The organism is Corynebacterium uberis, assembly GCF_020616335.1.
Classification (GTDB): domain Bacteria; phylum Actinomycetota; class Actinomycetes; order Mycobacteriales; family Mycobacteriaceae; genus Corynebacterium; species Corynebacterium uberis.
The window spans coordinates 115,343-172,165 of the sequence record NZ_CP085051.1; the positions used below are offsets into that span (position 1 = coordinate 115,343).

General features: G+C 66.5%; 53 protein-coding genes, 6 tRNA genes and 1 other RNA gene (2 of these 60 only partly in view). 33 read left to right on the forward strand and 27 right to left on the reverse strand.

The features are described from left to right. Positions 1-549, forward strand: partial view of an ABC transporter ATP-binding protein gene (locus LH390_RS00475; protein ID WP_227281110.1) — the 3' portion only. It extends 198 nt beyond the left edge of the window; only the last 549 of its 747 coding nucleotides appear in the window; its start codon lies off the left edge, out of view; it ends in the stop codon at positions 547-549. Here the strand turns inward: LH390_RS00475 and LH390_RS00480 are convergent, their stop codons facing one another. Then, the gene (locus LH390_RS00480) at positions 550-1,434 is read right to left on the reverse strand and encodes an alpha/beta hydrolase (RefSeq protein WP_227281109.1); all 885 of its coding nucleotides are present in this window, start codon (positions 1,432-1,434) and stop codon (positions 550-552) included. Between the two features lie 69 nt (positions 1,435-1,503). Between LH390_RS00480 and LH390_RS00485 the strand changes: the two genes are divergently transcribed. After that, positions 1,504-2,082, forward strand: coding sequence for a hypothetical protein (locus LH390_RS00485; protein WP_227281108.1), 579 nt, complete (start codon positions 1,504-1,506; stop codon positions 2,080-2,082). 42 nt (positions 2,083-2,124) lie between these two features. Here the strand turns inward: LH390_RS00485 and LH390_RS00490 are convergent, their stop codons facing one another. Continuing rightward, a complete protein-coding gene (locus LH390_RS00490; protein ID WP_227288241.1) occupies positions 2,125-4,092 on the reverse strand; it encodes a M13 family metallopeptidase in 1,968 nt (655 codons plus the stop codon). 58 nt (positions 4,093-4,150) lie between these two features. On the opposite strand from LH390_RS00490, the gene LH390_RS00495 reads away from it, so the two are divergent. Both LH390_RS00495 and LH390_RS00500 read left to right on the forward strand, forming a co-directional pair. Then, positions 4,151-4,909, forward strand: a complete 759-nt coding sequence (locus tag LH390_RS00495) for a hypothetical protein (protein ID WP_227281106.1) — start codon at positions 4,151-4,153, stop codon at positions 4,907-4,909. Further along, on the forward strand, positions 4,906-5,859 hold the full coding sequence (locus LH390_RS00500) for a PrsW family intramembrane metalloprotease (protein WP_227281105.1): 954 nt from the start codon (positions 4,906-4,908) through the stop codon (positions 5,857-5,859). The genes LH390_RS00495 and LH390_RS00500 overlap by 4 nt, the downstream gene beginning before the upstream one ends. On the opposite strand, the gene ybaK is transcribed toward LH390_RS00500, so the two are convergent. From ybaK to LH390_RS00535, 7 genes are all read right to left on the reverse strand, one after another. Then, positions 5,797-6,291 (reverse strand): Cys-tRNA(Pro) deacylase, encoded by a 495-nt coding sequence (gene ybaK / locus LH390_RS00505; protein WP_227281104.1) that lies wholly within the window; start codon positions 6,289-6,291, stop codon positions 5,797-5,799. The genes LH390_RS00500 and ybaK overlap by 63 nt on opposite strands. A 29-nt stretch (positions 6,292-6,320) precedes the next feature. Then, positions 6,321-7,790 carry a phosphatase PAP2 family protein gene (locus tag LH390_RS00510; RefSeq protein WP_227281103.1) on the reverse strand — a complete coding sequence of 490 codons (1,470 nt, stop codon included), beginning with the start codon at positions 7,788-7,790 and terminating at the stop codon, positions 6,321-6,323. 270 nt (positions 7,791-8,060) lie between these two features. Next, on the reverse strand, positions 8,061-11,432 hold the full coding sequence (locus LH390_RS00515; RefSeq protein ID WP_227281102.1) for an arabinosyltransferase domain-containing protein: 3,372 nt from the start codon (positions 11,430-11,432) through the stop codon (positions 8,061-8,063). A 97-nt stretch (positions 11,433-11,529) separates the two neighbouring features. Then, positions 11,530-13,608, reverse strand: a complete 2,079-nt coding sequence (locus LH390_RS00520; protein ID WP_227281101.1) for a galactan 5-O-arabinofuranosyltransferase — start codon at positions 13,606-13,608, stop codon at positions 11,530-11,532. 151 nt (positions 13,609-13,759) lie between these two features. After that, complete coding sequence (dprE2, locus tag LH390_RS00525) at positions 13,760-14,521, reverse strand: decaprenylphospho-beta-D-erythro-pentofuranosid-2-ulose 2-reductase (protein ID WP_227281100.1); 762 nt, start codon at positions 14,519-14,521, stop codon at positions 13,760-13,762. Positions 14,522-14,555: 34 nt separating this feature from the next. Continuing rightward, positions 14,556-15,971 carry a decaprenylphosphoryl-beta-D-ribose oxidase gene (gene dprE1, locus LH390_RS00530; protein WP_227281099.1) on the reverse strand — a complete coding sequence of 472 codons (1,416 nt, stop codon included), beginning with the start codon at positions 15,969-15,971 and terminating at the stop codon, positions 14,556-14,558. Positions 15,972-16,386: 415 nt separating this feature from the next. Next, positions 16,387-16,668 (reverse strand): hypothetical protein, encoded by a 282-nt coding sequence (locus tag LH390_RS00535; protein ID WP_274709846.1) that lies wholly within the window; start codon positions 16,666-16,668, stop codon positions 16,387-16,389. 39 nt (positions 16,669-16,707) lie between these two features. Between LH390_RS00535 and LH390_RS00540 the strand changes: the two genes are divergently transcribed. From LH390_RS00540 to LH390_RS00555, 4 genes are read left to right on the forward strand one after another with little or no spacing between them, the layout of a single operon-like run. Next, entirely contained in the window at positions 16,708-17,220 is a 513-nt protein-coding gene (locus LH390_RS00540) for a hypothetical protein (protein ID WP_227281098.1), read from the forward strand. After that, complete coding sequence (locus LH390_RS00545) at positions 17,217-17,654, forward strand: hypothetical protein (protein ID WP_227281097.1); 438 nt, start codon at positions 17,217-17,219, stop codon at positions 17,652-17,654. The genes LH390_RS00540 and LH390_RS00545 overlap by 4 nt, the downstream gene beginning before the upstream one ends. A gap of 25 nt (positions 17,655-17,679) precedes the next feature. Continuing rightward, complete coding sequence (locus LH390_RS00550) at positions 17,680-18,636, forward strand: hypothetical protein (protein WP_227281096.1); 957 nt, start codon at positions 17,680-17,682, stop codon at positions 18,634-18,636. A 23-nt stretch (positions 18,637-18,659) separates the two neighbouring features. Continuing rightward, a complete protein-coding gene (locus LH390_RS00555; RefSeq protein WP_227281095.1) occupies positions 18,660-19,094 on the forward strand; it encodes a GtrA family protein in 435 nt (144 codons plus the stop codon). Here LH390_RS00555 and glfT1 read toward each other — a convergent pair. The 4 genes from glfT1 to LH390_RS00575 form a co-directional block, all read right to left on the reverse strand. Continuing rightward, a complete protein-coding gene (gene glfT1, locus LH390_RS00560) occupies positions 19,091-19,996 on the reverse strand; it encodes a galactofuranosyltransferase GlfT1 (RefSeq protein WP_227281094.1) in 906 nt (301 codons plus the stop codon). The genes LH390_RS00555 and glfT1 overlap by 4 nt on opposite strands. A gap of 72 nt (positions 19,997-20,068) precedes the next feature. Further along, positions 20,069-20,407 carry a hypothetical protein gene (locus LH390_RS00565; RefSeq protein WP_227281093.1) on the reverse strand — a complete coding sequence of 113 codons (339 nt, stop codon included), beginning with the start codon at positions 20,405-20,407 and terminating at the stop codon, positions 20,069-20,071. A gap of 259 nt (positions 20,408-20,666) precedes the next feature. After that, on the reverse strand, positions 20,667-21,008 hold the full coding sequence (locus LH390_RS00570; protein WP_227281092.1) for a hypothetical protein: 342 nt from the start codon (positions 21,006-21,008) through the stop codon (positions 20,667-20,669). 5 nt (positions 21,009-21,013) lie between these two features. Then, complete coding sequence (locus LH390_RS00575) at positions 21,014-21,193, reverse strand: hypothetical protein (protein ID WP_227281091.1); 180 nt, start codon at positions 21,191-21,193, stop codon at positions 21,014-21,016. Between the two features lie 12 nt (positions 21,194-21,205). Here LH390_RS00575 and LH390_RS00580 point away from each other — a divergent pair, with 12 nt between their 5' ends. Beyond that, complete coding sequence (locus LH390_RS00580) at positions 21,206-21,853, forward strand: hypothetical protein (RefSeq protein WP_227281090.1); 648 nt, start codon at positions 21,206-21,208, stop codon at positions 21,851-21,853. Positions 21,854-21,946: 93 nt separating this feature from the next. Here the strand turns inward: LH390_RS00580 and wzt are convergent, their stop codons facing one another. Further along, positions 21,947-22,735, reverse strand: a complete 789-nt coding sequence (wzt, locus tag LH390_RS00585; RefSeq protein WP_227281089.1) for a galactan export ABC transporter ATP-binding subunit Wzt/RfbE — start codon at positions 22,733-22,735, stop codon at positions 21,947-21,949. Positions 22,736-22,783: 48 nt separating this feature from the next. Beyond that, the gene (gene wzm / locus LH390_RS00590; RefSeq protein ID WP_274709826.1) at positions 22,784-23,689 is read right to left on the reverse strand and encodes a galactan export ABC transporter permease subunit Wzm/RfbD; all 906 of its coding nucleotides are present in this window, start codon (positions 23,687-23,689) and stop codon (positions 22,784-22,786) included. A 236-nt stretch (positions 23,690-23,925) separates the two neighbouring features. Between wzm and LH390_RS00595 the strand changes: the two genes are divergently transcribed. After that, positions 23,926-25,098: an aminotransferase class V-fold PLP-dependent enzyme gene (locus tag LH390_RS00595; RefSeq protein WP_227281087.1), complete on the forward strand. Its 1,173-nt coding sequence runs from the start codon at positions 23,926-23,928 to the stop codon at positions 25,096-25,098. Between the two features lie 17 nt (positions 25,099-25,115). On the opposite strand, the gene LH390_RS00600 is transcribed toward LH390_RS00595, so the two are convergent. Continuing rightward, the gene (locus LH390_RS00600) at positions 25,116-26,114 is read right to left on the reverse strand and encodes an NAD(P)H-quinone oxidoreductase (RefSeq protein WP_227281086.1); all 999 of its coding nucleotides are present in this window, start codon (positions 26,112-26,114) and stop codon (positions 25,116-25,118) included. Between the two features lie 74 nt (positions 26,115-26,188). On the opposite strand from LH390_RS00600, the gene LH390_RS00605 reads away from it, so the two are divergent. Both LH390_RS00605 and LH390_RS00610 read left to right on the forward strand, forming a co-directional pair. Continuing rightward, positions 26,189-26,273 (forward strand) — tRNA-Ser (locus tag LH390_RS00605). A 177-nt stretch (positions 26,274-26,450) separates the two neighbouring features. Continuing rightward, positions 26,451-26,744: a hypothetical protein gene (locus tag LH390_RS00610; RefSeq protein ID WP_227281085.1), complete on the forward strand. Its 294-nt coding sequence runs from the start codon at positions 26,451-26,453 to the stop codon at positions 26,742-26,744. 166 nt (positions 26,745-26,910) lie between these two features. Here LH390_RS00610 and LH390_RS00615 read toward each other — a convergent pair whose 3' ends face one another. Beyond that, positions 26,911-27,927, reverse strand: coding sequence for an MDR family oxidoreductase (locus LH390_RS00615; protein WP_227281084.1), 1,017 nt, complete (start codon positions 27,925-27,927; stop codon positions 26,911-26,913). An 18-nt stretch (positions 27,928-27,945) separates the two neighbouring features. Further along, positions 27,946-29,022, reverse strand: a complete 1,077-nt coding sequence (gene hisC / locus LH390_RS00620) for a histidinol-phosphate transaminase (protein ID WP_227281083.1) — start codon at positions 29,020-29,022, stop codon at positions 27,946-27,948. Between the two features lie 202 nt (positions 29,023-29,224). Here hisC and LH390_RS00625 point away from each other — a divergent pair. The 5 genes from LH390_RS00625 to LH390_RS00645 all read left to right on the forward strand — a co-directional run bounded on the left by LH390_RS00625 (position 29,225) and on the right by LH390_RS00645 (position 31,955). Further along, positions 29,225-29,316 (forward strand) — tRNA-Ser (locus LH390_RS00625). A gap of 1 nt (position 29,317) precedes the next feature. Next, positions 29,318-29,390, forward strand: a tRNA-Arg gene (locus tag LH390_RS00630). Between the two features lie 92 nt (positions 29,391-29,482). After that, on the forward strand, positions 29,483-30,850 hold the full coding sequence (gene mgtE, locus LH390_RS00635) for a magnesium transporter (RefSeq protein WP_399524733.1): 1,368 nt from the start codon (positions 29,483-29,485) through the stop codon (positions 30,848-30,850). Positions 30,851-30,996: 146 nt separating this feature from the next. Next, positions 30,997-31,069, forward strand: a tRNA-Arg gene (locus tag LH390_RS00640). A gap of 679 nt (positions 31,070-31,748) precedes the next feature. Then, complete coding sequence (locus LH390_RS00645) at positions 31,749-31,955, forward strand: hypothetical protein (protein WP_227281082.1); 207 nt, start codon at positions 31,749-31,751, stop codon at positions 31,953-31,955. On the opposite strand, the gene LH390_RS00650 is transcribed toward LH390_RS00645, so the two are convergent. Next, positions 31,952-32,974: a prephenate dehydrogenase gene (locus LH390_RS00650; RefSeq protein WP_227281081.1), complete on the reverse strand. Its 1,023-nt coding sequence runs from the start codon at positions 32,972-32,974 to the stop codon at positions 31,952-31,954. The genes LH390_RS00645 and LH390_RS00650 overlap by 4 nt on opposite strands. A 38-nt stretch (positions 32,975-33,012) precedes the next feature. Here LH390_RS00650 and LH390_RS00655 point away from each other — a divergent pair, with 38 nt between their 5' ends. The 8 genes from LH390_RS00655 to LH390_RS00690 all read left to right on the forward strand — a co-directional run bounded on the left by LH390_RS00655 (position 33,013) and on the right by LH390_RS00690 (position 41,155). Then, positions 33,013-33,534 carry a tRNA adenosine deaminase-associated protein gene (locus tag LH390_RS00655; protein WP_227281080.1) on the forward strand — a complete coding sequence of 174 codons (522 nt, stop codon included), beginning with the start codon at positions 33,013-33,015 and terminating at the stop codon, positions 33,532-33,534. After that, positions 33,521-34,027: a nucleoside deaminase gene (locus LH390_RS00660; protein ID WP_399524730.1), complete on the forward strand. Its 507-nt coding sequence runs from the start codon at positions 33,521-33,523 to the stop codon at positions 34,025-34,027. The genes LH390_RS00655 and LH390_RS00660 overlap by 14 nt, the downstream gene beginning before the upstream one ends. A gap of 142 nt (positions 34,028-34,169) precedes the next feature. After that, a complete protein-coding gene (locus LH390_RS00665; RefSeq protein WP_227281079.1) occupies positions 34,170-34,331 on the forward strand; it encodes a CsbD family protein in 162 nt (53 codons plus the stop codon). Positions 34,332-34,473: 142 nt separating this feature from the next. Beyond that, a complete protein-coding gene (locus LH390_RS00670; RefSeq protein WP_227281078.1) occupies positions 34,474-34,677 on the forward strand; it encodes a CsbD family protein in 204 nt (67 codons plus the stop codon). Between the two features lie 100 nt (positions 34,678-34,777). Then, positions 34,778-34,868: transfer RNA gene (locus tag LH390_RS00675), tRNA-Ser, on the forward strand. A gap of 393 nt (positions 34,869-35,261) precedes the next feature. Then, complete coding sequence (locus LH390_RS00680) at positions 35,262-37,748, forward strand: MMPL family transporter (protein WP_227281077.1); 2,487 nt, start codon at positions 35,262-35,264, stop codon at positions 37,746-37,748. 20 nt (positions 37,749-37,768) lie between these two features. Further along, a complete protein-coding gene (gene tgt / locus LH390_RS00685) occupies positions 37,769-39,055 on the forward strand; it encodes a tRNA guanosine(34) transglycosylase Tgt (RefSeq protein WP_399524728.1) in 1,287 nt (428 codons plus the stop codon). A gap of 306 nt (positions 39,056-39,361) precedes the next feature. Next, a complete protein-coding gene (locus LH390_RS00690) occupies positions 39,362-41,155 on the forward strand; it encodes an MFS transporter (protein WP_227281076.1) in 1,794 nt (597 codons plus the stop codon). Here the strand turns inward: LH390_RS00690 and LH390_RS00695 are convergent. Then, positions 41,137-41,826 (reverse strand): queuosine precursor transporter, encoded by a 690-nt coding sequence (locus LH390_RS00695; RefSeq protein WP_227281075.1) that lies wholly within the window; start codon positions 41,824-41,826, stop codon positions 41,137-41,139. The genes LH390_RS00690 and LH390_RS00695 overlap by 19 nt on opposite strands. Before the next feature lie 130 nt (positions 41,827-41,956). On the opposite strand from LH390_RS00695, the gene gluQRS reads away from it, so the two are divergent. Then, entirely contained in the window at positions 41,957-42,892 is a 936-nt protein-coding gene (gene gluQRS / locus LH390_RS00700) for a tRNA glutamyl-Q(34) synthetase GluQRS (protein WP_227281074.1), read from the forward strand. Between the two features lie 111 nt (positions 42,893-43,003). On the opposite strand, the gene LH390_RS00705 is transcribed toward gluQRS, so the two are convergent. Then, a tRNA-Ser gene (locus tag LH390_RS00705) sits at positions 43,004-43,092 on the reverse strand. Between the two features lie 129 nt (positions 43,093-43,221). Here LH390_RS00705 and ffs point away from each other — a divergent pair. The 7 genes from ffs (at position 43,222) to LH390_RS00740 (ending at position 49,403) form a co-directional block, all read left to right on the forward strand. After that, positions 43,222-43,316, forward strand: an RNA gene (ffs, locus tag LH390_RS00710) — signal recognition particle sRNA small type. A gap of 102 nt (positions 43,317-43,418) precedes the next feature. After that, positions 43,419-44,687, forward strand: coding sequence for an aspartate aminotransferase type Ic (locus LH390_RS00715; protein WP_399524726.1), 1,269 nt, complete (start codon positions 43,419-43,421; stop codon positions 44,685-44,687). Between the two features lie 118 nt (positions 44,688-44,805). After that, the gene (locus LH390_RS00720) at positions 44,806-45,378 is read left to right on the forward strand and encodes a suppressor of fused domain protein (protein ID WP_227281073.1); all 573 of its coding nucleotides are present in this window, start codon (positions 44,806-44,808) and stop codon (positions 45,376-45,378) included. A gap of 33 nt (positions 45,379-45,411) precedes the next feature. Beyond that, a complete protein-coding gene (locus LH390_RS00725) occupies positions 45,412-47,922 on the forward strand; it encodes a DNA polymerase III subunit gamma and tau (RefSeq protein WP_227281072.1) in 2,511 nt (836 codons plus the stop codon). A gap of 49 nt (positions 47,923-47,971) precedes the next feature. Continuing rightward, positions 47,972-48,292 (forward strand): YbaB/EbfC family nucleoid-associated protein, encoded by a 321-nt coding sequence (locus tag LH390_RS00730; protein WP_227324335.1) that lies wholly within the window; start codon positions 47,972-47,974, stop codon positions 48,290-48,292. A 68-nt stretch (positions 48,293-48,360) separates the two neighbouring features. Further along, positions 48,361-49,017, forward strand: coding sequence for a recombination mediator RecR (locus LH390_RS00735; RefSeq protein WP_227281070.1), 657 nt, complete (start codon positions 48,361-48,363; stop codon positions 49,015-49,017). Continuing rightward, positions 49,014-49,403 (forward strand): GtrA family protein, encoded by a 390-nt coding sequence (locus LH390_RS00740; protein ID WP_227281069.1) that lies wholly within the window; start codon positions 49,014-49,016, stop codon positions 49,401-49,403. Before LH390_RS00735 ends, LH390_RS00740 begins: the two co-directional genes overlap by 4 nt. A 5-nt stretch (positions 49,404-49,408) precedes the next feature. Here LH390_RS00740 and LH390_RS00745 read toward each other — a convergent pair whose 3' ends face one another. The 6 genes from LH390_RS00745 to LH390_RS00770 all read right to left on the reverse strand — a co-directional run. Next, a complete protein-coding gene (locus LH390_RS00745) occupies positions 49,409-50,173 on the reverse strand; it encodes a type 1 glutamine amidotransferase (protein ID WP_227281068.1) in 765 nt (254 codons plus the stop codon). Beyond that, positions 50,170-51,477 (reverse strand): Mur ligase family protein, encoded by a 1,308-nt coding sequence (locus LH390_RS00750; protein ID WP_227281067.1) that lies wholly within the window; start codon positions 51,475-51,477, stop codon positions 50,170-50,172. Before LH390_RS00750 ends, LH390_RS00745 begins: the two co-directional genes overlap by 4 nt. A gap of 20 nt (positions 51,478-51,497) precedes the next feature. Next, entirely contained in the window at positions 51,498-52,871 is a 1,374-nt protein-coding gene (locus tag LH390_RS00755) for an exonuclease domain-containing protein (RefSeq protein ID WP_227281066.1), read from the reverse strand. A gap of 34 nt (positions 52,872-52,905) precedes the next feature. Beyond that, the gene (locus LH390_RS00760) at positions 52,906-54,801 is read right to left on the reverse strand and encodes a hypothetical protein (RefSeq protein ID WP_227281065.1); all 1,896 of its coding nucleotides are present in this window, start codon (positions 54,799-54,801) and stop codon (positions 52,906-52,908) included. 465 nt (positions 54,802-55,266) lie between these two features. Next, positions 55,267-56,103 carry an ABC transporter permease gene (locus LH390_RS00765; protein WP_227281064.1) on the reverse strand — a complete coding sequence of 279 codons (837 nt, stop codon included), beginning with the start codon at positions 56,101-56,103 and terminating at the stop codon, positions 55,267-55,269. Then, positions 56,096-56,823 carry the 3' portion of an ABC transporter permease gene (locus tag LH390_RS00770; RefSeq protein WP_227281063.1) on the reverse strand. Its footprint extends 34 nt past the window's final position, so 728 of the gene's 762 nt are visible here — the last part of the coding sequence; its start codon lies off the right edge, out of view — the gene reads right to left on this strand; the stop codon is at positions 56,096-56,098. Before LH390_RS00770 ends, LH390_RS00765 begins: the two co-directional genes overlap by 8 nt.

Below are 56,823 nucleotides of genomic sequence, written 5' to 3' on the forward strand. Positions count from 1 at the left end.
CTCTACCTGCCGCAGGACCCGCCGCCGCACAGCGCGCTCAGCGTCTTCGAATCCGTCGTGGTGGCCCGCCAACAGGCCGCCCGCGGACTCGCCGGACTGCGCGTCTCACCGCAGGTGCGTGACGACGTCGCCGGGGTGCTGCACCAGCTCGACTTAAGCGCCCTGGCGGATCGGCCCATGGCCCAACTGTCCGGCGGGCAACGCCAACTGGTCAGCTTCGCCCAGGCGGTCATCCGCCGCCCCCGCGTCCTGCTCCTCGACGAGCCCACCAGCGCCCTCGACCTGCGCAACCAGCTCATGCTGCTCGGCCACATCCGGGACTTCGCCGCCGCCGGGCCCGCCGCCGTCCTGGTTGCCCTCCACGACCTCGGCCAGGCCGCGCGCTTTTGCCACCGCGCAGTGGTCCTCCACCGCGGCGCGGTCCACTCCAGCGGGACCCCGCAGGAAGTCATCACACCGCAGATGCTCGCCCAGGTCTACCGGGTTTCCGCCACGGTCACCCCCACCGCCGACGGCGGGCTGGCCGTGGAGGCCTCCCAGGCGCTGTGACTACTCCTGCGCCTGAGCATCCGGGTGCACGGACTCCAAAAACTCCGCCACATCGCGGATGCGCGCCCGCGCCACCGCCGGGGTAGACACCCGATGGCGGGCAACAAAGCGATGCACCGTGATCTGGCTGGGCACCTGATCGTTGCCCTTCAGGCCCTCGGGCACCGCCGCAACCTCATCCGCCAGCGCGATCTGCACCAAAGAACGCGGCCACTGCTGCGGCTGCGCCAACGTCACCCCACCGCGCAGCTCGTCCGGAAGATTGGGAACCGAGTCAAGATCGGGGAAGGTGAGCACCAGGGCGTCGACAAGCGGGGCCAACGCCACCGCAAGCGCACCGCCGGAGGAATACCCCCACCCCACCACCGCATCAGCGCCCTGGCCGCGGGCATAATCCACCGCCGCCTCCGCAGCGGCAATGATCTCCGGCAGGGTGTGTTCCGGGGCCAACGGATAATCAACGTCAAGGATCGGCACCCCAGACAGCGACGCCGCCGCCGCAACCTCCGGACGCCACTGCAACTCCAACGCATCCCCCGACCCGCGCCACCAGCCGCCCGAATGGAACGACACCGCCCACGTAGCGCTGCGCCAGTCCGCCCCATACAACCGGGCAGACGCCTCCGGAACCTCCCGAACAGGCACATCCTGCGTATACGCCACCCCCGGCATCGCATGATTCAGCCCCGCACCCAACTGCAACATCGCCGCATGCGTCAGCCGATCCGGCAGACGCGCCGACCACCCATCCGCCGGACCCGCATCCACGGTATCGCCCGGCTGCGCCTTCCACGGCGGGGTAAACGGGGGCAAAGGATAGTGGGCATCGATGTAGCTGCCCAACACCTCAAGCTGCTCAATCTCACTCAACTGTGGATCCGTCATGCACCCCAGACTACGCTGGGCAGACACGCTGCCAGAACAGGCGCAGCAGGGCAGCAGGAAGGACACCCCATGTACCCCCACACCGAACTCCACGCCCAGATCGCCCAACGCTACGGCGGGTTTGGCGACGTCCTGGGCGTCTACCACCTCCCCGGGGTGAGCCACGTAGAAACCATCATCGGCCGCGACTTCGACGGCCGCCTGAGGCAACTGTCCATCAGCGCGCCCGCCTCCGCCGACGGCCTGGCCTCCGTCTTTGACAACATCGACGACCCCCACGCCATCCTCGCCCCCGGCATGAGCGACCCCGCCGCCGTCGCCGGCTACCTGCGCGCCATCCTCACCCCCGGCGAGATCACCCCCACCCCCGACGACGTACTCGCCCTGCGCGGCTCCGGCAACGCCCACGACATCGGCGCCGTCACCCTCCACGAGGTCACCCGGCAACGCGCCGTAGGCACCGTCCACATCGACGGCCACGACCGCGGCTTTACCCTGCGCCTGCCCAACCTGCCCGGCCCGCAGCGAGCCCCCAGCACCGACTACCAAACCTCCGCGCTGCACCTGACCGGAACCAACGCGCAGCTGACAGCCCAACCGCTGGTGCTGGCCGAACTGATCTGGCAAACCGCCGCCCAGCCGGACTAGCGGGACTGGGCGGGGCGGCTCGGGACTGGGCGGGCTAGCCGGTTACCAAATGGTCACCCGGTCCTCCGGGGCAATATACATCGCAGAATCCGGGCCGATCTCCGGGAAAGCCTCATAGAGTTCCGCCACATTCCCGGCGATGATATTGCACCGGAACTCCGCCGGCGAGTGCGGATCAATGGCCAAATACTGCGTGGCCATCTCCGGGCGGATCGCCGTGCGCCACACCCGCGCCCACGCCAAAAACAGCCGCTGGAGGCCCGTGAAGTCCTGCTGCGCCAGGACCGGCTCGCCGCCGTCGACCGGGAACGGGCGCGCCGGGGTATCCGCAAAAGTCTGCCCCTGGGCGGCAAGGTAATTGCGATACGCCGCCACGGCGATACCCAAACCACCCAGGTCACCGATGTTCTCACCCAGCGTGAAGCGCCCATTGACGCCCCGGCTTTCCATGCCAGTCTCCGCCAGGACGGTGGGCACCCGGCCGTCGAACTGGGTGACCAGGTTCTCCGTCAGCGCACTAAACGCCTCCCGGTCCGCGTCCGTCCACCAGTTATCCAGGTTGCCCTGTCCGTCATACTGGGAGCCCTGGTCATCAAAACCGTGACCGATCTCATGGCCAATCACCGCGCCAATGGCGCCCAGGTTCTCCGCCATGTCCGCCTCCGGGTCAAAGAAGGGCGGCTGCAAAATCGCGGCCGGGAAGGTGATGTCATTGACCACCGGGTTATAAAAGGCGTTGACCGTCTGCGGGGTGGCAAACCACTCGTCCCGGTCGACCGGCTTGCCCACCTTGGACAGGTCATCATCGTTGCGAAACGCCGCCGCGGCCGCCACGTTGGCCACCAGATTCTGCCCGCCGGGGCTAAAAGTCAGGCCCTCGTAGCTGCGCGGATGCTCCGGGTAGCCGATCTTCGCCCGGAACGCCTTCAGCTTCTCCAGCGCGCGCGCCTTGGTCTCCTGCGTCATCCACTCCAGGGCCGTGATGCGCTCCCGGTAGGCCTCCAACAGCAGGTCCACCAGGCCCAGCATGGCCTCCTTGGACGAGGCCGGGAAGTGCTCCTTGACGTAGGCCTTGCCCACCTCATGGCCCACCATGGACTCCACCAGAGACACCCCGCGCTTCCAGCGGTCGCGCTGCTCGGTCGCCCCGGACAAGGTGCGGCCAAAGAAATCAAAGTTCGCCTCCGTGATCTCCGGGGCCAGCAGGCCCGCTCGGCTGAGCAGCACGTGCCACACGGCCCACAGGCGGAAGTCCTCCAGGTGCTCCTCGTCGAAGAGCTCGGCCAGGTGATCCAGGTAGGACGGCATCATGACAATGACGTCTTCTGTGGGCACCCCGGCGGCGGTGAGCATCTCCGCGACCAGCGGCGGCAGCTGCGCGAACGGGGTGGGGTTATAGGTCTTGACTGCATCCCGGCTGGCCACCACATCCCAGTGGCCGCTGGCCAGCTGCGCCTCCAGGTCCAGGATGCGATCGGCAGCCTCGGTCGGCGACAGGGAACCAAGGGGGGCGTTCAGACAGTCTGAATAGGAAGGGTCAACAAGGAAGGAGAGCATCCGGCCCACATGCGCGCGGTAGGCGCCCAAGGTTTGGGCGTGTGCCTCCTCCCGGTAGTAGGCCTCATCCGGCAATCCCAACCCGGACTGCACCAGGTAGACCACGGAGTTTTCCCCTCGGGAATCCTTCTCCACCCAAAAGCCCACTGGGGCGCCCACCCCGTGGCGGTCCAACTGTCCCAGGACTCGGGCTAGCTCGTCTGGGCTGTCGGCCGCCCGGATCTGCGCGATGTCGTCTGCCAGCGGCGCCAGGCCGGCCGCCGTGATGGCGTCTGTGTCCATGAAGGAGGAAAACAGCACGCCAGGAAGCCCCTCGTCGTCGCGCACGATGGCGTGAACGTCGGCTTCGGCGGCGTCGCGAAGCGCATGGAAAGTCCCATCCACCCCCCGATCAGCAGGAATCACATGAGACGCCAACCACGGTCCGTTGACACAAGAATAGAGGTCATTCATGCCGCCCACTCTAGGCCACCGAAGCGCCCGGCAGGCGCGTGCCTCTAGGCTGGTGGCCATGCCTCGATACAGATTCCAGCCGCGGCGCCTTGGACGGTTGTGGGTGACGCTGCTGACGGTCACCGTCGTCTTCTTTGCGCTGCCCGTAGGCATCAACGCGCTGCTGCCCACCCCCGGCGCGCAGATCGAAGATGTCACCCTGGCCTCCGACGATGAGGCCTGGAGCGTCCCGCTGCCGCTGCGCTGCGAGGTGGACCCGGACGCCGTGTTTGGCAAGAGCTGGAACTGCGGTTCCGCCCGCGTGTCCTCGGTAGAGGTTGATGGCATCCGGGATGCCCACACCACCATGCGCCGCATGGCGCGCGCCGCCTCCGTGGAGACGGCCGGGCCGTTCCTGCCCGCGCTTGTCCCCGTTGCTACCGCTGAGTCCGCCGAGGGCCACCAGGAGACCCGCAGGGTGTACCCCACCCCGCCAGACGGCACCCCGCTGCTGGCGGCCACCTCTGACATCGTGTCCATGCTCGCGCCCATCCCAGACAGCGAGAGCTACCTCAGCCTGACCATCCACGGCGGGCGCGCGACGGACCCGGACGATCTTGCGGAACTGACCCGCATGATGTGGCAGAAACTCACCGGCGCCGAGCTTGACGACGCCGCCGTCGCCCAGGTCGCCCACCTAGTCCACGACGAGGAGCTGCCCAGCAAGATCCCCGACTTCGGCTTCGAGGTACCCCGGCCCGTCGATAGCGTCACCTACCGGCCCGCCGCCACCCAGGTTTTCACGGCCACCCAGACCCCCAAGGAGCGTGCCGCATGAGCCGCAGTTTCCGCATCGCCCTGATCGTTTTGTGCGTGGTGTGCGTGCCCGTCTCCGTTGTCATGTACCTGCTCAACATGGTGCTGTCCTGGCAGGGCGGGCTCATCGGCCTGGTTGGCGCCATCATCTACACGGCGCTGATCCTGGTGCTGCTGCGCCTAAGCCCCATGTGGCCGCGCGGCGGCGGGCCCTGGTGGATCATCACCGCCTACCTGTGGGGCGGGGCAGTGGCCACCAGCCTGGCGCTGATCGTGGCCAGCCCGCCGACCGAGCTGGCCAGCCGGATCGGGCTGCCCTCCCTGCGGGCGTCCTTCGGCGGGGCCTACCCGGAGGAATTTGGCAAGGCGCTCGGCGTGTTCTTTGTGCTGCTGTCCTTCCGGCACCTCACCCGCCCCTGGCATGGGCTGATCACCGGCGCGATCGTGGGGCTGGGTTTCGAGGCCTATGAAAACGGCCTGTACGGCGCGATGGGCGCGCTGTTTGACGCCAACTCAGATGTCACCGGCACGCTGCACATGTGGATCCTGCGGCTCATCCTCGGGCCCTGCCTGCACATCACCCTGACCAGCATGATCGGCTGGGCCATCGGCTGGGCGCTCTTCGGGGAGGGAATGAGCATGGGCGCCCGCGTGTGGATCATCGTGCGCTGGTGGGCGCTGGCCTTTACCCTGCACTTCTGCTGGAACATCATGTGGGATTCGCCGGTGGCGGAAATCGCCGGGCCGATCCTGGTCTCCCTGGTGCTCTACCCCACGGTGGTCTGGCTGTTCTGGCGGGGCAACCGGATGGCCCGCAGCGACGAACCCCCCACCCACACCCCGGGGCTGGTGACCACCACCGCGCAGCTGGCCGCCTGGCAGTCCGCGCACGGCATCGCCCCCGCCGGGCTAGTCCCGGGCGATGGGGGCAAAGACCGCGCCGGTGACCTGCGCGAGATCCTGCGGAGCTAGCTCCACATCAAAACCGCGCTTCCCACCGGAAACTAGCACCCGATCCAGCTGCGCAATGGAGGAATCCAACACGGTGGGCAGGGCCTTCTTCTGCCCGATCGGGCTGATCCCGCCCACCACATACCCGGTCATCCGCTCGGCGGCATGCGGATCACACATGGCTGCCTTCTTCGCCCCCAGCGCCGCGGCCACCGCCTTCAGATTCAACGAACCCGTCACCGGCACGACCGCCACCCCCACGCCGCGGTCCGTGTCCACCAGCAGCGTCTTGCAAATACTCGCCGGGTCCCGGTCCAACGCCTCGGCCGCCTCCTGCCCAAAGGAACTCACGGCGGGATCATGGGCGAACTCAATGACCGAAAACGCCACCCCTGCACGCTCTAGCGCGAGCGTAGCGGGAGTGGCACCCTTCTTCTGCTTCTTCTTAGCCACGGCCCCCAAGCGTAGCCTTCGGTCGTGCTTTAGCTGCTTATCGACGCCCCCGTCGCCCGCACCACACTCGCCTCCGGCTGCCCCGGCTCCACCGCGATGACCGCACCGTTGGCATCCACGGTCACCCGGGAACTCAACGCCGCAGGCAGGTTCAGCCGCGCCCACCCCTGCGAGGACGCATCCAACGGGTAGCCCGAGGGGCCCTGCGTGGCGGCGAGGACGGCGCGGCGCTGGGGGGCGTCGAGAAGCGGGAACGCCGTGGCCAGCAGGGACTCGGCACCCGCCGGAACTACCGGAGCGGCATCGGTCGCCGACGTCGGAGCAAATCCGTAGGTCAGGCGCGCGCGGAAGGCCTCCAGCGCGGACGCGCGATCCGTCACCGGGCGGGTGGACACCGCGTCCACGAAATCGTTGGTGTAGTGGCCCGTGCGGGCGATGCACGCCGCTAACGAATCGCCCAGCCCGGCGTCGGCGCAGCGGCCCGCCAGGTAGCCGGTCAACTCCGCGCGCGCCGACTCAATCAGCGCGCCACCTTGCGGCGAGGCGGCCAACGCCGCGGCGTTGGCCTGGCCCTCGATGCGCCCGCCGATGACATCCAACGGGTAATGCACCCCCAACACGATGCGGTTATTGCCCGCCTCGGAGGCGCGGGTGATGATCTCCGGGCCCAGCTCGGGCAGGATCTGCGCCAGCTGCACACCAATGCCATAGGCGTAGGTGGTGTGCCCAGAGGGGAAAGCCTGATTCAGCTTGCGCAGGCCCTTCGGGCCCACGCCGGCAAAGACGTCATAATCCACCGTGCGGGTCTGGCCCGTCAGCGGGTGGGTGCCCTGATCCGGGATCCGGTGAATATCCAGCTGCGGGGCCAGGCCGCGCAGGTCATTGTCGCCATTGCGGCTGCGATCACCGATACCCCCGCGCTGCGTATCCGCGGTGGCCAGGAAGGGGCGGGGGAAATTGAAGTCCGTCTTCGCGGTGCCGGTCGTTGCGGCGTCCTCCGCCGCGGCGATGGCCGCATCGGTGTCCGGCAGCACCCCCTGCTCGATGCCTTCGCGCAGGTAGGTGCCCAGGGTGGGGCCGAGGGCGTCGGCAAGCGTTTCTACCCACGTGCCATCCGCATCCACAACCGCGCGGGCGGCCTGGGTGGCAGAGGCGGCGCCCGCGTGGTTGATGGCCAGCAGCGTCTCATCGTTGCGCTGGAGCACCGCGGCGCCCTGCTCGGTCACGGCGCCCTTGAAGGCCGTCGCGCGCAAGGTCTCTTCGGAGGACTTATCGAATGCGGCTGGGGTCCACCACTGGTAGAACTCGCCGACCAGGGCGGTGTGGTCGATGGCAGCCGGCGCGGGCTGGGGCTGCTGCTGTTGCTGTTGTTGCTGCTGTTGCGGCGCTTGGTGCGGGGTGTGGGCGAGCGCAGGCAGCGCCGGTAGAGCAGTGGCGGGCAGGGCGGCGGCCACCAGCACAGTGGTGACACAGCGGCGCAGGCGATGTGGGGACGTCATGGCAGATGAACCTTCCAGGGCAGGAGTTGGAACCCCTGTGATGGTGCACCCGCCAGGCAACGCTGGCGTTGCTTACGCGCGACGCCGAGGTTGCTGCGAGGTGAATAGTTGGTGGGCTGGGCATAATGTCGTCACCTGCCGTGTCAAGTTTCTCGCGACCTGGGGAAATGCATTACTTGACGCGGCAGGTTACGACATTCCGGCTCGAACCGCCGCGAACCGGGCGGCGCGCCAAGCCGCGCCGCACCGACCCCAGCCGCCGAGCGCCGCCTAGTCCTTCTTCGTCTTGATGTGCATCTTCCCGGGCGACCAGATCCCGGAGCGGATGACGTCATCTTCGGTGATGTGCGCGGGCGTGGGGGCGTCGCCTTGGGAGTTGGTGCGCAGGCGGTAGAGCTCGATGGAGCCCCAGTCGCGGCCCCAGTCGTGGCGCAGGTAGCCGGGCAGTTCGTAGGTGGTGTTGACGGCTTCGGTGGTGCCCATGGGGCCGCCGCCGACGTAGTTTTGCACCGGGGTGAGAGTGGACTTGCCGGGGTAGTCGGGGGAGATGCGGTATTCGGGGATTTCGATGACCCCGGCGTAGTGGTCGAAGGGCCGCTGGCAGGGGAATTGGAAGCCGACGGGCCAGTCGATGAGTCCGGGGCGCTGCGTGCCGATGACCTGGCTGAGCGTGTCGAGCGTGGGCACGCGCGGGGGCAGGAAGCCGACCCATTCGTCTTCGTCGAGGTTGGTGTCGGAGGCTTGGATGCGCACGACGTTGGCTGCCTCGGGCAGTTTGTCGATGGGGTAGCGCAGGTTGCGCCACTGGGGGGAGCCGCCGACGTCGTACATTTCCACGGAGCCGGTGTCGGTGACCTTGCCGGAGGCGTCGCGGGTGCCGTATTCGAGGACCAGGTCTTGGCCCTTTTGCTCGATGCCGTTGATGTCGTGGTGGTGGATCTTGCCAAAGGCGGAGACCACGACGACGGGGGTGGCGTCGCCGCCGCGGGGCAGGGTGTACCAGGCGGAGCGGGCCTTGGCGGGGCGCTGTTCGCCTTGCTGGTAGGAGCCCAGGACGGGGACCTTGGTGTAGTCGATGTTGAAGGGCAGTTTTTGGGTGGAGCCGTTGGGGCCCTTTTGGGTTTGGGCGCGGCTGCCGCCGGAGGTGCCGGTGTCTTGGCCGGAGGAGGTGGTGTGGTCGGTGGCGTCGTCGTCGGCAACCTGGTGGGCGATGGTGTCTGAGTTGCTGGCGGAGCTGGTGGAGGAGTCGGCGTCGCCGTTGATGCCCTTGGGCAGTTGGTTGGGGCCGAATCCGCGGTTGCCGTCTTGGTCGAGGGAGTCGCCGAGGGGGGATCCGTCGGCGGGGGTGAGGAAGGACTCGTTGGTGTTGGTTTCTACGAGCACGTCGTCGGCCAGCGCGCAGCCGTGTCCGGTGAGGTTGCGCAGGTTGCCTTTGCCCACGGAGTAGGCGGGGTATTGCTCGGCGAAGCCCTTGGCAAAGCTGCCCAGGGACAGCACGAGCACGGCTGCGGACAGGACGGCGATGGGTGCGGCTGCCAGACCGCGCCAGGTGCGCTTATCGACGCCCCCCTCGTCCACCTGTGCACGGCCGCGCCCGCGGCGCACCTCCCGCAGGAAGGACAGTGCCACGCCGCAGACGAGCACGGCGAGCGCCAGGTAGAGCACCACGGAGGTGGCAAAGATGGCGTGCAGCTGGATGGGCCGGTCCCACCAGGGCACCGCGAAGCTGGAGACGTACCACCAGCCATTCTTGCCGGCGAGCGCCAGGGCGAAGATCATGAGGAAGGCCCCGCTGATCAGGGTCAGGGCGCGCGCGGATTTCAGCGCGGCGGCGCTGACGGCCACGGCGGCGATGGCGGCCAGGGCCGCGGCGATGCCGGCGTGGGCACCAAAGTGGTGGGTCCACTTGGTGGGGGTGAACATGAGGAAGAAGAAGGATCCGATGACGATGATGAGCAGCCGCACCGTCGGCGCGGTGGCCACCCCGGTGATCTCGCGGCGCCGCAGCAGCGTCACGCCCACGATCACCAGCGCTGCCAGGAAGATAAACACCGGGAAGCGCCGCGTGATCGAGCCGTCCACGGAGTCGAGGGACAGCAGCGACTGGTAGCGGGCGAACTCCTCATACCAGGGCAGCGCGGGCCCGGTCTGGCTGCGCACCCGGGTGGCCTCGAGCACGCTGGCTAAGGTCTGGTGGCCGAACACGCCGACCAGGATGGCGGTGCCGGCGGCCAGGAAGGGCCCCACCAGGGCGAGGACGGCGCCGATGCGCCGGCCCCGCGAGGCGTCCGGTCCCAGCTGCGGCAGGCGGGCGATGAGGATGCGCAGCAGCGGCGCCAGGGCGGCGACCAGTGCTGCCACGGCCATCAGGCCGGTGGGCCCGGCCGCCAGGGACAGGGTGGCCAGGATGACGCCGATGGCGGCGGGGAAGAGGCGTCGGGCGGCAATCGCATGCTCGAAGGCGACCCAGGCGGCCACCGCTCCCAGCGCCACGGCCGGCTCGGGGCGGGTGCCGTTGTTGTAGGGCAGCCAGAAGGTGAGGAACACCAGGGCGGCGGTCCACTGCGCCAGGCGGCGGCGCCCCAGCTGTCCGCCCAGCAGCGGCAGCAGGAACCGGGAGAGCAGCAGCCAGATGATCAGGGCGGCGATCAGCGCGGGCAGGCGCATCCACACGGAGGCGGTGGACACGCGGGTCATCAGGCCCAGCAGGTCATAGTAGGGCCAGCCAAACGGCGATTCGGGCACCCCGAACCAGCGGTAGTAGTTGGCCATGTAGCCGGCGTGGTCGGCGAGTCGGCCCATGGTCAGCAGGTAGCCGTCGTCGGAGGTGTTCGCGCCGAAGATGTGCCAGAAGGCCAGCACCCCGCCGACCACGGCGTCGATGCCGCGGGGGCGCCACCAGCCGGTGGGCATGACCCGGATGCGCCCGCGCCCATCGGCGCGGTCGAGCACCCGCAGCGCCCACAGGGAGATGACCAGGCACACGCCGCCGATGATCATCGCCGCGGCCTTCCAGGCGGTGGGTGACGTGGTGAAGCGGGAGTTGATCTGGATGTCGGTGCGCAGGCCGGCGTCGATAAGCGCGGGTGCCGAGGCCTCGGTGAGTTCCGTGAACACCCCGGCGACCTGCGGGCGCAGGTCTTCTTGCGCGGCATCCTCGTCGGAGGAGAACTGCGAGCCCGCATCCCCGGAGACCGCCACCGTCGCCCCATCCGGGGTCGTGGAGACCGTCACCAGCGTGTCCTGCGGCAGCGCGGCGACCTGGCGGGGCGACAGCTCAAAGATCACGTGCCCGCGGGTGACCACATCCATGCCGCCGTCGAAGGAGCGGACGAACAGCCCCCGGTTGAAAGCATCCGTCGAGTCGTTGGGCAGCGTGCCCAGGATCACCGACTCGTCCTTGCGCAGCTCATGGACCGCACGCACCGGAACCTGGGCCTCCAGCCGATCCGGCGCATAAGAAATCAGCGGGGCCGTCACCGAGGACACCCGCCCGTCCTGCGGCCATTGCAGCGACGACTGCACCTGGTGGACCGGCAGGAACGGAACCGCAACAAAGAACAAGAAACCCACAACGCCGGCGATAGCCGCCACCCGGGCGGCCCACCGAGGTTGAGCTGAGGTCACGACGCTTTCAGACACAGCACGGTAGTCTACGGCAGGTCGGCGCCCACACCGCTTTCCGACGCCCCTGCTCACCGCTGACCCGCAGCCCGCAGCGCAGCCAGCGGTCCTGCCGCTAGGTGCGGATGGCCACCACGAAGGGGCCGACCTGGCGCACATCCCACAGCCGGGAATCCGCAAACGCCTGCGGGTTAAAGAACATGCCGCGGAAGCGAATGTTGGGGTGATTGGGGTAAATGTCCTCCACGATGTGAATCTTCAGCCCACTCGACGGGGTGCCCTTGCCGGGCGCGGCGGCGGCATCCTTGTCGGCCGCGGTGGCGGCGGTGACATCGCTGACATCGCCGCGGAAGAGCACCACATCCGGGTGCCGCCACGGCGCAGCGTCCATCGCCGCGACCAAATCCTTGGGGTTCGCCAGGTCGGTCCAGGAGCGCTGGGCCCAATCCTCAATCGCCGCGTTGCGCCGATCAAACTCCCCCAGCGGGTTGGCATAGTGGCTGGTAAAGGCCTGGAAGCCCAGGTAGGGGTAGAAGCTCATGAAACGCGTCTCATCCGCCAACACCACCGTGGACGTCGGCTCGAAGCCGTGGGCACGGATCGCCTCATCCAGCTGCGCGTAATACTGCGTGGCATCCGGCGCGTAGCGGTCCGCCCGCTGCCCGTAGCCATCCGTATCCGAATAGGCGTGGTCAATGTTCTTCTGGTTGACCGTGGGAATATCCTGCGCATACTTCACCGCGGCCAGGGCCATCACCACCACAATCACGGTGCTAATCGCCCCCCGCGCCCGCCGGCCCAGCTGCTGCGGGTAGGCCCGCTCAAAGCCCACCGTGCGCAGGTGCGCGATCCCCAACACGCCCGCCGAGGCCAGCGCCACCGCCACCGGGATCTCCACCCGGAAGCCCAACAGCGTATCGCCCACCAGGGTGACCAGCATGGAGGCCACAATCCACCCATACATGGTTAGCACCGCCACGCTCAAGGCCCGGGCGTCCGCCTGGGCCAGCAGGCCCGGGGCGGGCGGCATAGTCGTGTCCACGCGCCGCTCGTCAGACTTAGCCGACGCGGCAGGCGCCGGGAAGCGCACGATGAGATACGCCAACCCCGCCATGCACAGCACACCCACCACCGAGGCGGACAAGAACGGGACCGGAACCTCCGCGCCCTCACCGGGAAGGTAGTGCATGGCCGTCGCGCCCGAATGGTTATTGCCCCGCAGCGTCGCCCACACGTACGGGCCCCACGTCACCAGCGCAATCAGCCCCGAGCACACGCCCACCACGGCCACCCGCAGCGCCGGGCCGAAGGAACGCTGAGTCCAGGACATCGCCAGCCCCAACACCACCACGCCCAGGGCGGCCAGGCCCGTAAACAGCGTGTACATCGTGGCACTGACGCCCAAAAACACCGTCACGCCGGCCAGCGCGAACCACGAGCCCGCCAGTGCGCGCCGCGCAATAACCGCCAGCGCCGGCATCCCCACCGCCACGATCACCGCGTACGGCTCCTGGGGCGACAGGCGCAAAACAATGCACGTGCTGGCAATGGCAATAGCGGCAGCCACCGGCAGGGAACCGACGATTCGCTGCCACACCGGCACCAGCACGCAGCACGCTCCAGCCAAAGAGACCAGCGCCCACGGCTGGAAGACCTCCCAGCCCGGCAGATGCAACACGTTGGCCAGCCGGCCGCCCAGCCAAAACCACGTGGCCGGGTAGTAGGTGGGCATATCGGCATAATTCATGTCCGCCAGTGAGGTCGTGGTGGCCATGCGGGTGAGGAACTGGGTGCGAAAACCCTGATCAACCTGCAAACCGTCCGTATACAGCCGGGTTGCGGCCAGCGGGATTCCCGTCGAGGTGATCACCACGCCCGCCGGCGCCAGGTAGGCCACCGCGTGGGTCAGCCACACCCGCCACCGCGGGCGGCTTAGATTCGCGCTATCGCGCATCCACCACAGCGCCAGGCCCGCGACGAGGAACAGCACCGCCACGCTGCCCGCCGTGGCCAGCGCCCGGGTGACCATGGAAGTGTTAAACGCCGGCAGGCTAATCCGCTTGAGCACCAGCCAGCACACCAACGCGAAAGCGCCGCCGCCAAGCCCGGCGCCAGCCATGGCGCCCAGCAGCCCGGCCCGGGAGAGCCGGTCATCCGTGCGCGTCTGGTGGTGTACTGCCGTCGCTGAATCCATGTGCCTTAGTTTCCCACATCACCCCGGGCATGCGGACAGAGGCGTGCTGGGGTGCGAGCCTGCCGGGGCACCAATAGCAGGCACCCCTGCCACGTGAGCGCGTCAGTGGCAGGGGTGCGGTGAGGGGTGCGGTGTGGAAGCCCGCTGCGGGCTAGAACGGCAGCTTGCGGAAGATCTGCCGAGGAATCAGGTTAAACACGGCGCTGACCAGCTGGAAGGCCGGGTGGACAAAGATGATGTCCTTGCCGTCAATCACGGCCTCGACGGCGGCCTTGCCCACGTCCTCGGGGTCGACGGTCAGCGGGGCCTCCTTGACGCCGGCGGACATGCGGGTGCGCACCTGGCCGGGGCGGATGGTCAGCACCTTCGCGCCGGTGTCGCGCAGGGCCTCGCCGAGCTGGGTGTAAAAGCCGTCCAGGCCGGCCTTGGAGGCGCCGTAGACAAAGTTGGAGCGGCGCACGCGCACGCCAGCCACCGAGGACATGGCGATGATGGTGCCGTGACCCTGGGCGGCGAAGCGCTGGCCCAGCAGCACGCCGACAGAGACCGGGCCGGTGTAGTTGACCTGCGCGGAGGCCACGGCCTTGGCCTGGTTCTGCCAGAGTTCTTCCTGGTCGCCCAGCGTGCCAAAGGCGACGATGGCCACGTCCACGTCGCCGTGGCTGAAGGCCTGGTCAATGACGTCGGGGTGGGTGTCAAAGGCGGTGGCGTCGAAGTCGATGACCTCGACCTCGGTGGCGCCCTGCTCGCGGAGGCGGGCGGTGGCGGCGTCGATATGCGGGGAGTCCGGCAGAGCGGCCAGGGTGACGCGGGCGGGGCCGCGGTGGAGGAATTCGGCGACGATGGCCAGTCCGATTTCGGAGGTGCCGCCGAGCAGCAGGATGTTTTGGGCTTGGCCCACGGCGTTCAGCATGAAGGGATGCTCCTTAAGTTCAGCGTGGTGTTTCTTAGTGCAGTTCCAGGCGGCGGGACATGTCGGAGGCGAACACGCCGGTGGGGTCAATATCGTTGCGGGTCTTGAGCCAGCCCTCCATGCCGGGGTACATCTTGTGGAACTTCTCGGCGGAGGTGCGCGACTCCTTGGCCAGGTAGAGCCGGCCGCCGAACTCCATGACCTGGCGGTCCAGGTCGTCGAGGAACTCACCCAGGCCGGGTCGGATGGGGAAGTCCACGCACACGTTCCAGCCGGGCATGGGGTAAGACAGCGGCGCGCGGTTGCCGGGGCCGAACAGCTTGAACACGTTGAGCGCGGAGTAGTGCCCGGAGGCCTGCATCTGCTTGATGATGTCCTTGAACGGCTCGACCGCCTCGGTGGGCACCACGAACTGGTACTGCAGGAAGCCCTTGGAACCGTAGCCGCGGTTCCACTCGCCGATCAGGTCGAGCGGTTGGTAGAACTGCGTGAGGTTCTTGATCTTGTTCCGCGCCGGCGCACCCATGAGGTAGTAGGCCTCGCCGATGGCGGACAGGGACAGCTTGTTCATGGTCCAGGACGGGAAGATGTCCGGGACGGTCATCAGCTGCGGGGCGTTGAACTTCAGCGGGTCCTTGGCCAGCTTCGGCGCGAACTCGCGCAGCTGGTCCAGGGTGGCCAGGGAGCCGCGCGAGATGGTGGCGCGACCCAGCTTGGGCTCGGGGGAGATGACGTCGAACCAGGCGGAAGAATAGGTGTAGTTGACCTCGGAGCCATCCGAATGGAAGGCCACCGTCTCATCGAGGGTGCCGGTGCGGTCCGTATCGGAGATGAAGTAGGCGGTCTCCGTCTTGGTCATGCGGATGGTGGCGCGCACGATGATGCCGGTCAAGCCCATGCCGCCGACGGTGGCCCAGAACAGGGTGCCGTCGGGGTCGTCCGCGGAGCCCTCGGGCTCGAGGTGGAGGATGCGCCCGTCGGCGACGAGCAGCTCCATGGAAACCACGTGGTCACCAAAAGACCCGGCGGAGTGGTGGTTCTTGCCGTGGATGTCCGGGCCGATGGCCCCTCCGATGGTCACCTGCCGGGTGCCGGGCAGCACCGGAACCCACAGGCCGTAGGGCAGGGCGGCCTTCATCAGCTGGTCGAGGGTGACGCCGCCGTCGACGTCCACGAGCGCGGTGTCCGGGTCGATGGAGTGGATTCGGTTGAGCGGCTGCATGTCCACGACGATCCCGCCACCGTTTTGTGCCGGGTCGCCGTAGGAGCGGCCCATGCCGCGGGCGATGATGCCGCGCCGGGCGTGGGCGGGCTTGGTGGAGTTGTCATCGGCGACCTGCTTGACGGCCGCGACGATGGTCTCCAGGTCCGGGGTGGACAGCACGTGCGCGGTTGACGGCGCGGTGCGGCCCCATCCGTAGAGGGATTGTTCTGTGGTCTTGATGGCCATGTGGTTTTCTTTCCGAATCCTTGCGTAGCTGTTGCTTCCGTCCGCGTGCCAGCGCCCGGTGCGGGCCCCGGCGTGTGCAGGCGCTGCGGGTGGCAGGCTACCCGCGATAGGGCAGGCCTGCGGCACCGTAGCGTCGCCACCGGCTCCGATACGCCCCCACCATACCGAGAATGAGTGATGAAACCATGATCCCGGCGGGGTCCTGTTGCAATCGTCACCCTAGCCGGATGACTGTACGGCTGGGTGTGCAGCGGCTCGCGGGTGCCGCAGGCGGGGTGTCCGGGAGTTTCTGGACGTGTTTGGATGTGCCCGAATGTGGGTCAGGGCGGGCCGGGGCACGCTAGGGCACGCCGCGTTACGCCGCGGCGCGCCGGGTGCCACCAAGCCGCCAGCAGGCCGCCAGCAGGCCAGCCCCTTAAAGGTCCAATAGCTCGCGCACCCGCGCCGGTAGCTCCTCCTGGCTGGTAATCACCGGGCCATCATAGGCCGCAAGCTGCGCGTAGACCTCGCGGCGGCTGGTCGAATCCAGGATGGGCATCTCTTGGGCGACCAGGCGTGTCATAAAGTCATCGAGCGGCAGCTGGGTGTGCTGGGCGGCGATGTGCACCTGCCCATCCCCGTGCGCTGAGTGCGCTGAGCGCGCCGAGTTGCCAGAGCCGTTGCCAGAGTCATTCCTTGAGCCGCGTCGTCCCACCATGCCGCGCAGTCTACCCGCCGGTGAATTAGGGTAAATCCCATGACCCAGCGCACGCCGAGCACCCCCCAGCACTCCCACGACACCGAACAACCCGGCTCCCCCGACTCCTCCGACTACCCGGACTACTACGCCCTGGATGACACGCGCGCCGGGCGCCTGACCCAGGCCGGTCTCGCCGCCGCACTCCTGGCGGTGCATGATTGGGCGCCTAGCCCGCGGGCCGCCCGCGCCTGGCAGGCGGGCATCCTTACCGGTGGGGTGGGGCTGGTGGCCTACCTCAACGCCACGGATGAGAATCCGGATAATGATGTCCACGCCATCGTCGAGCGCATGCGCGCGGAGCCGCACGGTGACGTCCTGTCCCCGGCGGCCACGTGGGGGCTGCTCGGCGGGGTGGTCGCTGGCGGTGTCCTTGCTGCGCGGGGGCTTGCCCGGGCGCGCCGGGCGGCTGCGGGAAGCTTGGGGCGCCGCGGCGTCGCAAAGCCGAATACGGTGCTGGGGTTGGCCGTGGGCGCGGTGGTGTTCGCCGCCTCTGAGGTGGCAGCCCAGTGATCGCCGTCGTGGATGGGCCGGTGATCTGGCACGTGCAGACCACCGGCATTGACGCCGGCATCCTCACCGGGGCGTGGATCACCGAGGACCCCGCGGTCGCCGACTCCTTGCTTGCCGACGCCGCCGCGGTCATCCACCCCGGAGACGGCACCGTCGAGCGCATCACCGCCACCATCGAGGAGGCGCTCGCGGACTACACGCGGGTTGACGCCGAGGCCCGCTTCGCCGCGCTCGACGCCCCCGATACCGCCGAACTCACCCAGGCCTACACCGGAGAACCCATCGCCGCGCAGGCCTGGGCGTGCGCCACGGCGCTAGCCAGCCTGATCAGCCAATGGGCCAGTTATGAAAGCGCACGCAGAGCGCGCAAAAAACTGCAGGAAGCCTACGGAACGGAAGCCCGCGAGCTGCCTTATACCCCGCCGTCTGACTAGTGTCAACGTGTCTACCCTGGGGGGCATGTCCACACAGCCAGGCGACCGCATGGCCCCGGTCATTGACCTCGACGCGGTACGCGGGGCCCATGATGCCCCCGTCACCGCGGGAGTCAGCCACGCCTTCACCCGGCTCGCGCCCACCGACTCGCACAGCTGCGCCCGCACCGCGGTCCTCCAGGCGGCCTGCCTCCAGGCGGACGTGGAGGTCTACCGCCACATCGGGGTGGACACTGCGCTTTCCCTGGGGGAGCTGGCCCAGGTGGTCGACGTGTGCTTTGGCTTCGCCTCCGAGCGGGGGCCGCAGGTCAGCGGCGGGGAAGTCACCACCCCACACTTCTGCTTGTGTGGCACGCCACTGCCTTCAAGCGATCCCATCGCCGCCCACCTGCGCGAGCCGGGCGACCAGCTGACCTACCACTGGGGTTTGTGGAAGGTCCAGCTCAACACCGTGGGCACCTACCCGCGTGACGAGCACACCCCGCGGGCCCTGTGCGTCGGAGGATCCGGCAGCTTCACCGACCAGCCGCCGAGCATGCCGCTGATCAACGCGGAGCTGACCGGCCATGACGCCATCGCCACCGTCATGGCCCAAATCAAACCCGGCCTGGCCCGCGTCATCCGCCGCAGCGGGCTCACGGAGTTTGTCCAACTCCTCCAGGCCCTGGACCTCGACGCCCCTGTGTCATTGCCCGCCGCCACCGTCGCCGAGCTGCGCCGCCTGCCCGTCGAGGATGGCCCGGATGCCGACGCCTTCTGGGCCACCGCCCTGGCCCTGGCCTGCCTGTCCGCCCCCGCGACGGACGAGATCACCCTGACCACCATGCGCGCTCTGGGACATACGCCCGCCACCGCAGCGGACGTCCACGCCGCGTGCGCGGCCTCCTTGGACGTCCTGGCCCGCGCGGGCGGCTGTGGAAAGGGGCGCCTGCCCGTCTTAGAGCGCATCGACGTCTACCGCGTGCTCTTTCACCGCGCATAACCCCTGCGGTACGCTGACCGCTTGTGCACAACCAGCAGCCCGAACGTAGCGCCACTGCGCTGACCCTCCAGACCCAGATCTTTCGGTTCATTGTCAGCGGATGCGTCTCCGCGCTTCCGGACCTCGGCCTGACCTGGCTGCTCAACATCGTCTTCGGCGTCAACGTGCCCATTTCCCGCACGGTGGGCTTCATCGTGGGCACCACCACCGCCTATCTGATCAACCGGCGCTGGACCTTCCGGGCCGAGCCCTCCTGGCGCCGATTCTTCGCCGTCGCCGTGCTCTACACCATCACCTACGGCATCAACCTCGGCGGGCAGACGCTGGGCCAGCACGTCTTCGCCGGCTGGGGGTGGAACGCCTCCGTGGGCCTGGTGGTGGCCTTCGTCCTGTCCCAGGGCACCGCGACGGTGGTCAACTTCATCATCCAGCGCACCCTCATCTTCCGTGTGCGCTAGGGGCGCTGGAAACGCTCGGCGCGTCCCAGGCGGTGCAGCCGCAGCCACTCCTTAAAACCGGCGAGATCGCGGCGCTGCACCAGGAAGAACCACGCGAAGCGGGCGTATTCCTGCGGCAACAGGCGGCGCATGCCGGGCTGGTTCATCAGGTAGCCGCGATTGCGGTACGTGAAATAGCGTTTGCCCTGGTTATCCGGGTATTGGGTGTGCATCCTCCCGCCGAGGATCGGCTTGAACTCCTCCGAGCCGTCCGGGTGCACGTACGCGGTGGTCAGGGCGGTGCCAAACTCCAGCCCGGAGCGCACCAGACGGCGGTGGTACTCCACCTCGTCGCCGCGGATAAACAGCCGGTAGTCCGGCACCCCGATGACCTCCATCGCGCGCGCGCTGATCAAAGCACCGTTAAACAGGCTGGCTATTCCCTTAACGACGTCCCCCTCCAACTCATCCCTGCGCCGCTTCCACGTCAGCCCCTGCCGCAGGGGGAAGGCCAACAACTCCGGGTCTGCGATGTTGCAGACAACCGGGGAGACTTCGTGCAGACCGTGGGTGGCGGCGACGTCGAAAAGCGTGGACAGCACGTGGGTGTCGGCGGGGTGGCCGTCATCATCGGCGCACCAGATGGCCTGGGCGCCCAGCGCCAGCGCGGTGAGGAACCCGTAGGCAAAGCCCCCCGCCCCGCCCAGGTTGGTGGCGCTGGGCAGGTAAACACCGCGATCGCCCGCAACCTCACCCAGCAGGTCGCGCACCGCGGACTCGTTGCCGTTGTCCACCACGATCACCCAGTCCACCGGCTTATCCTGCGAGCACACCATCTCTAGCGAGGTGCGCAGCAGGTCAACGCGGCGATGGGTGACGATGACGGCGGCGACCGTCTGCGAGGGGTTCAGCGGCGGGATCATGGCAGTCATTGTGCCACGGCTGGTTGCCCGTCGAGCGCTGCGCGTGCCGTGGGGTGCGGAGCAGGCAACAATCTAGGCGGAGGTCTCGTCGAGGGTGCTGTAGGTCATTTGCGGATCAGTTTCGGGGGTTGAGGAAAGGAATTTTTCCATGAGGCCACTGGAGAGGAGAACGGCGTCAAAATTCCATTCCACGGTTCCGTCTGCGTCGACGCGATAGTCATCGGGAACTTGATCGATGGGCAGTTCGATGGTGAGGTCTACCGGCCGACCATCGTGTTTGTCGTCGCGTTGGCAGGTGATGCGCAGCGTGCAGGTCTGCTCATTCTTGGAAATCGTCCACGATTTCAGGCAATCTGCCTCCAGAGAGCTTTCGAGAATGTTCTCGATTGTGAGGTGGTAGAATTTGACCATGTGTGAAACTTTAGACTGTTCTCTTTTCATGGTAAGCCTATCCTCGCATTGAAACAGTGAAGGTAATAGCGTGGCTTATTTGCGCCTAGGGATAGTTTTGATGTCAGTGACAAGTAGTGGCTGTCATGTAAGGGACATGTCTTCCTTTAGTGGGGTCACTCGAGGATAGTTGAAGAAATTTATCCCTGAATTCTTAGCACGTTTCCAATCCGTCAAACCGGGCACCAGGCACGTCTGGGTACCGGTGGGTATGGCTATCTTAAGGTTCAAGGAGAAGACATTCGGAATCTGGACCAAAAGCCACGATAACCTTAAGGCGAATAGGTGTTTTGCAACCGTTGACTACATCGATAAAACGATATGAAATATGGTTCTCAGCTTCCTCAGGTCCTCGCTGAGTCTCAGTGACGCACGAGGCGACCGGATTTACCGCTCCCATAAAGTCCAGTGGGGGGTGTAGGGATGATCCGAATTGTGAGGAAACAGCTGCCAGGTTTGTGGATGCAGGGGATTCTGTGGCAGCGTGATGGGTGCCGAGCACTAAGGATGTTGGTGTGTACATGGCCAGAATGAGGGGCAGGGCCACTTGAGCAATAGTCATGGTAATCAACCTTCAAGCCTGGAGTAGGTCATGTACGGACATTTTTCGGGTGTTGATGTGAGGAACTTTTCAATAAACCCGCTGGCCTGAAGCATGGCGCTGAGGTTCCATTCTACGGTTCCATCGTCGTCGATGCGATAATCATCAGGGATACGCTCAATGGGTAGTTTGATGGTGAGGTCCACAGGGCGTCCTTCGTGCTTGTCATCGCTCTGGCAGGTGATACGCAGTGTACAGATCTGCTCATTCTTGATGATTGTCCACTGTTTGATGCACTCTGCGTCGGAAGAAGTTTCGATCATGTACTCAATGATGAGGTGATAGAACCTGACCAGGTGCTCAAGTTTGGTCTTATCTCTTTTCATGGCTCCGATCTCCTCGAGGTGAAGTTGCTAGATATAGAAGGCGGTGATCACTCCGAGCGGTCTTCCATTGGGTACATCCCTGGTGTTTCCCGTGACGACCACTTTCATTCGGTGACCGTCAATCTCAGCAGTGCACTCGGTATTTTTGTCCGTAAGAACAAGATCGTTACCGCAGCCGGGAGCGTGGTAGATCACGTATTCGATATCGTGCGCTTCGGGGACGAAACCGCCATGACCATCTTGGATGTGTGCGATGCCAAAACCTTCATATACCGCAGCATCGTGTTGCCCTTTCCGCAAGGGAATATCCTCGCCGTTCGGGCCGATGATGGTGGACACTACCTGCCAATTGACGGGGTTCGGGTTGATTCCGCGCTCTCCCGCGAGCGCGGGGATGGGCAGTGTCAGGGCCGCGCAGATGAGGGCGGCGCAGGCGGCAGCTGGTGTACGGGTAGCGCTGTTCCTGCCAGGCCTCCTTAGTGCCTGTGGGTGTGGGTGTGACCGTTACGCTAATACAGCTGCACGCAGGGGACAAGAAGGGGACCCTAAGAAGTACGGTGCCCCCGCGCCCACCTATTCCGCCTGGAACTCCTTGATCATGGTGCGCACCCGGTCGGCGGCCTCCTTGCCTTCGTAGGCCTCCACCACCTCGTCGACGAGCCCGGCCTGGCGGACCTCGCCGTGGTCGATCCACAGGGCGGTGTTGCACAGCTGGGCCAAAAAGTCGTTGGAGTGGGAGGCAAAGACCAGGATGCCGGAGCGCTTGACCAGTTCTTGGAGGCGGACGCGGGCCTTGGCCATGAAGGCGGCGTCGACGGCGCCGATGCCTTCGTCCAGAAGCAGGATTTCGGGCTCGATGGAGGTGACCACTCCGAGCGCCAGGCGCACGCGCATGCCGGTGGAGTAGGTGCGCAGCGGCATGTTCAGGTATTCGCCAAGTTCGGAGAATTCGGCAATCTCATCCATTTTGGCTTTCATGGAGCGCCGGGTCTGGCCCAGGAACAGGCCGCGGATGATGATGTTTTCATAGCCGGAGATCTCCGGGTCCATGCCCACGCCCAGGTCAAAGACGGGGGCCACGCGGCCGCGCACGATGGCGGAGCCGCGGGTGGGTTCATAGATGCCGGACAGTAGCCGCAGCAGCGTGGATTTCCCGGCGCCGTTGTGGCCGACCAGGCCTACGCGGTCGCCTTCGCGCAGGTGGAGGTTGATGTCGCGCAGGGCTTCCACAACCACGGTGTTGTTGGAGTTGCGGCCAATGGCGCCGCCGGCGGCGCCGAGGAAGGCCTTTTTTAGCGAGCGGGTTTTGGCGTCGAAGATGGGGAAGTCAACGCACGCGTTGTGGGTATCAATTGAGACCATAGTGGGGGACATTCTCCTGGGTGGACAAGTGGGGGAACAACAAGGCTGTTACACCCAGTAGCTGACGCGGTAGCGCCATTGCCGCATGGCAAACAGCGCGAGGATGAGCCCGGCGAGGGTAAAGCCGATGACAATCCACCAGTGGTAGGCGGGCAGCGGTGCGCCGATCATGGGGGCGCGCACGATTTCCAAATAGTGGTAGAGCGGGTTGAGTTGGGCGAGCTTGGCGCGCGAGCCCATATCCGCCATGTTGTTTTGCAGCGTGGAGGTCATCCACACGATGGGGGTGACGTAGAAGAGCAGCTGGGTGCCGGCTTCCAGGAGGGGGGAGACATCCCGGTAGCGGGTGGCGATGATGCCAAAGAACATGGCCACCCACACGCCGTTGGCTATGAGCAGCGCGAACGCGGGGATCATGAGCAGGATGTCCCAGCCCAGTGGCCGCGGGAAGATGATCACCAGCAGGAGCCAGATGACCAGGTTGTGGGCCAAGAACAGGGCCTGCTTCCACACCAGCCGGTAGACGTGGACGGACAGCGCTGAGGGCAGTTGTTTGATCAGGCCCTCGTTATCAATGAAGATGTCCGCGCCTTCTTTGATGCACCCGGAGATAAATCCCCACAGGATCAGGCCCACGGTGACGTGGGGCAGGAAGACGGAGATCTCAATTTTGAACAGGACGGAATACAGCAAACCCAGGGCCAGGGCCATGACGCCGGTGGCGATGGTGATCCATAATGGTCCCAGCACGGAGCGCTTGTAGCGTTGTTTGATGTCTTGCCAGCCCAGTTGCAGCCATAGTTCGCGTTGTTGGAATCCGCGAACTAGGTCGGCCCAGGCGGCGCGCAGTGTCCGCGATTGGGAGGGGACTGCGGTGCCGGTGTCGCTTGCGGTGATGCGGGCGACGTCGGCACGCAGGGCTTTTTTCTGAGTCTCTTCCTGCACGGTGCCCAAGCCTAGCGGTCTTGGCCCCCAAGACAATTCTTTAAGCCCCGTACAGGGGGCTCTATGCTGGTGGAGTGCCGGTGCAGTGCACGCGGTACCGATGCGCTATCAGCGCTGTATCAGTCGGCGGTCGTACAGGTGAGGGTCCGCTGTAGTCAGGATTACTGGCGGCTTATACACTCTGGTGCGTAAGAGCGACTTCTCCGGATCCGGCCGGGCGTTTTTTTAGAGGAAATGAGGAAGAGATGGCCTACGATGTCGCGGTTGTTCGCGGCCGCTATGGCTCGCTGGGGGACGGCTGGACGTATCTGAATGCGCATGATCGGCCGCAGCTGCCGGTGCGGGTATCGGGCGGTGTCAATAAGGCATTCCGCGCAGCGCCCACACCCACTTTCGGCGCCCATACGCAGGCGGAGGATACGCTGGCGCAGGCCCGCGAGGCGATTGCGGACCTCGTGGGTTCCACCCCGGAGCTGGTGGTGTTGGGGGCGAGCCTGGAGGGCCTGTACGCGGCCCTGGCTCGGGAGATGCACTCGATGCTGCGCCACGGGTCGTCGATAGTGCTCTCGCACCAGGATTCCCCGCGGCTGTCGCGGGCCCTGGAGGGGGTGGCCACGGACGTGCGCTGGGCGCACCCGGACCTGGGCACCGGCGAGCTGCCGGCGTTCCAATTCAGCGAGATCATTGACTCCACCACCCGGCTGGTATCCATCCCGGCCGCCCACGAGCTGCTGGGCACCGTCACCCCGGTCCGCGAGATCGTCGAGCGCGCCCACCAGCGGGCCCGCCTGTGGGTCCTGGTTGATGTGTCCGCGTACGCGCCGTACAAGCTTATCGACGTCGACGACTGGGACGCAGACATCCTCGCCATCGATCTCGCACAGATGGGGGGACCTGAAGTTTCCGCCCTGATTTTCCGCACCAACCGCATGCTCGGCAGGCTGGACAACCCCGAGGCCCTTGCCAGCCGGGTCTCCGCCGGACTTGCCGGCGGGGTGGCCCCCCTGGTCGACCACTACGCCAACCTTGTCGACGACGCCTCCGGCACCCGCCGCGACCGGCTGCGCTACAGCCTGCCCCAGCTGGACAACTACCTGCACTCCCTGGGCCGCGACCTCACCTTCTTCCTCGGCGCGCTGCCGTCGGTCCACATCTTTGGAGTCAGCGGGGAAGTAGCCGCCGGCGCGCAGGCGGACCGCACCGCCCGCATCTCCTTTGCGGTCAAGGGTGTCCCCGCGGAAACCGTCCAGGGGCGACTACTAGACAACGGCCTATTTACCGCGCTAACCCCCCACACCCCGCTGCTGCGCGACATGGGGGCAGAAGAAATCGGCGGGGCCGTCACCGTATCGCTGGCGCCGTTTAACACCAACCATGACATCGACCACCTCACCCGGGTGGTCGCCTCCCTGGCCTAAGGCCGTGTCTTAAGGTCTTAAGCGTTCGGCTGACCTTCCGGCTGCTCCACCGTCAGCACGATCTTGCCCCGATTGTCGCCGCTGGTGAGCGCGGCGTGGGCGGCGGCGGCGTCGGCAAGCGGGAACGTGCGCACCGCGTGACGCACCGCACCCGCGGCGACCATCGGCCACACATTCTCCACCGTCTGCGCCACGATGCGCGCCTTGTCCTCCACGGCTCGCGCCCGCAGCGTGGTGGCCAAGACCGACTGGCGGCGCGGCAGCATCGCGCCCAGATTCAGCTCCGCCTTGCGCCCGCCCTGCAAACCGATGATCACCAGCCGGCCGTCCAGGGCCAGGCAGCGCATGTTGGAATCCAGATACTTCGCCCCGATGATGTCCAGAATCACATCACAGGACCCGCCCAGCTCTTCGACGAAGTCCTGGGTGCGGTAATTGATCACCGTATCCGCCCCCAGCTCGCGGCAATAGTCCGCATTGGCCTGCGAGCCCACCGTCACCGCCACCTTGGCGCCCAGCGCCTTGGCTACCTGAATTGCCATCGTGCCAATGCCCCCGGCGCCGCCATGAATGAGCACCCGCTCACCGGCGCGCAGCCGGGCCGTCATCACCAGGTTCGACCACACCGTGCAGGCGGTCTCCACAAACCCGGCGGCCTCCACCACGCTCATCCCCTGCGGGATCGGCGTGAGCTGGCCAGCGGGCACGGCCACGAACTGCGCATACCCACCCCCGGCGAGCAGGCAGCCGACCTGGCTACCTACGGCCACATCCGTATCCCCGGCATCCACGACCGTGCCCGCGCACTCCAAGCCCAGGATCTCACTGGCACCCGGCGGCGGCGGATAATGCCCAGCCACCTGCAACACGTCACCCCGGTTGACCCCCGCCGCGGCGACACGCACCAGCACCTCGCCGGGCGCCAACTGCGGAACCGCCACGTCCGTCAGTTCCAGGGTGTGGGTATCCGTTGCCTTCATCGTTGCCGCCGCTGCGGGCGTTGAGGTGGTAGTCATGGCCCCACACTAGGCCAGCCGGCCCGGGTCAGGTAGTCTGTTGGCCGTGGCTTTCCCAGCAGGAAAGCCCGCTAGGAGACGTGGCAGAGCGGCCGAATGCACTGGTCTTGAAAACCAGCGACGGGCAACCGTCCGCGGGTTCAAATCCCGCCGTCTCCGCTCGTGAAGGCACATGCCTGCTGCCGATAGTCCGGTGAGCAGGCTTTTTGCTTGCCAGCCAGCATTGCCGCGCGCTTGTCGACGCCGCCGCCCCCAGGCCTGCGGAGAAGGTCTCGGAGACAACTGGGGAGTTAAGGGATTTCTTGCAGGATTCCTTCGGATGAAAGACTCATGGCCATGACATATTTCTCACTGACCTGGGATGGAGAACGGGAAGAATTCACCCTCACTAACACGAGTTCCTATGTGCTCGAAGAAATCATGGTCTACGCCGTCAAGGACGGCACAGTGTTCTTCCCGCGCTTCCAGGTGGCATGGGAGGGGATACCGCCAGGGGGATCCCGCTCCTTCACGATTCCGGAAGAGGTACGCGGGCACAGGCTCCGCTCCGACTTCTTAGTCCGTCTACCTGCTCTGCACGAGCGGCAGGAGTGGCCATCACCGACCGGCTCCGAGCAGGACGAAGAGTAAACCCACGCCGGTGGGGCAGGGGTGATGCTCTTGGAGGTAATGCCCAGACTGCCGCAAGTAGCTGGGCATTGGCCGGATTTGCGCGCTGCGCACCGGATGCCTACAAGGAAGTTGTGGCTGTTTGTGCCATGCCCAGAGTGATGATGCTGTCGATGCTGGGGTGGCCCTACGCCACCCGTACGACGGTGCGCCCGTGCCCGCGTCCGGCGAGGAGTTCGGCGCCGGCGGCGGGGGCGTCGGCAAGCACAATTTCTTGGGTGAGCCCGGCCAGTTTCTCCAGGTCGAGGTGCTGGGCCAGCAGCGCCCAGGCGTGCTCGCGCAGCGGCTTGGGCGCGTCGACGGAGTTGATGCCCACCAGGCGTACGGCGCGCAGGATGAAGGGCAGGACGCTGGCGGGCAGGTCGGGGCCTTGGGCCAGGCCGCAGGCGGTGACCACGCCGCCCCAGCGGGTGGCGGCCAGTGCGCCGGCCAGGCCGTGGGAGCCTAGGGTGTCTACCGCTCCGGCGAAGCGGCCCTTGGTCAGGGGGCGGGGGTTGTCGGTCAGCTCGGCGCGGTCGATGATGTCGCTGGCGCCCAGGCCGCGCAGGTAGTCGCTGTGTTCGGCGGCGCGCCCGGTGGCGGCGGTGACTTCATATCCCAGTGCGGCAAGCAGCATGATGGCCACGGATCCCACGCCGCCGGTGGCGCCGGTGACCAGGATGGGGCCTTCGGGGGCGGCGATGCCCTCGCCCAGGTCTGCCCAGGTGGCGCGGTGGCGCTCGAGGGCGTCGACGCACAGGGCGGCGGTGAATCCGGCGGTGCCGATGGCCGCGGCGTGCCAGGCGTCGATGCCGTCGGGCAGGGCGATGGTGGAGGCGGCGTCGACACGCAGGCGTGGGGTGTAGCCGCCGTGGCGGAACTCGCCGAGCCCCGCCCCGTTGACCAGCACTGTTTGGCCCTCGGTGAACTCTGGGCTGGAGGATTCGCGGACCGTTCCCACCGCGTCGATACCGGGGATGAGCGGGCTGACGCGCATGACGCCCTTGTCGCCGGCCAGCGCCATGGCGTCCTTGTAGTTCAGGCTCGAATACTCCACGTCAATGAGCACGTCGCCGGCGCCCAGGAAGTCCGGCTCCGCGGTGGTATCGCGCAGCTGCGTGGTCGCGTCGGCGTCGGTGCGGGTGACAATCAGTGAATCGCTCATGGGGCCCAAGTGTAGGTGCTAGTCAGCGCGTGGGTTGCTTATCGACGTCCCTCCTACCGCAGCCTCCCACGCCGCGAGCACCGCGTCCGTTTCCTCTTCGGTGGTCACGGTGATGCGCAGGCCTTCCGGGAAGGCGCGCACCAGCACGTTGTGGTCGGCCAGGGCTGCGGCAGTGCGGGCGGGAAACTCGGGATCCTCGGCCGGGGTGGGCACCCACACGAAGTTGGCTTGGGAGTCCAGCGCCCCATAGGGGCGCAACGCGGCGGCCAGCCGGGCGCGTTGGACTACTACTTCCTCGGTGCGCTGAAGCAGCTCGGCGCTCGCCTCCAGGCTGGCCACCGCGCCGGCCTGTCCCACGGCGTTGACGCCGAAGGGAATGGCCACCTTGTTCAGCGCCGCAATGACGTCTGCCGGGCCGAACGCGTAGCCCACGCGCACCCCCGCCAGCCCGTAGGCCTTGGAGAAGGTCCGCAGGCCCACCAGGTTGGGGTAGTCCGCGGTGGCGGCGCGGGCGTCCGGGGTGTCCGAGTTGCGGTGAAACTCCGTGTACGCCTCATCCAGGGCCACCAGCACGTTGTCCGGGACGCGCGCCATGAACTGCGCAAATTCTGCCTGCGTGATCGTGGTGCCGGAGGGGTTGTTCGGGTTGCACACAAAGATCAGCCGGGTGCGCGGCGTGATGGCCTGCGCCATGGCATCCAGGTCATGCTTGCCCGCCGCATCCAGCGGCACCTTCACCGGCCGAGCGCCGACAACCTGGGCGAAGATGGGGTAGGCCTCGAAGCTGCGCCAGGCGAAGATGACCTCGTCTCCGGGGGTGCAGGTGATCTGCACCAGCTGTTGGCACAGTGCGGAGGATCCGCAGCCCACCGCGATGCGGTCCGGGTCCAGGTCCAGGTGGGCGCCCAGGGCTGTGCGCAGCTGCTGGGTTCCCATGTCCGGGTATCTATTGGCCCCGGCGGCGGCCGCCGCCATCGCCGCGGCCACCCCCGGCAGCGGCGGATGGGCCGACTCGTTGGAGGAAATCTTTACCGCCCCTTCCCGGCGCACGCCGGGGACGTAGGTGGGAATGGAAGACAAGTCAGCGCGGATCATGCAGGGAGTCTACCGCGTAACCGCGGATTGAGCGGGGGCTGAGCGGGGGTGCGGGGTGTGGAGTGGGTGAGGGGAGGGGGCGTCGATAAGCACCAAACAGGCGCCACGGCACGCGGTTGGACCCGCGGCCGGGAATTGGGGTAGCATTCATCACGGTTCATGGTGCGCGCCCGTGGGGTGTGTGCAATGAGCTTGTTTACGCGGAGACGTGCCAGAGCGGCCGAATGGGGCTCACTGCTAATGAGTTGTCCTCTTAACGGAGGACCGGAGGTTCAAATCCTCTCGTCTCCGCCACGCGCCCGTAGCTCAACGGATAGAGCATCTGACTACGGATCAGAAGGTTGGGGGTTCGAATCCCTCCGGGCGCACTCATCGTCGCCCCGCCGCTGTCTGTACCCCAGGCAGTGGCGGGGCTTCTTCGTAGTGTCGGTAAATCGATGCGCAGCGTGAAGGAGGAACAATGGCTCTCCAAGAATCCATGGACGCCCAGGTAGACCAGCTGGAAAAGATGCTGCGAGCACGAAAACTGGAACCCGCGGAAGCCCGCGAGCTCGCGCAGCTAGCCGCCGTTCCTCCCATCCAAGAGCTCGTGCGCCTGGTGGAGCGCTCGGACCCGCCGCGCGCCGCCAAACTCCTGCGGCTGCTCTCCCGCGACCGCTCCATCGACGTCTTCGACGCCCTGGACCCCGGCCAGCAGGCAGACCTGCTCGACGCGCTGCTCGACGAGGAGACCGTAGAGTTCTTCGCCGCCCTGGACCCCGACGACCGGGTCTCCCTCCTCGACGAACTGCCCGTCGAGGTCGCCCAGCAACTGCTGCGCCACCTGGACAAAGATGAGCGCGACGTCACCGGCATCCTCATGGGCTACCCCAAGGGGTCCGTCGGCCGCCGCATGTCGCCTGAGGTGCCCACCATCGTGGAAACCATGACCGCCGAGGAAGCCCTCACAGAGCTGCACCGCTCCGCCGATGAAGTAGAAACTATCTACTCCATCCCCGTGGTCACCCGCGACCGCGTCCTGCGCGGCATCTGCTCCCTGCGCACGGTCTTCACCGCGGACCCGCAGGAACGCGTCGGCGACCTCATGGTCCACGCCGTCAGCGCCAACGCCCACGACGACGCCGAGGAAACCGCCCGCTGGTTCTTGCCCCTGGACTACCTGGCGCTGCCGGTTGTCGATGACTCCAAACGCCTGGTAGGCATCCTCACCTTCGACGACGCCCAAGACATCGTCGAGGAAGCCGACAGCGAAGACACCGCCCGCTCCGGTGGCGCCGAACCACTCCACCAGCCCTACCTGACCATCCCCCTGTTCAAGCTGGTGCGCTCCCGCGTGGTGTGGCTGCTCGTCCTGGCCGTCTCCGCGCTGCTCACCGTCAAGGTGCTCGACTCCTTCGAGGCCACGCTGGCATCCGCGGTGGTGCTCTCCCTGTTCATTCCGCTGCTCACCGGCACCGGCGGCAACACCGGCAACCAGGCCGCCACCACCGTCACCCGAGCGCTGGCGCTTGGCGATGTCGGCAGCTCCGACATCGGCCGCGTCCTGTGGCGCGAACTGCGCGTCGGCCTGACCCTGGGCCTGCTGCTCGGCTCCCTGGGCTTCTGCGCCGCGTGGGCGGTCTACGGCTGGCACCTGGGCATAGTCATCGGATGCACCCTGCTGGCCGTCTGCGCCATGTCCGCCACCGTCGGCGGCGCGATGCCGATCCTGGCCAAGACCGTGGGTGCCGACCCAGCGGTGTTCTCCAACCCGTTCATCTCCACGTTCTGCGACGCCACCGGCCTGATCATCTACTTCCTCATCGCCAAAACGGTGCTGGGGATCTAGGGGCTTCCGCGCCCCAATGCTTATCGACGCCCCCGCCCCCTCACCACCCCCAGTTAGGGGCGCTGGCCTGCGGATTTGTTCCTCCGCTGAGGCGGGGAGTAAGGTAATTCCACGTTGCACAGGAGAGCAATTCTCCACCGCGACCTGCGCCCGTAGCTCAACGGATAGAGCATCTGACTACGGATCAGAAGGTTGGGGGTTCGAATCCCTCCGGGCGCACGTGTGATCAACCCCGGCCAAGCGGCCGGGGTTTTTCGTTTGCCTGCGTGGGGGCGGGGGCGCGGGGCTTGGCGGCGCCGGGGGCCGCGTCTTTTTGCACCGTGTGACTGGTGGGGTTTACACGGTGCGTTTTCGGGGGTGATTTGTGCACTTGCCCTGTCACACCAGTCACACGTCGCATGAGGACGAGGGGAGGGCGAGTGCAGGGCGAGGGGAGGGGAGGCGACGGGTGGGCGTGGACATAGGGATGGGCACGTGGCGTTCGCACGGTACGGCGGTCGGGGGATCGTGCCGTGTGGTGGGCCGTGCTTGGCAGCGGGGGCCGCGTCTTTTTGCACCGTGTGACTGGTGGGGTTTACAGGGTGCGTTTTCGGGGGTGAAAACCCGGCTTTTCGGGGGTGATTTGTGCACTTGCTCTGTCACACCAGTCACACGTCGCATGAGGGCGAGGGCGAGGAGGAGGGCGAGGCGAGGGGAGGGCGAGGGTGAGGGGAAGAGAGGGGCAGGGGGCTTGTCCCCGCAGCCCCAGCACCATTACAGTCCGCGGTAGGTAAAATTGCGCCTAGGCTTTTACCCCGTGTTGGTGTGACAAGCTTGGGGCCCCGCAGCGCAGGCGCGGAGCTGGGCTCGCCACGCATATGTGGCAGCTTTCAACCCCGGCAATGGAAGGAAAACAGCTGTGACGAGCCAAAGCCACAACGTCCACGAGCGCGGTCTGAAAAACTGGCACGTCCCCTTGCTGATCGGGGCGGTAGTCCTGCTGCTTCCGCTTGTCCATGTCATCTCGTGGAGCGCCGCGGCGATGACCTTTTCCACGATGCTGATCGCGTCAGCGGCGATATACGGCGCCACCCGGGCGCGCCGCCGCCGCGGAGCGGGTGACTAGGACACCTCGATGCGCGCGCCCAGGCTTTCGGCCTGCACGAGGGTGCGGATCCACCCGGGCCCGCCGGGGTTGATGCGCAGCACGGGGCGGGAGGAGACCTTGATGGGGCTGACGGATTCTTTGAAGGAGCCGGTGCGGGCGTCGAAGCGCTGCCGGGAGCGGTGGCCGGAATCCACGAGCTCTTCGATGGTTGGCTCGGCGGCGGTGAGGCCGGCGCGGGCCTGGGTGAGCAGCTCGATGGCTTCGTCAAGTGCGGTGACCAGGGCGGGGGCGTTGGATTCGCACATGGCGCGCACGAGGTGGGGGGCGGTTCCGGCGACGCGGGTGCCGTCGCGGAAGCTGCCGGCGGCGAGGGAGAGGGCGAGTGCGCCGCCGTTGTCGCCGACGGTGGCGAGCGTTTCGGCGAGTATGTGGGGGAGGTGACTGATGCGCGCGACGGTGGCGTCGTGGGCGTCGACACGCGCGGGGATGGCTTCGGCGCGCACGGCCTTGATCAGGCGTGCGACGTCGGCCCACAGGGAGATCCAGGAGGAGCTGGGTTCGCTGGTGGTGGTGTCGGCGGCGTGGTCGAAGGTGATGACCCAGGCGGCGCCGGCGAACAGGCCGGTGGTGGAGGCTTTCCAGCCGGATTCTTCGGTGCCGGACATGGGGTGGCTGCCCACGTAGCGGTCGGCCATGCCGCGCTCGCGCACGAGCCGGTAGACCTCTTTTTTGACGGAGACGACGTCGGTGAAGCCGCAGCTGGGGGCGTGGGCGGCGAGGGCGTCGAGAAGCTCGGGGATGGCGGTCATGGGGGTGGCCAGGACGATGAGTGCGCCGTCGGATTCGGCGCGCGCGAGTGTGGCGGGAAGGTCGGCGCTGACGTCGAAGCCTTCCTTGGTGCCGGCGCGGGCGCCGGATTGGGAGCGGTTGTAGCCATAAACGTCCTGGTCGAGCGCGTGCAGGTCGCGCAGCAGCGAGCCGCCGATGAGCCCGAGGCCAAGGATGCACACGGGACGGGAAATGAGCTTCAGAGTCACGTGACAAGCATGACATATTCCGACTAGCGTTACCCGGTATGAAGCCGTGGGACCCGCAAGATGACGAGCACGACGATGATCGCGACGATGACGTCACCTTTGCCGTGACGGTGGTGCGCACCGAGGAGCTCCAGTGGCAGGTGCGCGAGTACGACGATCCGCTCGATTCGATCGACGACGCCACCGCCGCCGTGCGTGCCCTGCGCGCTCCCGGCCCCGCCTTCGCGTTGGTGTGCGTGGAGGATGACTACTTTGTCATCGTGCGCCCCACCCCCCGCGATACGCGCGTGTTCATCTCTGATGCGGCCGCGGCGGTGGAAGACGACTACGCCGCCAGCGCTCTCGAGGAGATGGGGGCGGACATCCCGGAGGATGTCGCCGACGATGAATCCTGGCCCGACGGCGACTTTGACATCCTCGCTGACCTGGGCCTATCCGAGGAGGTCTTGGGGGTCATCGTCAGCGACGAAGACGCCTGGGCCTCCGAACTGGTGCTGCGCGTCGCCGAGGAACTGGGCTTCGACGAGGAGCTGGGCACCGCCGTCGATGTGGACTTCTAGGGTGCCCGCAGGCCTGCCCCCGCAGCGCCGCGCCGTGGAAGCCCACGAGCGCATGGGCACCGCCCTCGCCGTGGCGCGCACCACTCCGCTTGCCGACGTCCCCGTCGGCGCCGTCGTCTTCGATCCTCACGGCCGGCCGCTAGCCTGCGCCACCAACCAGCGCGAAACCTGCGGCGACCCCACGGCGCACGCAGAAGTCCTGGCGCTGCGCGCCGCCGCAGCCCGCTTCGGCGACGGCTGGCGGCTCACCGGATGCAGCCTCTACGTCACCTTAGAACCCTGCACGATGTGCGCCGGGGCCATCCTGGGTGCGCGGATCTCCGAGGTTGTCTTTGGCGCCTGGGAGCCCAAGACCGGGGCCGTGGGATCCCTCTATGACGTGCTACGCGACTCCAGCGTGCGGCCCCCCATCGCCGTGGTCGGAGGGGTGCGAGAAGAAGAATGCGCCGCGCTATTAAAAAAGTTCTTTGCTGGTGCCCGTGAGCAGGGATAATCGATTAACTACAGGGCAACGGTGTGTGGGGGGTAACAATTTGGGAAAAAGTTCTGCGCGATGGTGGCGGGGTACTCAGAAGCGCCGTTACAATGGGGCGCGGTAACTGTAGTTGATGAAAAGAAAAGGAGAGTGATCGCCCATGGGTCTTCTGGACGACGCCAAGGACAAGGTCAACGAGGCTAAGGACGCTCTTGCTGGCACCGACGCTGACGAGGTCAAGGACAAGGCCCAGGAGGTCGCTGGCCAGGCCAAGGACAAGGCTGAGGATGCCGTCAACGACGTCAAGGACAAGCTCAACTAAGAGAGCGCCCGTGACCGTCTAGCGGTCGTCGGCGGCGGGAACCTGCCCCCAACACGGTGGGCGGGAACCGCCGCCTCGTTACTATCGTTTCTTTTATAAAAGCAGCAATGAGCTGAACTTTTCCTACAGAAAGGAGCCCCACATGGGCGATCTTGGAGACAAGGCAGAGGGCCTGGCCGGAAAGGCCAAGGAGGCGTTCGGCGACGCCACCGATAACAAGGACCTGGAGAACGAGGGCAAGGCCGATCAGGTCAAGTCCGACGTCAAGGAAGCCATCACCGACGCCGGTGAGAAGATCAAGGACAAGGCCAACGAGATCATCGGCTCCTTCAAGAAGGACGACTAGTTCTCTCGCCGCATCCCACGCGGGGTAGGTCACCAGCGAAGCAGGCTGGTCCTACCCCGCGTTTTGTGTGCGCCCCGATGTTTCCTATACCCTATGGGGCGGTGGCGTGTCCGAGCGGCCGAAGGTGCTCGCCTCGAAAGCGAGTGTTGGGTAACCCCCAACCGCGGGTTCAAATCCCGCCGCCACCGCCAATTTTTTCCACCAACGTCTCGCCCCAGTGCGTCTTTGCGCGCGGGCGGGGCGTTGGTTTTTGTGTAGCGGCAGGGGGAGCCGTCGGCCGGGGACACCCCGCGTGAGCTGTTGGGCGTGGTTTGTTGCGTGTGAGCTATTGCGCGTGAGCTGCCGGGAGGTTGCGCTCTCCGGGCCCGCGGCGCGCGCACTCGGCGGCAATGCTTACGGCGGGTCTGTGCGCTGAGCGCCGCCCGCAGGAAGGGCGCAGGCGAACCTGTTAGCGTGGGTGAGTAATTGCGTCCGGCGTCGGCTCTTGGTGCACTGGGGCAGCGGCGTACACTCGGTACGCTATGCGCGCCGGGGTGTTGGCGGGCGGTCACACTGACCTATCTGGTGATTGAGGAGTAAGCCCAGTGGCAAAAATGCTGTATGCGCTCGGTCGATGGTGCTACCACAAAAAGTGGTGGGTCCTTACCGCGTGGCTGCTTATTCTGGGCTGCGTGGCCACGTCCGCGCTGCTGCTCATGAAGCCTTTTACCAGCCAATTCTCCATTAATAATTCGCCCGCGATTGAAGCAACTCGGTCCTTGGTGCGCAATTTCCCGGAGGGCGGAAACCCGGTGACCGCGGCGTCGGTGACTTTGGTGTTTCGGGCGCCGGAGGGCCAGCTGTTAAGCGATCCGCATAATTCTCAGGCCATTGATGCCGTGGTGGATGGTGTTCGCCGGGATTTGGATGGCCAATTGGCCGATACGCTGCGTTTTGGCAATCCGGTGGTGCTGTCCGATCAGTTGGCCGAACAGGTGGCCAAGGTGTCCATGGATAGTGGCCTTCCGGAGGCCACCGCGCGGGAGGATGCTGACAATCTGCGGCTGTTGTCTCAGGATGGGCGCACCGGGTACACCACCTTTACCCTTGATGCCCCCACGAACATGGACGTCACCCAGGAGCAGCGCGATGCGGTGAAGTCGGCCATGGAGATTGGCCGGCAGGCTGGCTTACAGGTGGAGGCCGGGGGGCAGGGGTTCGGCGATCCGATTGAGGTGAAGGCCTCCAGCGAGGTGGTCGGCCTTGTGGTGGCGTTTGTGGTGCTGATTTTCACCTTCGGCTCGTTGATGGCCGCCGGTTTGCCGTTGATTACTGCGGTCATTGGGGTGGGAATTGGCGTATTGGGCATTTTTATTACCACACATTTTGTGGAGCTCAATGATGTGACGCCCACGTTGGCGGTCATGATTGGCCTGGCTGTGGGCATCGATTATGCCCTGTTTATTTTGTCGCGGTATCGCTCAGAACGTCAGCGAATGCCTGACGATCAAGCCGCGGGTATGGCCACCGGTACGGCGGGTTCAGCCGTGGTATTTGCGGCCACGACGGTGATTGTTGCTTTGGCTGCGCTGTCGGTGGCCAATATTGGGTTCCTTACGGCGATGGGCCTGCTGGCGGCGCTGACGGTGTTCGTGGCGTCGTTGGTGGCGGTCACCCTGGTTCCGGCTTTGTTGGGAATTGTGGGCTCGCGGGCCTTCGGCGGCGCTATTCCGGGCATTGCGGGCAATAGGAAGCGTTCGGGCGGGATGTCGCGTGCTTTCCGCCGGGGGCGGTCGATGGGGCAGTCCTGGGTGAAGTTTGTTCATCGGGTGCCTGGCTTAGTTGTTGCCGTGGTGGTCCTTGGTTTGGGCGCGCTGACGTTGCCGGTGACGCAGCTGGAAATGGCGCTGCCGTCCGATTCGACGTCGAATATTGAAACCACGCAGCGCAAGGCCGCTGATTTGTTGGCGGATGGTTTTGGCGCTGGCATTAATGCGCCATTTTTGTTGGTGGTGGATGCGCATCAGGTGGCTGCTGACGCCCCGGCGTTGCGTCCGCTTATCGACGCCCAGCGGGCCGGCGTCCCCGAGGCAGAGTTCGACGAGCGCCACGCCGCCGCGCAGGCATCCTTCCTGTACACGGTCGATGTCATCGACGGGATGGCCGGGGTGAAGAATGCCCAGTTGGTGGGCATGAACGGGGACACCACGGCCGCGCAGGTGATGGTCACCCCGCTGACCGGGCCGGATGAGCAGGAAACGGTCGCGGTATCGCATGCGCTGCGGGAGCGGGCGCATGAGATTTCTGCGGCGACGGGCACGCAGGTGGGCCTGACGGGCCTGACGGCCGTGCAGATGGACATCACTGAGACCCTCAGTGGGGCGATGCCGCTGTACCTGTCCATCGTGGTGGGTCTGGCTATTGTGCTGCTGCTGGTGATCTTCCGGTCCGTCATGGTCCCGCTGGTCGCCGGGCTGGGGTTCCTGTTGTCTGTGGGTGCCGCGTTCGGCGTGACCGTGTTGGTCTGGCAGCAGGGGTTGTGGGGCCTGGTTTCCTCGCCCGCCCCGCTGATTTCCTTTATGCCCATCTTCCTCATCGGCGTGACGTTTGGTTTGGCCATGGACTACCAGGTGTTTTTGGTCACGCGCATGCGGGAGCACTTCACCCACCATGGCGGCCGGACCCGGGAGGATTCCCGCTATACGGCGGTGGAGGAATCGGTTATTGCGGGCTTCTCCCAGTCCGCCCGGGTGGTCACCGCCGCGGCTTTGATCATGATCGCCGTGTTCGTGGCGTTTATTGATCAGCCGTTGCCGTTCATCCAGATCTTCGGCTTTGCCCTGGGCATGGGTGTGCTCTTTGATGCGTTCTTTATCCGCCTCGCGTTGGTTCCGGCGGCCATGTTTATTCTGGGCCGGGCGACGTGGTGGATGCCGCGCTGGTTGGATCGCATATTGCCGTCGTTGGATGTGGAAGGCGCGGCATTGCAGGATCAGGCCCGGCGGGCGGAGCAGGAGTACCGGGAGCAGCAGGCTGCTGCCTCGGCGCGCAGCGCGGGGGCGCATCGTTTGCGCCGGACGGGTCGCAGGTAGGCAGGTAAGGCAGGTAGACGATGAGCGTAGGACATGAGGAAGGCGTGGACATGGGCACGGAGGATCTTTCTTTTGAGGTCGGGCACCGCCTGCCCGAAGGGCCGGGCAAGCACGGCCGGACCGGCGTGATTTCTACCCCGCACGGGCCCATTGCCACGCCGGCGTTTATTCCGGTGGCCACCAAGGCCACCGTGAAGACGCTGACTCCGGAGCAGATCCGGCAGACCGGCGCCCAGGCGATCCTGTCTAACGCCTATCACCTGTATTTGCAGCCTGGCCCGGATATCGTCGATGAGGCCGGCGGGTTGGCCACGTTTGAGAATTGGCACGGGCCCACCTACACCGACTCCGGCGGATTCCAGGTGATGAGCCTGGGCGTGGGGTTTAAAAAGGTGCTGGCCATGGACGTGGCCAATCTCACGGAGAAGGACGTCCGGGCGGCAAAGAAGGAGCGCCTGGCCAAGGTCGATGAAGACGGCGTTGATTTCCGTTCGGTGATCAACGGGTCGCGGCACCGCTTTACCCCAGAGCGTTCCATGCAGATCCAGCACGAGCTCGGCGCGGATATCATGTTCGCTTTTGATGAGCTGACCACCCTGGTGGATTCGCGCGAGTACCAAGAGCAATCCCTGCGCCGGACGACGCGCTGGGCGCAGCGCTGCCTGGTGGAGCATGACCGGCTGACGCGGGAGCGCGCGGAGAAGCCCAAGCAGTCCCTGTGGGGGGTGGTGCAGGGCGCCCAGTATGAGGATTTGCGGCGCACTGCTGCTCGTGACTTGGTGGCGCTGTCTGATCAGGCGCAGCGAAGCGGGGCCCGCGGTTTTGGCGGCTTTGGCATTGGTGGGGCCCTGGAGAAGGAGAATCTGGGCACCATCGTGGGCTGGGTGTGCGATGAGTTGCCGGAGGATAAGCCGCGGCACTTGTTGGGCATCTCGGAGCCGGATGATCTGTTTGTGGCGATTGAGGCTGGGGCGGATACGTTTGATTGCGTGGCCCCGACGCGCCTGGGCCGCCGCGGCGGGGTGTACACGCTGGATGGGCGCATGAATCTGGGGACTGCCCGGTTCAAGCGGGACTTCCGGGGTATTGATGAGGAGTTCGGCGGCTACGTGTCGCAGAATTATTCGCGGGCCTATATCCACCATTTGCTTAAGGCCCGGGAGTTTCTGGCGGGCACGTTGTGTACGTTGCACAATCTCACGTTCATGGTGGGTCTGGTTGATCGGATTAGGCAGTCGATCTCGGAGGGGGACTATGAGGCGTTTCGGGATGAGTTTCTTGGGCGGTATTACGCGTCGCGGGGGTGAGTGGGTGCGCGTAGGTGAGGCGCTGGTGTGTGCGTGGCGGCGTGTAAGGTGAAGTGGTCATGCTCGTGATGGCCGTCGGTGATAACTGTGTGCGGTGTTTTGTTCGCGGGCAGTTGGAGTTAGTGCACGCCAGTTAGGGCCCTTCGTGTGGGCTCAGTCAGCAAGGTAGCGATGACCTCAAGAAACCAATTCCGATACGCAACACCGACGCGCCGGCCGGCCACACAGGCGGGGGGCCGGCATCGCCATCGTTCGGCGCGACCGTCGCGGAGGGCGACGGGGCGCCCGCAAGGCTGGTCCACAACGGTGTCCACTATTTCCGCGATGATGATGACGCTGGATATCACCATCGTGTTGGTGGCTCTTCCTGCCATTTCGGAAGATCTGAAGTTGACCTTGTCCGGCGGCCAGTGGGTGATTAACGCCTATTCGCTGGCTTTCGCCTCCTTGATGCTGAGCGTGGGCTCCATTTCGGATCTCATTGGCAGGCGCACAATTTTCCTCATCGGCCATGTGCTCTTCCTCGCGGCGTCGGTGGGCTGTTTGCTCGCGGATTCGCAAACGCTCCTGGTCGCCTCCCGGGCTGTGCAGGGTGCGGGCGGCGCGTTGGTTTTTGGTACCTCGGTGCCGTTGCTTTCTGACGCCTTCTCTCCCGCAGAAAAGAAGGAGCGCACGCGCGCGATCGCCATCCTCATGGGCCTGTCGGCCGCGGCCAGCGCCATCGGCCCGCTCATCGGCGGGGCGCTGGTAGAAAACGGCGCGTGGGAGTGGATTTTTGCCATCAATATCCCGATTGGCCTGTTCGTGATTGTCACGACCATGCTGTTCATCCCGGATCTGCACAAGCAGGCCCGGCTGGCGGGCAAGCGCGATATGCCGCCGGTGGATATTCCCACGACGATCCTGGCTGCGGGGATGCTGTTTGCGCTCAATTACGCCATCATTTCCGGCCCGGAGCGCGGGTGGACCCACTGGGTGGTGGTGGTCAGCTTTGCGGTCTCGCTCCAGCTGGGGGTGATCATGGCGTGGATCCAGACCGTCAAGGGGGATTCGGCGATGATCGATATCCGACTATTTAAGATCCCCTCCTTTTCCACGGTTTCTTTCTCCGCGTTTGCGGCGCGACTATTTAGCTTTGGAATGATGCCCTTCCTGGTGCTGTGGCTAGCGGGCCAGGCGGGGCTTTCTGCACTTCAGATCGGCTACGTCTCCATGGCGCTGGCGCTGCCGATCGTGCTGTTTTCTGGGGTGGGGCTGGTTATGGGGAAGTTCATGCGCCTGGGGTGGGTGCAGGCGGTGGGGATGCTCATCGTGGGGGCGGGCCTGCTGTTGGGCCTGCTGGTGCACTGGGATTCGGATTGGCCGGATTTGATCCCGTCCTACGTGGTCATCGGTATTGGCACGGGCATCATGCTGCCGCACCTGATGGATCTGTCGGTGTCCGTGGTGCCGCCAGAGAAGACGGGCACGGCCTCGGGCATTGCCAACACGTCGATGCCCCTGGGCACCAGCTTTGGTGTGGCCCTCTACGGCGCGTACCTGTCTAACCACATTGGGGACAAGTTCGATGGCGTGCCACAGCAGCTCATCGACGCCACCGAGGCCGCCCGGTTTGACCTGATTGACATGTATGCCCCGCAGTATGGGGAGCTGGCGCGCACCACCTTCGTGGAGGGCTTGCACGGCATTTTCATCATGGCGGCCATTTTTGCCACGATCGGGGCGCTGGCGTGTGCGTTGTTTATCCGGGAAAAGGATATCCGGACTGCCGAACAGGACATGGGTGTCTCCCGCCCGCGTTCCGGGCAGGCGCCTTCCCCGCGCCGCGGCGAGGCTGGGCGGGCCCGCCGCGCCCCGCAGCAGCGCACCAGAATCCCGGGAAAGCCGGGCACCCCGGCCGCCCCGGGGGCGGCCCCGCGCCCGCGGCCGCAGCACCACCCTGAGCAGCGGCGCGGGCTGCCTCGCCAGCAGTTCCCGGGCAGGGCGGCCGGGGCGCCTGGTTTGCCGGGTGGGCCGAGCGCGCAGCCGCAACGGTACCGCCGGGCGGTGCCGCAGGGGCGTCGAGAAGCGCTGCCTCCGGCTCAGGATTGGCGCCGCTGACCTTCGTGCGCTTTCACCCACCTGATGACGGCGTAGGTGATGGGCAGGACAACGGCTTCTATTCCGGTTTTCCAGATAAATCCCACGATGATGTAGTTGAGGGCATCTGTTGTGGAACTAATCCCAATGGCGGGTGCTGCGATGATGCAGAAAAGCAGCGTGTCGCCGAATTCCCCGACCACGGTGGAGCCCAAAAGGCGCGCCCATAAGGAGCGCTCCCCAGTACGCTTTTTCATGGCCACCAGCACGTAGGAATTGAGCAGTTGTCCTACCAGGTAGCCGGCCAGGGAGGCTGTAACAATGCGGGGGATCAGGCCTAAGACCAGCGAGAATTCTTCCTGGTTGTCGTAGAAGTCCGCGGCGGGCAGGGCAATGGCGATGTAAAAGGACGCCACGGCGATAAGGGTGGCGGCAAAGCCGGTCCAGATGACGCGGCGGGCGGCGGCGAATCCGTAGCATTCGGAGAGGACATCGCCAAGAATGTAGGCGGCGGGGAACAGGAAAAACGCCCCGTCGGTGACCAGGGGGCCAATGCTGACACCCTTGGTGGCTGTGATGTTGGACACCAAAAAGACGGTGACAAAGAGGATCCCCAGCACGGGGTACAACGAGCGCTGGACCGGGATGAACTGTGGCGTATTGGCGGAACTCACAGCACTCCATGCTGCCATGACAGGCGGGTACAGGCGGGTACAGGACGGCGCAGAAAGGTGCAGACCGCCGCAGACCGCCGCCAATACGGACGCACAAGGGCCGGGTCCGCGTTGGGGCGGGGCGGAGCGGACAATTATCCTGTGGGCCATGAGCAGCCCCCCTATGACTTCCGGCCCGGCCGGAAGATTCGCCCCCTCGCCCAGCGGGGATCTGCATTGCGGCAACCTGCGCACGGCGGTGCTGGCGTGGCTGTGGGCGCGCACGACGGGGCGGCGTTTCTTGCTGCGCATTGAGGACGTGGATTCCCAGCGTTCCTCCGTGGAGTCCGCCGAGCGCCAGTGCGCTGACCTGGCACGCATCGGGTTGAGCTGGGATGAGCCGCTGTGGTGGCAGTCGCGGCGTGGCGATCGTTACGCGGAGGTCCTGGAATCGCTTGCGTCCCGCGGCCTGGTCTACGAGTGTTACTGTTCGCGCAAGGAAATCCAGGAGGCCGCCCGCGCCCCGCACGCCATCCCCGGCTCCTATCCCGGCACCTGCCGGGAGCTTTCTGCCACTACCCGCGCCGCCCGCCGCGCTGAGCTTGCCGCCAAGGGCCGGGTGCCGGCGCTGCGGCTGCGGGCGCAGGTGCGGCAGTGGAGTGTGCGGGATGCGCTGGTGGGGGACTACGCCGGCGAGGTGGATGACATGGTGCTGCGCCGCGGCGGGCAGGCGGGCCAGCCCCGGGACTGGGCCTATAACTTTGCGGTGGTCATCGATGATGCCGATAGTGGTGTTGACCAGGTGGTGCGCGGCGATGACCTGCTGTTTTCCGCACCCCGGCAGGCGTATCTTGCCCATGTGCTGGGGTGGGAGGCGCCGGGGTACGTCCACGTTCCGCTCGTGGTCAACGCGCAGGGACGCAGGTTGTCTAAGCACGACGGGGCGGTGACCCTGCGCGAGCTGCTTGAGGATCGCTCCGTGGAAGACATCGTGGGCATGCTGGGCGAATCGATCGGCTGCCCCGGGGCGGATTGCGTGGATCAGTTGCGCAGCCGCTGGGACCCGGAGCTGCTGCCGCGCGAGCCCTGGGTGTGGCGGGGATAAGGCGAGTTCGCTTCTCGACGCCCCGCGCCTCCCGCTCCCGCGCAGCCTGCGGGCAGTCTGGGGCGGGCGCACAAAAAACTCCCTGACCCGGCCGGGTCAGGGAGTTGTCCTTGGCGGAGGATGTGGGATTTGAACCCACGAGGGGCGTGAACCCCGCACGCGTTCCAGGCGTGTGACATAGGCCGCTAGTCGAATCCTCCTCGTGCGCGCAGGCGCCGCAGTGCGACGCTGGCGTACGGGCAAGACTGTACACAATCTGTCTGCCTGGGGCAAAACCGCACGTCCTGGTGGGGATTGGTGGTGCCGGGTGCGTTCGGCTACCATGGGAGTCCGGATCTCGCGCGGCGTGTATCTTGTGAACTCCCCCAGGGCAGGAATGCAGCAAGGGTCAACGAGCTCTACCGGGTGCGCGGGATCCCCTTTTTCTTTTTCGGGCTGGGGCCTGGGGGCGGCGAGGTGGGCTGCAGCATGGGTACTATAAATCCAGTGTGTGAATCTCGGTAGCCACGAGGAAGGAAACCCCGTTTTGTCTCTGCTGGAATTGGATGCTGATCAGCGCGCAGAATGCGCAGCTGCCGCCCGCCGTGCGTATGAGGAGCTCAAGGCCAAGAACCTGGATTTGAACCTCACGCGGGGTAAGCCGTCGACGGAGCAACTGGATTTGTCTCGTGAGCTGCTCAGCTTGCCGGGGGATGATCCGGTGGCCGCCGATGGCACGGATGTGCGCAATTACGGTCAGGGGGCCGGGATCATTGATATCCGCTCATTGTGGGCGGAGGTCCTGGGAATTGATGTTGAGAATCTTATTGCTGCGGATTCTTCCTCGCTGAATATCATGTTTGATCTCATCAGCTTCGTGTGGCTGTGGGGCACTCCGGATTCGCCGCAGCCGTGGGGGCGCGAGGAGAAGGTGCGGTGGATCTGCCCGGTCCCGGGCTATGATCGCCACTTCACCATCACCGAAAAGTTTGGCATTGAGATGGTGCCGGTGCCCATGCTTGACGATGGCCCGGATATGGATGCAGTGCGCAACCTCGCCCAGGATCCCACGGTCAAGGGCATGTGGACGGTGCCGGTGTTTGGCAATCCCACGGGCGTGAGCTTCAGCAAGGCGGTCACTGAGGAGCTGGCCAGCATGGATACGGCCGCGCCGGACTTCCGCATCGTGTGGGATAACGCCTACGCGGTGCACACGCTGACTGACTCTTTCCCCGAGGTCTACAACGTCATCGAATTGGCACGCCAGGCGGGCAACCCGAATCGTTTTTGGTTTATGTCCTCGACGTCCAAGATCACCCATGCGGGTTCGGGCGTGAGCTTTTTCGCCTCTTCAAAGGAGAACCTGGAGTGGTACCAATCCATCGCCTCAGTTCGCGGAATTGGGCCTAACAAGGTCAATCAGCTCGCGCATGCGCGTTTCTTTGGTTCGGCGCAGGGCGTGTTTGACCATATGAAACGCCACGCGGAGTCTTTGGCTCCGAAGTTCCAGCGGGTACAGCAGATCCTTGATGATCGACTTTCGGAATACGATGTAGCACACTGGACCAAACCGGATGGTGGTTATTTCATCTCCTTGGATGTGGTGGATGGCACGGCATCTCGGGTGGTGCAGTTGGCCAAGGAGGCTGGTATTGCGTTGACGCAGGCCGGTTCTTCTTTCCCGCTGCATGAAGATCCGAATGATCGCAACATCCGGTTGGCCCCCTCGATGCCTCCGCTGGAGGAGCTTGAGGTGGCTATGGACGGTGTGGCCACCTGCGTGTTGGTGGCTGCTTTGGAGAAATTGGGCGCCTGATTATCGGCGCACGCTTCCTTCGCGGCGCTAGGGCCCGGTTGGCCTAAGACCGGGTCTTCGAAAGGAGTACCACACAACCGTGGACAGGAACGAGACCGAAGTTTGGCTGGGTGATTTCATGCCAGCCCAGCTCGATGTGTTTCCGGGTGGGGCATTCCATGTGGGGGTGTCCCAGTTTGATGGCCAGTCCATTGCCTGTACCACGGACTTTGCGCGGATTGATACCGGTTTGCAGGTTGACGGCGCCGCAGAGCTGACTGATGTGCGCAGTGAGTTGTTTGTGGTGGCGGAGGCGGATGTCTTTCCTGCGGTGATGGCCGTGGGTACGGCCGCTGACGTACTGCGGCAGAATGCGCAGGTTATTCCCGCGGAGCCGGGGACGATGTTGCCGGGTTTGGCGGCCAAGGCGGGGTTGTTGACGGACCAGTATGGTTTTGCCACCGATGTGACGGTGCGCCACGGGTTGTTGGTGCCCCCGTTTATGTGGGGTGGCCCGGTGCCCCAGTTCGCGGAGGCTGCGGGCGATGTTCATGGTGAGGGTGTGACGCCGGGGGCGGGCCGCCTGACGGTGATGTTGCAGTTGATTTTGCTCACTGATGCGGAGCGGGCGTGGGTCCTGGATGAGGGGATGGCGCCGCTGTTGGCTCAGGTGGAGGCGGAGTTGCTTCCGGTGCACGACTGGCGTCGATAAGCGTCGCGGCGTCGGCTGGGTAGGCTGGTGGGCGTGTCGCTTTACCGGAAGTATCGCCCCGCGTCGTTTGCTGAGGTCGTAGGCCAGGAGCAGGTAACCAAGCCGCTGTCGGCGGCCCTGGATTCGGGCCGCATTAATCATGCCTACCTGTTTTCGGGGCCGCGCGGGTGCGGTAAGACCTCGTCGGCGCGGATTTTGGCGCGTTCGCTCAATTGTGCAGAGGGCCCAACATCGACGCCGTGTGGGCGGTGCGATTCGTGCCGTTCTTTGGCGCCGGGCGGACCGGGCAATTTGGATGTCACTGAGCTGGATGCCGCGAGCCATAATGGCGTGGAGGACATGCGTGAGCTGCGCGATCGTGCCTATTACGCCCCCGCGGATTCCCGGTATCGGGTTTTTATTATTGATGAAGCCCACATGATCTCTAATGCGGGTTCTAATGCGCTGCTGAAGATTGTTGAGGAGCCGCCGGAGCACCTCATTTTCATTTTTGCTACCACCGAGCCGGAGAAAGTCATTGGGACGATCCGCTCGCGGACGCACCATTATCCTTTCCGGCTGCTCACGCCTCAGGCGATGCGCGGATTGTTGCAGCGCACGGCGCAGGCGGAAGGGGTTCATGTTGATGATGCCGTCTATCCGCTGGTCATCCGCGCCGGCGGGGGCTCGCCGCGCGATTCGCTGTCCATTTTGGATCAGCTGCTCGCCGGCGCAGGTACGCAGGGGCTGACCTATGAGGCGGCGTTGCCGCTGCTGGGGGTCACCGATGTCACGCTTCTCGACGCCACCGTCGATGCGCTAGCCGACGGCGACAAGGCCGCGCTCTTTGCCGGTATTGATGAAGTCATTGAGACCGGAATTGAGCCGCGCAGATTTGTCACGGACCTTCTTGACCGGCTGCGCGACCTGATGGTGATGCAGGCGGTGCCGGAGGCCCTGGAGATGGGCCTGGTTGATGCGCCCACCGATCGCGCGGACGTGCTGCGCGCCCAGGCGCAGCGTTTCACCGGCCCGCAGATCACCCGGCTTGCCAGCGAGGTCAACGCGCGCATCCCGGAGATGCGCGGGGCAACCTCCCCGCGCCTGCTTTTGGAGATCCTGTGCGCGCACCTCGTCGCCGGCCCGACCCCAGCGACGGCACCTGCGGCCGCTGAGGCATCCGCACCTGCCGCCGCCGCTTCGCAGACCCCCCGCGCGGCCCGGGTTACCGGGGCGGGGGGCCGGATCTACGAGCGCCGCTCCGCGCGGCTAGCCCGGGAGCAGGCCGAACGCCAGCAGCGGGAGCAGCAGGCCCAACAACAGGCACAGCAGCCGCAGCAGGATGCGCAGCCCCCCGCTGAGCGCACAGAACAGGCCCCGCAGGCCCAGCACACCCCACACACTGAGCAAGCCCCGCAGGCGCCACACACTGACCAGGAGCATGAGGCGGAGCGGGAGCACCAGGTCGAGCAGGCCCGCCAGGCCGAGCAGTCCCAGCCCCCGGCCCCGGAAACCACCCGTGACCCGGAGCCAGAGCAGGAGACGCAGCCGCATTCTGATTCGGCGGCAGGCTCAGCGAACGTGCCTGCGCAGTCGGCTCCGGCGCCCCAGGCCCCGGATGCGGCGCAGCGGGCGGCGGGCGCGGAGCACCCCGCCCAGCCGGAGGAGCAGGCAGCGCAGGCGGCCGACGCCCCGGAGGATCTGGTGGAAAAGATCCGCGATAATTGGGCGGTCGTGCGCGAGCAGGTGGGCAAGCGCAACCGGGTCGCCCAGATCATGCTCACCGAGGCGACGGTGCTGCGGCTGGAAGAGTCCACCCTGGTCATCGGGCATAACACGGGCGCGTTGGCGCAGCGGCTTAATGCGCAGAGCAATAACGCGGACATTGTTGCCGTGGTGCAGGGGTTGACTAATACCCAGTTGCAGGTGCGCTGCGAGGTCGGCAGGTCGGGCGGTGCGGGGGCGCAGCAGCGCTCGGCGCAGGCAAAGCCGTGGGCGCCGGAGGGATCCCCCCGGGAGCATCGCGCGCCCCAGACGAGTGCTGGGGACGATGCTGATGGGGAGGCGTCGATAAGCGATACCCCCGCGCCCACCGTGTGGGGAACGCCGGCGGCGATCGGTGGAGCGCCAGAGTCGCAGAAGCAGGCGCAGGCGCAGGACCGGGCAGCTCAGGCGAAGCCGGAGGCGCCGGCGCGCCCGCCGCGGCGCACCTACACCATTCCGGGGGCGGCGCGCCGGGCGCAGGCCGCAGCAGCGCCAACGTTTGGTGACGGCACCCCGCTGCCGCCCGAGCCGGATGATGATGCCGCCGCGCCCCCAGATTTTCACGATGACAGCCCCGCCGCCCCCGGGCCCCGCGTTGCCGCACCGCCGACGCCGCAGGCCCCGGCGACTGAGCGACCCGCGGCCCCAGCCCCGACCCCTGCGGCGGCGGAGGCGGAGGAGGATCCTGAGGAGCGGGAGATGCGGGAGGCAGCCCGCCAGCCGGGAACCCTGGATCGCAGAGACGCGTTAACTATGGCGATAGATCTTGTCGCCCAGGAGCTCGGGGCACGCCCGGTGTGACCCGGCTAGACTTGCTGGGACGTACTAACTAGAAGGGGAACCCACACACATGTCTGAACCGAACATGGATATGCAGGCGTTGCTGTCGCAGGCGCAGGAGATGCAGGCGCAGCTCCAGCGCGCGCAGAAGGAAATCTTGGCCTCCCAGGTCACCGGGCAGGCCGGCGGCGGCCTGGTCTCTGTGACCATGACCGGCGGCGGGGAGGTCACGGATGTGGCCATTGACCCGAAGGTCGTGGACCCGGAGGACGTTGATACCCTCCAGGATCTGATCACCGGCGCGTTCGCGGACGCCCACCAGAAGGTTGGCGCCTTGGCAGAAGAGAAGATGGGCCCGCTATCGCAGGGCCTCGGCGGCGGCCTGTTCTAGGGCCCGCGCGGGGGGACACAACACGTTGTGGGGGTGCACAACAGTCGACGGCGTAGAAAGGCCCCAGCTTGTTCGAAGGACCCCTGCAAGACCTCATCGATGAGTTCTCCCGGCTTCCGGGAGTGGGGCCCAAATCTGCCCAACGCATTGCGTTTCACCTGCTCAACGTGGAACCGGAGGACATCATTCGCCTCCAGGAGGCGTTGGGCGCGGTGCGCGATGGGGTGCGTTTCTGCCGGATTTGCTGCAACATTTCCCGCGACGAGGTCTGCCGCATCTGCGCGGATTCCTCCCGCGACGCCACGGTGATCTGCGTGGTGGAGGAGCCGAAGGACATCCAGGTCATCGAGCGCACCGGCGAGTATTCCGGGCGGTACCACGTGCTCGGCGGGGCGCTGGACCCGCTGGCCAATGTGGGCCCCCGGGAGCTGAACATCACCTCCCTGCTGCAACGCATCGGCGGGGTGCTGCCGGATCGTGAGCTTGCGGATTCCACCCCGGACAATCCGCTTTTCGACGCCGTCCCGCAAGTCCGCGAGGTCATCTTAGCCACCGACCCCAACACGGAAGGCGAGGCCACGGCCTCCTACCTGGTGCGCCTGCTGCGCGATTTTCCGGACCTGACCATCTCTAAGCTGGCCTCCGGCATGCCGCTGGGCGGTGATCTGGAGTTTGTTGATGAGCTCACGCTCTCGCGCGCGCTCAGCGGGCGGCTGACCCTGTGAGGCCACTTGTCCGGCAGCTGACTGCATTCACGGCTGTTGGTGTCGGCGGCGCGGTGGTGGACTACTCCACCCGCCTGCTGTGCCTGGGGCTGGGCATGCCCAGCTCGGCGGCGCGTGGGGTCAGCTACATCGCGGGCTCGACGTTCGCTTACCTGGCTAACAGCGTGGTCACCTTCTCCGGGCAACGCTCCCGGGAGGAGGTGCGCCGGGCGGCGATCAGTTACCTGTTGTGTTTCCTGGTGGCGGTGGGCGTCGACCGGGTGGTGCTGACCGTGGGAGACGGGTGTGACCACATCTTGGTGTGGTCCTGGGTGGTCTCCCAGGCGGCGGCAACCGTGCTGAACTTTATGCTCCAGCGGCTGTGGGTGTTTCGCGCGCCGAAGTAGCGGTGCTACTTCTGGCCCAGCCGCTCCAGGCGCAGCCGATCGATGATGGGGATTTCCAGGGGCTCGAGTTCGTCGAGCCGGATGCCCATGGCGCGGGCCAGGAGGAGATCCGCCAGCTGGGGGTTGCGGGCGAGCGCGGGGCCGTGCATGTAGGTGGCAATGACGCTGCCTTGGACGGCGCCCTCGGCGCTGGTTTGGGCGGTGGCGTCGCTCAGTCCGGCAGCGCCGGTGGAGTCGCAGTTGCCGGTGCCGCGGGTGACGGTGCCCAGGGGTTGGGCCTGGGGGCCGAGCACGGTGGCGCCCATGTGGTTTTCAAACCCGGTCAGCGGTTCGGTCAGCTCGGAGGTGATGCCGGCCCGGGTGGGGGTGGAGGCAACCTCGCCGATGGCCCGGGTGGCCAGGCCGGCGGTGGTGGCGTCCACCAGGCCAACACCGTCAACGATGCGGTCGCCGGCACGGAAGGATTCGCCGAGGACCTGAAGCCCGGCGCAGATGGCCAGGATCGGGCGGCCGGCCTCCGCCGCGCGGGTCAGGCCGCGGTCGGCGATGAGGTGTTCTGCCGCCAGGATCTGGGCGGTGTCCTCGCCGCCGCCCAGGGTGTACAGGTCCAGGGTCTCTGGCACGGGCTCGCCCAGGCGGATGCGCTGGATCTGCGCGGTGATGCCGCGCATGCGGGCGCGCTGGCGCAGCACCAGGGCGTTGCCGTCATCGCCGTAGGTGCCCAGGACGTCCGGGAGGACCAGGCCGATGGTCAAGGTGGTGCTGCTCATCGTGCGGTCTCCTCAGCGGTCAGGCGGGCGAGGTCTTTCTTCAAATCTCTAAAGGCGGTGTAGTTGGCCAACACTTCAACCCGCCCGGGTGGGCAGGCGCGGATGGCCGCCACGGGGTCGGGGATGTGCTCGTGGTCAATGTCCGCGTAGGTCAGGCGCACGGCAAGGTCGGTGCCGCGCTGCCCGGCGGCCTTGACGGACAGGGACTCGAAGTCCTCGAAGCGCACGTCCCACAGCCAGGACAGGTCCTCGCCGTCGGCAACCTGCCCGTTGACGGCGATGACCAGGCCGTCGGCGCTGCGGTCCACCATGGACAGGGCCTCCTGCCACCCGGCCGGGTTTTTGGCCAGCAGCAGGTGGATCTGGTGGTCGCCCAGGGTGACGGTGGAGTAGCGCCCGGCGACGTTGTCTACGCCCTCGGCGGCGCGCACGGCGTCCGTCAGGGGGATGTTGCAGGCGCCCACGGCGGCGGCGATGGCCTGGGCGGCGTTGCCGCGGTTGGCCCGCCCAGGAAGGGTCAGGGTGAGTTCGGTGTCGCCCTCGGGGGTGTGCAGGCCGGCGTCGTCGACGCTCCAGGTGGGGGTGGGGCGGCGGAAGGGGCGGCCGTCGGGAAGCGGTTTGACGGCGTACCAGTCGTCCCCATCGTGGACGATGTGCCCGCCGGTGCGGGGGCAGGATACGGCGTCGCCGACCCAGCCGGCGCCCGCGGATACCCACACGACGTTGGGGGCGTCATAGGCCACGGAGGTCATCAGGACGTCATCGCAGTTGGCCACCACCAGCATGTCCGGGTGGGCGGCCACGGCGCCGCGCAGCGCGCGTTCGATCTTGTTGATCTCGCCCACGCGGTCGAGCTGGTCGCGGGTGAGGTTGAGCAGCACCAGGGCGGTGGGGTGGAGGCGATCAGCCACGGCCGGGACGTGGAGTTCATCGCACTCCAGGACCAGGGTCTCGGCGTCGCGGTGCGCCAACAGCGCGGAGATGATGCCGGCGTCCATGTTGTCGCCGCCGTCATTGGTGGCCACGGTGGAGTGGGTACGCACCGCCGCGGCGAGCATCCGGGTGGTGGTGGATTTGCCGTTGGTCCCGGTCACCAGGAGGCAGGGCCGCCCGCCGCCGAGGTTCTCCATGATGGTGGGGTCGATGGCTTGGGCGATTAGCCCGCCGATCATGCCTCCGGCGCCGCGTCCGGAGACTCGGGATGCGGTGGTGGCTAGCCGCGCGGAGGATACCGCCGCTAGTCCGCGCAGCCGGCGCAGCCGGCGCGTTACGAAGTCAGGGGCCGGTCTGAATTCGGGACTCATGGTCTCTAACCCTAGTAGGTTCACTCCTGCGTGCGCGGGTTCGGCTTAGTTTGTGTATTGCTTGCCGGTTGGTTGCGCCCCGCGCCGCCGCGCCCGGACCGGGAGCCGCGCCCAGAGCGCCGTCCGCGACCGCCCCGCCGGGCCTGGCCACCGCGTCCCCCGCGCCCGCCACGCCCACCCTGGGAGCGGCGTTCACCCTTCTCACCCTTCTCACCCTTTTCGCCCTTCCCGCCGCGCGCGGCGCGGGGGCGCTCATCGGGGGTGGGTGCGGCATCCGGCTTCGCTGCCGTGGGCGTGTCGGCCGCCTGCGCTGCGGTGCGCGCGGCGGTGAGGAAGGCGGCGTCGGCAAGCAGGGGGATGCCCTTGCGGGCGGCGTGCATGGCCTTGCCCCGCAGGTTCGTGGTGGCGTTGCACACCACCAGGGAGGTCGCCCGGCTGAGCTTTTCGGAGTAGGCGAGTCCGGCGTCCTGGGCGGCGGCGATGAGGACGTCCGGGTCGATGGCCGTTTCGGGGGCGAGGACAACTTCCATGCCGGGCAGCAGCGGGGTGCCGGGGCGCCAGGTGCCGGGGTTGTCCGTGGTGCGGGGCGCGGCGGCGGCGCTCACGCGCAGGTCGCTGCGTTGCAGGCCGACGGCGTCGGCACGCAGGGTCTGCGGATCGATGCGCGTGAGCGGGTGGTCCCCATCTGCGGCGAGCGCCAGGTAGGTGGCGATGAGCAGTTCAGTGGCGGCGCGGGTGGTCGCCGCCTCCGGCTGGGCCGCCCGGGCGAGGCTGGCGGTGGGCGGCTCCACATCCGCAACCCCCGCAACGGCGGCGAGGTGCGCCAGGCGGGTATCGCTCAGCGGAATCTCGGCGCGCCGGGCGGTGGCCAAGACGTCAATGATCGCGGTGGGCGTGGGGATGTGGCCGACGCGCTGGCGGCGCGCCCCCTTCCCGGAGCGGGCGCCATCGCGGCGGTTGCGGCCCCGCGAACGGTTAGCACGGGCGGCGGCGTTCATGGTTCGGCGCGCCTCGCTGATGATAAATCCCCAGGTAAACGCGGCATCGTGGACAACCAGCTCGCGGCCGTCTAAGAGTTTGTCCAGCTGCTTGAGCAGCGTGGTCCACCGGCGCCCGTGGTGGATGTCCTCCGGGGTCAGCCCGTGATAATGCACCGGCCCGAGGTTGGTGTCCGGGCCGGGGTTGACCACGGCGTGGAATTCCTCCACGATGCGCGGCGCCGCACTCGCCTGCGGCGTGGCCGACTCCTCCGCCGCGGCGGGGTCACACACGAGCGCGTCAATGGCGACGATCCTCCCCGTGCTGGGGTGGATGCCGGTGGTCTGGAGGGTGAGGGCCACGAACTGCCCGGCGGGGGCGTGCGAGGTGGCCTGGGCGGCATCGTGAGTAGTCATGGTTGCCCCCATGGTAGTGGTGCCGGGTGGGACATTAATCGCGTGGGCGGAACATGAACCACAGGCTGCCCAGGACCAGCAGGATGCCGCTGCCCAGCAGGATCAGCGCGGTGGAGGTGCCCAGGGACAGGTCGTCGGTGATCTTGAAGTACCCCAGGGTGGCCACGGTCACCGCCAGCGCACCGGCGATCACGCCCAGCGCCGCCAGCCAGGACATGCCATCCATCGATCCGCCGTCCTTGCTCACCCTGCTTGCCGACGCCCCACTGACCTTGCGGTGCGAGCCCGTCACCGGCGCAGGCTCGGGGTCCGGCACGCGCGGAATCATTGCGGTTTCAAAGTCGTCCGCCGGGGCCGCCGGGGCGGGAGCCTCCGCGAAATGGGAGCCCAGGCGCGCATTGGGGTAGGGCAGCGGCGGGTAGGCGTCATCGACCTTATCGTCGGTGAACTGCGAATAGTAGGCGTCCTGCTGCGGCTCCTCGGCCTGGGGTTCCGGCTGCGGGGCAGCCGGCGCGGGCTCGGGCGCCTGCACCTCCGGTTGGGCAGCGTAGGACTGCGCATAGGAGGAGGCCTCATAAGAGGGGGCCTCGTAGGTGGCGGGCTCATAGTGGTGCGCGCCGCCTTGCTGCTCGTAGCTGGGCTGGCTGTAACCCTGTTGCTCGTACGCGGCGTGGCCGTAGCCCTGCTGCTCATAGCTGGGCTGGTCATATTCAGCGGCCGCCGGCTGTTGCGCCGCGGGCGCCTCCGGCTGCCAGTAGGGGGCCGCCCCGTGCCGCGGCTGCTGGGCGGCGGAATAGTCCTCGTAGGAAGAATACGGCGTGGCCGGGGCGATCGGCTCCGCCTCCACCACGGGTTCCGGGGTGGGCTCCGGCTCCGGCTCCGGATCCGGGGCTGCGTGGCGAGCAACAGACTCCACCGCGGGGAGGGGAGCCGGCTCCGGGTTGCGCACCGCGGTGGCCCAGCCCGTGGTCGGGGAGGCGGGCCAGCTTCCGGTGCCAAAGGGGGCGTCGAGAAGCGAATCAGAATGCGCGGACTCCGTGGACGGAGACGACGGCGAACTAATCGCCTTCAGGGGGCCGCCGATGGGGGTGTGCAGCGGCTCCGCAAGCTCCTCGCCGGAGACCGTCACCGCCCAAGTGTTGGGGGTATGGGAGGAGACGATCATGGGGAACTCGCCGGTGGCCGGCTGGTAGGGGTCGAGCGCCGGCAGCGGAGAGATCGTCGGCTCCAAAGCAGACTCATCCATCCGCGTCGTCGAGGCGGCGCTGATGATCACCCGGCGCTGGCCATCGGAGTCATAACAGAACGCGCGGGCCACCGGAACCAGGCCCAACATCTCATAATGGTCTACGATGCCCCGGATGTCCGCGGAGTCATAGGCAGACAGTGGGCCAAAGACGCGATCATCCGCGATGGCAACCACGGCGTCATCGACCACCGTCAACGTCACCAACCACTGCGAAGGAATGTTGAGATCGATCAGCCGCTGCGCGTCACCAGCCGTGACATCAATATCCCGCAACTCGCCCTCAGGCAGCAGCGCCCACTCCCCAGTAGGCGGAACATTAGTGGGCATAACAAAAACCGGGGCCGGGAAATACAACTCGCCGCTGAGCGTTCCGCTGCCAGGAGTCAGCGCAATCCGCGCGTTGACCTCGGGGGTAGCCCCCCGGTTGAGTAGGTGATCCAACTGCGGATACGTTTGGCGCAGGTTGCGCGGCAGCCGCCCAATACGGGTCTTGCCGTGGCTGACCAGCAGGCCCCCGGTCACCGGGTCCGGGGTGAGACTAAAGGTAGTAGAAGTAACCCCATCGCGGGCCACTTGCGCGCCTAAGAGCGAAAACAGGATCGCTTGGCTAGAACCCTCGACAGGGACCGCTGCTCCGCCGTCCTCATAGAACGCAGGCAACAGGTACGGGGTCGTACTCATGGGGCGGATCTCCTCGCGGTTGGTCGTCAACCCTTGAAAGTCTAACCTCCAATACTGCCATGGCAAGAGGTAGGTAGGTCACCGGCAACACCTAACGGTGAGACCTCACGCCAGGCGCCCCGCCTACAACCGATACGCCTGGTCCCGGCGCGCCGGGCGAACCGGGCGCGCCCGGCAGATAAGACAACTCGGCGGCGAAACCTGCCGGCGCGTGCCGGTCGGGGTGGGAGCGGCGGATCGTCGGCGGACAGTCGTCGCGCGGTGTGGATAGCGGGGGCGGTGGCGGCAGGTGAGGCAACCGTGCCGTGCCGCCTGCGGTGGTGGCGCTGGCGCGCGCGTGCAGGGTGCCGGTGACCCGGGTGGGAATGGGCGGCCCGGGTGGCCTGGGTGGTCCGTGGTGGCCCGGGGCACTGGACCGGGCGGGAATGGGTGCCCATTGGTATAGGTGGCGTGGTCACCGCAGCGCTAAGACATCACCGGGCGCCGGAACGTGCCAGCAGCCGCGAGCAACACCACCGTCAGTCCCACCATCCAGATCAGGAACATCCACACGGGCGCGCCGGGCTGGCCGGCCTCGAGGATCTGGGAGGCCGGGGATCCGTCGATGGTGGTGGCGGCGCGAACGGCAAAAGTCAGTGGATTCCAGCGGGCCAGCGGCTGGACTACTCCGGCGAAGCGCTCCACGGGCACGAGCCCGCCGTTGAGTGTCATCGCCGCCATGATGATGGGGGCCGGGCCCATCGCGGACTCCGGGGTGGAGCCCATCGCGCCGACGGCCGCCGATAGCGAGGCCGCAGTCATCGCACCCAGCACGATGACAACGAGGATCCAGCCGGCGCCAGCCCACGAGTGGATGCGCAACCCGGACAGCAGGGCGGCCACGAGCACGGAGCAGCCGGACAGGGCGCTGCGCAGGCCGTCATATCCCCAGCGCCCCAGCATTTCCGGAGCCGTGCCATAGCGGGTGGTGGCAATGCGGGCGGTGATGCCGCGCTGCCGCTCCCGGAGGATGTGCGCAGCAGCCGAGGTGCCGTTCATGAGCTCGCACGACAGGATCAAAGCGATGGTCAGGGGTAAAAGATCGAGCTGGTTGGTGCCCTGGGATGCGGCGATGAGATCACCGAACAGCCAGCGCATCACCATAAACATGAGGAAGGGTACGGCCAGGGTGTTCATGACCACGGCGCTATCCCGGCGGGCGGCGCGCAGGTGTCGGGTGAAGTGAGCGGCCGCGGTAGCCGCCCAGCTGGCGTCCTGGCGCATGCCAGAAGCTGTGCGGGTGAGAGTTGAGGTACTAGGCATGTTTCCTCCCCTGCAGGGCGACGGTGAAGCCCCAGACACCGATGATGGTCATGGCGATCAGCCAGCACAGCGCCTCGATCCCGCGGGTGCCGGTGGCGGCGCCGCTAAGCAGGTTGCGGGCCGTATCCAGGATGGGCGACAGCGGCACGTGCCGGATGACAGGGCCGATGCCGGAGGGCAGGGCGTCTGCTGGCACGAAGGCGGTAGAGAACAGGATCAGCACCAACACGAGGTTCTGGAACAACAGTGAGGTAGACACTGGCTTGGGGGAAAGCAGGCAGGCGCCATCGGCACACGCCGAGAAGATGATGGTCAGCGCCGCGAAGAGCGCCGCAGTCAGGAGGATGCGGCCAGGGCCGCCGTCGAAGTGGGCACCAAGCAGCAGCGCGACTACCACGACGATGGCGCAGGACCAGGCGGCGCGCGTGAGGTCCGCCAGCAACCGGCCGCAGACGATCGTCCAGGCCGGGGCACCGGTGGTGCGGATGCGGTCATGGAGGCCGTTTTCGGCGTCATGGGTGATGGCCAGCGAGGATCCGCTGGCGGTGAACACGATGGCCTGCACGACACCGGCTGGCAGCAGAAACGCGGCGTAGTCCACGCCGATCTCCCGGGCGGCCTTGGCAAACGTGGCGTAGAAAATGGCCACGAACAGGCTGGGAATAGCCACGGCGGAGACCATCACGGCCTTGTTGCGGATGGTGCGCAGGACGTCGCGCC

Bases quoted from the DNA above. Each gene is read 5' to 3' on its own strand.
- LH390_RS00480 (WP_227281109.1), bottom strand. From the start codon at position 1,434: ATGACGGATCCACAGTTGAGTGAGATTGAGCAGCTTGAGGTGTTGGGC.
- LH390_RS00485 (WP_227281108.1), top strand. From the start codon at position 1,504: ATGTACCCCCACACCGAACTCCACGCCCAGATCGCCCAACGCTACGGC.
- LH390_RS00490 (WP_227288241.1), bottom strand. From the start codon at position 4,092: ATGAATGACCTCTATTCTTGTGTCAACGGACCGTGGTTGGCGTCTCAT.
- LH390_RS00495 (WP_227281106.1), top strand. From the start codon at position 4,151: ATGCCTCGATACAGATTCCAGCCGCGGCGCCTTGGACGGTTGTGGGTG.
- LH390_RS00500 (WP_227281105.1), top strand. From the start codon at position 4,906: ATGAGCCGCAGTTTCCGCATCGCCCTGATCGTTTTGTGCGTGGTGTGC.
- LH390_RS00510 (WP_227281103.1), bottom strand. From the start codon at position 7,790: ATGACGTCCCCACATCGCCTGCGCCGCTGTGTCACCACTGTGCTGGTG.
- LH390_RS00520 (WP_227281101.1), bottom strand. From the start codon at position 13,608: ATGGATTCAGCGACGGCAGTACACCACCAGACGCGCACGGATGACCGG.
- dprE2 (WP_227281100.1), bottom strand. From the start codon at position 14,521: ATGCTGAACGCCGTGGGCCAAGCCCAAAACATCCTGCTGCTCGGCGGC.
- dprE1 (WP_227281099.1), bottom strand. From the start codon at position 15,971: ATGGCCATCAAGACCACAGAACAATCCCTCTACGGATGGGGCCGCACC.
- LH390_RS00535 (WP_274709846.1), bottom strand. From the start codon at position 16,668: ATGGTGGGACGACGCGGCTCAAGGAATGACTCTGGCAACGGCTCTGGC.
- LH390_RS00540 (WP_227281098.1), top strand. From the start codon at position 16,708: ATGACCCAGCGCACGCCGAGCACCCCCCAGCACTCCCACGACACCGAA.
- LH390_RS00550 (WP_227281096.1), top strand. From the start codon at position 17,680: ATGTCCACACAGCCAGGCGACCGCATGGCCCCGGTCATTGACCTCGAC.
- glfT1 (WP_227281094.1), bottom strand. From the start codon at position 19,996: ATGATCCCGCCGCTGAACCCCTCGCAGACGGTCGCCGCCGTCATCGTC.
- LH390_RS00565 (WP_227281093.1), bottom strand. From the start codon at position 20,407: ATGGTCAAATTCTACCACCTCACAATCGAGAACATTCTCGAAAGCTCT.
- LH390_RS00570 (WP_227281092.1), bottom strand. From the start codon at position 21,008: ATGACTATTGCTCAAGTGGCCCTGCCCCTCATTCTGGCCATGTACACA.
- wzt (WP_227281089.1), bottom strand. From the start codon at position 22,735: ATGGTCTCAATTGATACCCACAACGCGTGCGTTGACTTCCCCATCTTC.
- LH390_RS00595 (WP_227281087.1), top strand. From the start codon at position 23,926: ATGGCCTACGATGTCGCGGTTGTTCGCGGCCGCTATGGCTCGCTGGGG.
- LH390_RS00600 (WP_227281086.1), bottom strand. From the start codon at position 26,114: ATGACTACCACCTCAACGCCCGCAGCGGCGGCAACGATGAAGGCAACG.
- LH390_RS00610 (WP_227281085.1), top strand. From the start codon at position 26,451: ATGACATATTTCTCACTGACCTGGGATGGAGAACGGGAAGAATTCACC.
- LH390_RS00615 (WP_227281084.1), bottom strand. From the start codon at position 27,927: ATGAGCGATTCACTGATTGTCACCCGCACCGACGCCGACGCGACCACG.
- hisC (WP_227281083.1), bottom strand. From the start codon at position 29,022: ATGATCCGCGCTGACTTGTCTTCCATTCCCACCTACGTCCCCGGCGTG.
- mgtE (WP_399524733.1), top strand. From the start codon at position 29,483: ATGGCTCTCCAAGAATCCATGGACGCCCAGGTAGACCAGCTGGAAAAG.
- LH390_RS00655 (WP_227281080.1), top strand. From the start codon at position 33,013: ATGAAGCCGTGGGACCCGCAAGATGACGAGCACGACGATGATCGCGAC.
- LH390_RS00660 (WP_399524730.1), top strand. From the start codon at position 33,521: ATGTGGACTTCTAGGGTGCCCGCAGGCCTGCCCCCGCAGCGCCGCGCC.
- LH390_RS00665 (WP_227281079.1), top strand. From the start codon at position 34,170: ATGGGTCTTCTGGACGACGCCAAGGACAAGGTCAACGAGGCTAAGGAC.
- LH390_RS00670 (WP_227281078.1), top strand. From the start codon at position 34,474: ATGGGCGATCTTGGAGACAAGGCAGAGGGCCTGGCCGGAAAGGCCAAG.
- tgt (WP_399524728.1), top strand. From the start codon at position 37,769: ATGAGCGTAGGACATGAGGAAGGCGTGGACATGGGCACGGAGGATCTT.
- LH390_RS00695 (WP_227281075.1), bottom strand. From the start codon at position 41,826: ATGGCAGCATGGAGTGCTGTGAGTTCCGCCAATACGCCACAGTTCATC.
- gluQRS (WP_227281074.1), top strand. From the start codon at position 41,957: ATGAGCAGCCCCCCTATGACTTCCGGCCCGGCCGGAAGATTCGCCCCC.
- LH390_RS00720 (WP_227281073.1), top strand. From the start codon at position 44,806: ATGCCAGCCCAGCTCGATGTGTTTCCGGGTGGGGCATTCCATGTGGGG.
- LH390_RS00730 (WP_227324335.1), top strand. From the start codon at position 47,972: ATGTCTGAACCGAACATGGATATGCAGGCGTTGCTGTCGCAGGCGCAG.
- LH390_RS00745 (WP_227281068.1), bottom strand. From the start codon at position 50,173: ATGAGCAGCACCACCTTGACCATCGGCCTGGTCCTCCCGGACGTCCTG.
- LH390_RS00750 (WP_227281067.1), bottom strand. From the start codon at position 51,477: ATGAGTCCCGAATTCAGACCGGCCCCTGACTTCGTAACGCGCCGGCTG.
- LH390_RS00755 (WP_227281066.1), bottom strand. From the start codon at position 52,871: ATGACTACTCACGATGCCGCCCAGGCCACCTCGCACGCCCCCGCCGGG.
- LH390_RS00760 (WP_227281065.1), bottom strand. From the start codon at position 54,801: ATGAGTACGACCCCGTACCTGTTGCCTGCGTTCTATGAGGACGGCGGA.
- LH390_RS00765 (WP_227281064.1), bottom strand. From the start codon at position 56,103: ATGCCTAGTACCTCAACTCTCACCCGCACAGCTTCTGGCATGCGCCAG.